At 38.4% G+C, this 57,671-nt stretch carries 55 protein-coding genes, 2 pseudogenes and 2 riboswitches (1 of these 59 cut by a window edge); of the genes and pseudogenes, 41 read left to right on the forward strand and 16 right to left on the reverse strand.

Annotated features, from left to right (window positions below; translation table 11 throughout):
- The 13 genes and pseudogenes from J7E81_RS04520 to J7E81_RS04575 all read left to right on the forward strand — a co-directional run.
- A protein-coding gene (locus J7E81_RS04520) for an amino acid permease (RefSeq protein WP_215040919.1) crosses the window boundary here: on the forward strand, nucleotides 1–480 show its 3' portion. Its footprint begins 963 nt before the window's first position; only the last 480 of its 1,443 coding nucleotides appear in the window; its start codon lies beyond the left edge, outside the window; its stop codon occupies nucleotides 478–480.
- 134 nt (nucleotides 481–614) lie between these two features.
- Nucleotides 615–998 (forward strand): RidA family protein, encoded by a 384-nt coding sequence (locus J7E81_RS04525; protein ID WP_215040920.1) that lies wholly within the window; start codon nucleotides 615–617, stop codon nucleotides 996–998.
- Between the two features lie 42 nt (nucleotides 999–1,040).
- Complete coding sequence (locus J7E81_RS04530) at nucleotides 1,041–1,298, forward strand: hypothetical protein (protein ID WP_215040921.1); 258 nt, start codon at nucleotides 1,041–1,043, stop codon at nucleotides 1,296–1,298.
- 217 nt (nucleotides 1,299–1,515) lie between these two features.
- The gene (locus tag J7E81_RS04535) at nucleotides 1,516–2,742 is read left to right on the forward strand and encodes a MalY/PatB family protein (protein WP_215040922.1); all 1,227 of its coding nucleotides are present in this window, start codon (nucleotides 1,516–1,518) and stop codon (nucleotides 2,740–2,742) included.
- Nucleotides 2,743–3,136: 394 nt separating this feature from the next.
- Entirely contained in the window at nucleotides 3,137–4,339 is a 1,203-nt protein-coding gene (locus J7E81_RS04540) for an aminotransferase-like domain-containing protein (protein ID WP_215040923.1), read from the forward strand.
- Between the two features lie 131 nt (nucleotides 4,340–4,470).
- Entirely contained in the window at nucleotides 4,471–5,583 is a 1,113-nt protein-coding gene (locus tag J7E81_RS04545; protein ID WP_215040924.1) for a flavin monoamine oxidase family protein, read from the forward strand.
- Between the two features lie 85 nt (nucleotides 5,584–5,668).
- Nucleotides 5,669–6,481 (forward strand): VOC family protein, encoded by an 813-nt coding sequence (locus J7E81_RS04550; protein ID WP_215040925.1) that lies wholly within the window; start codon nucleotides 5,669–5,671, stop codon nucleotides 6,479–6,481.
- 437 nt (nucleotides 6,482–6,918) lie between these two features.
- Complete coding sequence (locus J7E81_RS31260; protein ID WP_374103988.1) at nucleotides 6,919–7,068, forward strand: DUF6431 domain-containing protein; 150 nt, start codon at nucleotides 6,919–6,921, stop codon at nucleotides 7,066–7,068.
- A gap of 144 nt (nucleotides 7,069–7,212) precedes the next feature.
- Nucleotides 7,213–7,524 (forward strand): annotated as a pseudogene (locus tag J7E81_RS04555) (transposase); the annotation flags it as partial.
- Nucleotides 7,517–7,924, forward strand: a complete 408-nt coding sequence (locus J7E81_RS04560) for an ATP-binding protein (RefSeq protein ID WP_251028419.1) — start codon at nucleotides 7,517–7,519, stop codon at nucleotides 7,922–7,924. The pseudogene J7E81_RS04555 and the gene J7E81_RS04560, both read left to right, overlap by 8 nt.
- 55 nt (nucleotides 7,925–7,979) lie before the next feature.
- Nucleotides 7,980–8,171 (forward strand): hypothetical protein, encoded by a 192-nt coding sequence (locus J7E81_RS04565; RefSeq protein WP_215040926.1) that lies wholly within the window; start codon nucleotides 7,980–7,982, stop codon nucleotides 8,169–8,171.
- Between the two features lie 139 nt (nucleotides 8,172–8,310).
- Nucleotides 8,311–8,547, forward strand: a complete 237-nt coding sequence (locus J7E81_RS04570) for a DUF5348 domain-containing protein (protein ID WP_215040927.1) — start codon at nucleotides 8,311–8,313, stop codon at nucleotides 8,545–8,547.
- 271 nt (nucleotides 8,548–8,818) lie between these two features.
- Nucleotides 8,819–9,112, forward strand: coding sequence for a DUF3502 domain-containing protein (locus J7E81_RS04575; protein ID WP_251028420.1), 294 nt, complete (start codon nucleotides 8,819–8,821; stop codon nucleotides 9,110–9,112).
- A gap of 132 nt (nucleotides 9,113–9,244) precedes the next feature.
- Here J7E81_RS04575 and J7E81_RS04580 read toward each other — a convergent pair whose 3' ends face one another.
- From J7E81_RS04580 to J7E81_RS04595, 4 genes are all read right to left on the reverse strand, one after another.
- On the reverse strand, nucleotides 9,245–10,009 hold the full coding sequence (locus J7E81_RS04580; protein WP_215040928.1) for a sulfite exporter TauE/SafE family protein: 765 nt from the start codon (nucleotides 10,007–10,009) through the stop codon (nucleotides 9,245–9,247).
- A 42-nt stretch (nucleotides 10,010–10,051) separates the two neighbouring features.
- Nucleotides 10,052–11,401, reverse strand: coding sequence for an amidohydrolase (locus J7E81_RS04585; protein ID WP_215040929.1), 1,350 nt, complete (start codon nucleotides 11,399–11,401; stop codon nucleotides 10,052–10,054).
- 66 nt (nucleotides 11,402–11,467) lie between these two features.
- Nucleotides 11,468–11,926, reverse strand: a complete 459-nt coding sequence (locus J7E81_RS04590; RefSeq protein WP_160725002.1) for a hypothetical protein — start codon at nucleotides 11,924–11,926, stop codon at nucleotides 11,468–11,470.
- Between the two features lies 1 nt (nucleotide 11,927).
- On the reverse strand, nucleotides 11,928–12,791 hold the full coding sequence (locus J7E81_RS04595) for a DUF3100 domain-containing protein (RefSeq protein WP_215040930.1): 864 nt from the start codon (nucleotides 12,789–12,791) through the stop codon (nucleotides 11,928–11,930).
- A 154-nt stretch (nucleotides 12,792–12,945) separates the two neighbouring features.
- A riboswitch (purine riboswitch) is annotated at nucleotides 12,946–13,047 on the reverse strand.
- Between the two features lie 544 nt (nucleotides 13,048–13,591).
- Between J7E81_RS04595 and J7E81_RS30830 the strand changes: the two genes are divergently transcribed.
- The 18 genes and pseudogenes from J7E81_RS30830 (at nucleotide 13,592) to J7E81_RS04675 (ending at nucleotide 26,698) form a co-directional block, all read left to right on the forward strand.
- Nucleotides 13,592–13,723 (forward strand): hypothetical protein, encoded by a 132-nt coding sequence (locus tag J7E81_RS30830; RefSeq protein ID WP_285291982.1) that lies wholly within the window; start codon nucleotides 13,592–13,594, stop codon nucleotides 13,721–13,723.
- A gap of 92 nt (nucleotides 13,724–13,815) precedes the next feature.
- A pseudogene (locus tag J7E81_RS31265) lies at nucleotides 13,816–13,887 on the forward strand (DUF3502 domain-containing protein); the annotation flags it as partial.
- A gap of 316 nt (nucleotides 13,888–14,203) precedes the next feature.
- Complete coding sequence (locus J7E81_RS04600) at nucleotides 14,204–14,353, forward strand: hypothetical protein (protein WP_215040931.1); 150 nt, start codon at nucleotides 14,204–14,206, stop codon at nucleotides 14,351–14,353.
- Nucleotides 14,320–14,607, forward strand: a complete 288-nt coding sequence (locus J7E81_RS04605) for a DUF6544 family protein (RefSeq protein WP_215040932.1) — start codon at nucleotides 14,320–14,322, stop codon at nucleotides 14,605–14,607. Before J7E81_RS04600 ends, J7E81_RS04605 begins: the two co-directional genes overlap by 34 nt.
- A 55-nt stretch (nucleotides 14,608–14,662) precedes the next feature.
- On the forward strand, nucleotides 14,663–15,082 hold the full coding sequence (locus J7E81_RS04610; RefSeq protein WP_215040933.1) for a hypothetical protein: 420 nt from the start codon (nucleotides 14,663–14,665) through the stop codon (nucleotides 15,080–15,082).
- Nucleotides 15,083–15,260: 178 nt separating this feature from the next.
- Nucleotides 15,261–15,447, forward strand: a riboswitch (cobalamin riboswitch).
- A 174-nt stretch (nucleotides 15,448–15,621) separates the two neighbouring features.
- Nucleotides 15,622–16,581: an ABC transporter substrate-binding protein gene (locus J7E81_RS04615; RefSeq protein WP_215040934.1), complete on the forward strand. Its 960-nt coding sequence runs from the start codon at nucleotides 15,622–15,624 to the stop codon at nucleotides 16,579–16,581.
- Nucleotides 16,568–17,608 carry a FecCD family ABC transporter permease gene (locus tag J7E81_RS04620; RefSeq protein ID WP_215041212.1) on the forward strand — a complete coding sequence of 347 codons (1,041 nt, stop codon included), beginning with the start codon at nucleotides 16,568–16,570 and terminating at the stop codon, nucleotides 17,606–17,608. Before J7E81_RS04615 ends, J7E81_RS04620 begins: the two co-directional genes overlap by 14 nt.
- 3 nt (nucleotides 17,609–17,611) lie before the next feature.
- Nucleotides 17,612–19,078, forward strand: coding sequence for an adenosylcobinamide amidohydrolase (locus tag J7E81_RS04625; RefSeq protein WP_215040935.1), 1,467 nt, complete (start codon nucleotides 17,612–17,614; stop codon nucleotides 19,076–19,078).
- Nucleotides 19,075–20,058 carry an adenosylcobinamide-phosphate synthase CbiB gene (gene cbiB / locus J7E81_RS04630; protein WP_215040936.1) on the forward strand — a complete coding sequence of 328 codons (984 nt, stop codon included), beginning with the start codon at nucleotides 19,075–19,077 and terminating at the stop codon, nucleotides 20,056–20,058. Before J7E81_RS04625 ends, cbiB begins: the two co-directional genes overlap by 4 nt.
- Nucleotides 20,015–21,094 carry a threonine-phosphate decarboxylase CobD gene (gene cobD / locus J7E81_RS04635; RefSeq protein WP_215040937.1) on the forward strand — a complete coding sequence of 360 codons (1,080 nt, stop codon included), beginning with the start codon at nucleotides 20,015–20,017 and terminating at the stop codon, nucleotides 21,092–21,094. The genes cbiB and cobD overlap by 44 nt, the downstream gene beginning before the upstream one ends.
- Nucleotides 21,073–21,645 carry a bifunctional adenosylcobinamide kinase/adenosylcobinamide-phosphate guanylyltransferase gene (locus tag J7E81_RS04640; protein WP_215040938.1) on the forward strand — a complete coding sequence of 191 codons (573 nt, stop codon included), beginning with the start codon at nucleotides 21,073–21,075 and terminating at the stop codon, nucleotides 21,643–21,645. Before cobD ends, J7E81_RS04640 begins: the two co-directional genes overlap by 22 nt.
- A complete protein-coding gene (locus tag J7E81_RS04645; RefSeq protein WP_215040939.1) occupies nucleotides 21,645–23,153 on the forward strand; it encodes a cobyric acid synthase in 1,509 nt (502 codons plus the stop codon). Before J7E81_RS04640 ends, J7E81_RS04645 begins: the two co-directional genes overlap by 1 nt.
- The gene (gene cobS, locus J7E81_RS04650; protein ID WP_215040940.1) at nucleotides 23,150–23,938 is read left to right on the forward strand and encodes an adenosylcobinamide-GDP ribazoletransferase; all 789 of its coding nucleotides are present in this window, start codon (nucleotides 23,150–23,152) and stop codon (nucleotides 23,936–23,938) included. The genes J7E81_RS04645 and cobS overlap by 4 nt, the downstream gene beginning before the upstream one ends.
- The gene (locus J7E81_RS04655; protein ID WP_308162135.1) at nucleotides 23,908–24,507 is read left to right on the forward strand and encodes a histidine phosphatase family protein; all 600 of its coding nucleotides are present in this window, start codon (nucleotides 23,908–23,910) and stop codon (nucleotides 24,505–24,507) included. Before cobS ends, J7E81_RS04655 begins: the two co-directional genes overlap by 31 nt.
- On the forward strand, nucleotides 24,459–24,908 hold the full coding sequence (locus J7E81_RS04660) for a bifunctional adenosylcobinamide kinase/adenosylcobinamide-phosphate guanylyltransferase (RefSeq protein ID WP_215040942.1): 450 nt from the start codon (nucleotides 24,459–24,461) through the stop codon (nucleotides 24,906–24,908). The genes J7E81_RS04655 and J7E81_RS04660 overlap by 49 nt, the downstream gene beginning before the upstream one ends.
- Nucleotides 24,905–25,489 (forward strand): cob(I)yrinic acid a,c-diamide adenosyltransferase, encoded by a 585-nt coding sequence (locus tag J7E81_RS04665; RefSeq protein ID WP_215040943.1) that lies wholly within the window; start codon nucleotides 24,905–24,907, stop codon nucleotides 25,487–25,489. The genes J7E81_RS04660 and J7E81_RS04665 overlap by 4 nt, the downstream gene beginning before the upstream one ends.
- 1 nt (nucleotide 25,490) lies before the next feature.
- Nucleotides 25,491–25,982 carry an ECF transporter S component gene (locus J7E81_RS04670; RefSeq protein WP_215040944.1) on the forward strand — a complete coding sequence of 164 codons (492 nt, stop codon included), beginning with the start codon at nucleotides 25,491–25,493 and terminating at the stop codon, nucleotides 25,980–25,982.
- On the forward strand, nucleotides 25,982–26,698 hold the full coding sequence (locus tag J7E81_RS04675) for an ATP-binding protein (protein ID WP_215040945.1): 717 nt from the start codon (nucleotides 25,982–25,984) through the stop codon (nucleotides 26,696–26,698). Before J7E81_RS04670 ends, J7E81_RS04675 begins: the two co-directional genes overlap by 1 nt.
- Nucleotides 26,699–26,937: 239 nt before the next feature.
- Here the strand turns inward: J7E81_RS04675 and J7E81_RS04680 are convergent, their stop codons facing one another.
- The 3 genes from J7E81_RS04680 to tkt form a co-directional block, all read right to left on the reverse strand.
- Nucleotides 26,938–28,491, reverse strand: a complete 1,554-nt coding sequence (locus J7E81_RS04680) for an ABC-F family ATP-binding cassette domain-containing protein (RefSeq protein WP_215040946.1) — start codon at nucleotides 28,489–28,491, stop codon at nucleotides 26,938–26,940.
- A 383-nt stretch (nucleotides 28,492–28,874) separates the two neighbouring features.
- Complete coding sequence (gene fsa, locus J7E81_RS04685; protein WP_215040947.1) at nucleotides 28,875–29,543, reverse strand: fructose-6-phosphate aldolase; 669 nt, start codon at nucleotides 29,541–29,543, stop codon at nucleotides 28,875–28,877.
- Between the two features lie 23 nt (nucleotides 29,544–29,566).
- Nucleotides 29,567–31,555, reverse strand: a complete 1,989-nt coding sequence (gene tkt / locus J7E81_RS04690; RefSeq protein ID WP_215040948.1) for a transketolase — start codon at nucleotides 31,553–31,555, stop codon at nucleotides 29,567–29,569.
- Nucleotides 31,556–31,771: 216 nt separating this feature from the next.
- Between tkt and J7E81_RS04695 the strand changes: the two genes are divergently transcribed.
- The gene (locus J7E81_RS04695; protein ID WP_215040949.1) at nucleotides 31,772–32,521 is read left to right on the forward strand and encodes a DeoR/GlpR family DNA-binding transcription regulator; all 750 of its coding nucleotides are present in this window, start codon (nucleotides 31,772–31,774) and stop codon (nucleotides 32,519–32,521) included.
- 164 nt (nucleotides 32,522–32,685) lie between these two features.
- Here the strand turns inward: J7E81_RS04695 and J7E81_RS04700 are convergent, their stop codons facing one another.
- The gene (locus J7E81_RS04700; RefSeq protein WP_215040950.1) at nucleotides 32,686–33,747 is read right to left on the reverse strand and encodes an AraC family transcriptional regulator; all 1,062 of its coding nucleotides are present in this window, start codon (nucleotides 33,745–33,747) and stop codon (nucleotides 32,686–32,688) included.
- Nucleotides 33,748–34,069: 322 nt separating this feature from the next.
- Here J7E81_RS04700 and J7E81_RS04705 point away from each other — a divergent pair, with 322 nt between their 5' ends.
- The 6 genes from J7E81_RS04705 to J7E81_RS04730 all read left to right on the forward strand — a co-directional run bounded on the left by J7E81_RS04705 (nucleotide 34,070) and on the right by J7E81_RS04730 (nucleotide 43,515).
- Complete coding sequence (locus tag J7E81_RS04705; protein ID WP_215040951.1) at nucleotides 34,070–37,549, forward strand: family 78 glycoside hydrolase catalytic domain; 3,480 nt, start codon at nucleotides 34,070–34,072, stop codon at nucleotides 37,547–37,549.
- Nucleotides 37,550–37,890: 341 nt separating this feature from the next.
- The gene (locus J7E81_RS04710) at nucleotides 37,891–39,858 is read left to right on the forward strand and encodes an acetate--CoA ligase (RefSeq protein WP_215040952.1); all 1,968 of its coding nucleotides are present in this window, start codon (nucleotides 37,891–37,893) and stop codon (nucleotides 39,856–39,858) included.
- A gap of 194 nt (nucleotides 39,859–40,052) precedes the next feature.
- The gene (locus J7E81_RS04715; RefSeq protein ID WP_215040953.1) at nucleotides 40,053–40,448 is read left to right on the forward strand and encodes a BlaI/MecI/CopY family transcriptional regulator; all 396 of its coding nucleotides are present in this window, start codon (nucleotides 40,053–40,055) and stop codon (nucleotides 40,446–40,448) included.
- A gap of 2 nt (nucleotides 40,449–40,450) precedes the next feature.
- Complete coding sequence (locus tag J7E81_RS04720) at nucleotides 40,451–42,580, forward strand: M56 family metallopeptidase (protein ID WP_215040954.1); 2,130 nt, start codon at nucleotides 40,451–40,453, stop codon at nucleotides 42,578–42,580.
- A gap of 195 nt (nucleotides 42,581–42,775) precedes the next feature.
- A complete protein-coding gene (locus J7E81_RS04725) occupies nucleotides 42,776–43,063 on the forward strand; it encodes a hypothetical protein (protein ID WP_215040955.1) in 288 nt (95 codons plus the stop codon).
- 32 nt (nucleotides 43,064–43,095) lie between these two features.
- The gene (locus J7E81_RS04730; protein WP_215040956.1) at nucleotides 43,096–43,515 is read left to right on the forward strand and encodes a hypothetical protein; all 420 of its coding nucleotides are present in this window, start codon (nucleotides 43,096–43,098) and stop codon (nucleotides 43,513–43,515) included.
- Nucleotides 43,516–43,695: 180 nt separating this feature from the next.
- Here the strand turns inward: J7E81_RS04730 and J7E81_RS04735 are convergent, their stop codons facing one another.
- From J7E81_RS04735 to J7E81_RS04755, 5 genes are all read right to left on the reverse strand, one after another.
- Entirely contained in the window at nucleotides 43,696–45,231 is a 1,536-nt protein-coding gene (locus J7E81_RS04735) for an APC family permease (RefSeq protein WP_215040957.1), read from the reverse strand.
- Nucleotides 45,232–45,332: 101 nt separating this feature from the next.
- Nucleotides 45,333–46,829 (reverse strand): aldehyde dehydrogenase family protein, encoded by a 1,497-nt coding sequence (locus J7E81_RS04740; protein ID WP_251028422.1) that lies wholly within the window; start codon nucleotides 46,827–46,829, stop codon nucleotides 45,333–45,335.
- Nucleotides 46,830–46,891: 62 nt separating this feature from the next.
- Nucleotides 46,892–47,866 (reverse strand): PDR/VanB family oxidoreductase, encoded by a 975-nt coding sequence (locus J7E81_RS04745; protein ID WP_251028423.1) that lies wholly within the window; start codon nucleotides 47,864–47,866, stop codon nucleotides 46,892–46,894.
- A gap of 56 nt (nucleotides 47,867–47,922) precedes the next feature.
- Nucleotides 47,923–48,441, reverse strand: coding sequence for a dimethylamine monooxygenase subunit DmmA family protein (locus J7E81_RS04750; protein WP_215040959.1), 519 nt, complete (start codon nucleotides 48,439–48,441; stop codon nucleotides 47,923–47,925).
- 25 nt (nucleotides 48,442–48,466) lie between these two features.
- A complete protein-coding gene (locus J7E81_RS04755; RefSeq protein WP_215040960.1) occupies nucleotides 48,467–49,453 on the reverse strand; it encodes a heme-dependent oxidative N-demethylase family protein in 987 nt (328 codons plus the stop codon).
- Between the two features lie 306 nt (nucleotides 49,454–49,759).
- Between J7E81_RS04755 and J7E81_RS04760 the strand changes: the two genes are divergently transcribed.
- From J7E81_RS04760 to J7E81_RS04770, 3 genes are all read left to right on the forward strand, one after another.
- On the forward strand, nucleotides 49,760–51,604 hold the full coding sequence (locus tag J7E81_RS04760) for a sigma-54 interaction domain-containing protein (protein ID WP_215040961.1): 1,845 nt from the start codon (nucleotides 49,760–49,762) through the stop codon (nucleotides 51,602–51,604).
- A 290-nt stretch (nucleotides 51,605–51,894) separates the two neighbouring features.
- Nucleotides 51,895–53,082: a CaiB/BaiF CoA transferase family protein gene (locus J7E81_RS04765; RefSeq protein WP_215040962.1), complete on the forward strand. Its 1,188-nt coding sequence runs from the start codon at nucleotides 51,895–51,897 to the stop codon at nucleotides 53,080–53,082.
- A 20-nt stretch (nucleotides 53,083–53,102) separates the two neighbouring features.
- The gene (locus J7E81_RS04770; protein WP_215040963.1) at nucleotides 53,103–54,314 is read left to right on the forward strand and encodes an acyl-CoA dehydrogenase family protein; all 1,212 of its coding nucleotides are present in this window, start codon (nucleotides 53,103–53,105) and stop codon (nucleotides 54,312–54,314) included.
- A gap of 43 nt (nucleotides 54,315–54,357) precedes the next feature.
- Here the strand turns inward: J7E81_RS04770 and J7E81_RS04775 are convergent, their stop codons facing one another.
- From J7E81_RS04775 to gabT, 3 genes are all read right to left on the reverse strand, one after another.
- Nucleotides 54,358–54,666 carry a DUF3870 domain-containing protein gene (locus J7E81_RS04775; RefSeq protein WP_215040964.1) on the reverse strand — a complete coding sequence of 103 codons (309 nt, stop codon included), beginning with the start codon at nucleotides 54,664–54,666 and terminating at the stop codon, nucleotides 54,358–54,360.
- 184 nt (nucleotides 54,667–54,850) lie between these two features.
- The gene (locus J7E81_RS04780; RefSeq protein ID WP_215040965.1) at nucleotides 54,851–56,242 is read right to left on the reverse strand and encodes an NAD-dependent succinate-semialdehyde dehydrogenase; all 1,392 of its coding nucleotides are present in this window, start codon (nucleotides 56,240–56,242) and stop codon (nucleotides 54,851–54,853) included.
- A gap of 72 nt (nucleotides 56,243–56,314) precedes the next feature.
- Nucleotides 56,315–57,616 carry a 4-aminobutyrate--2-oxoglutarate transaminase gene (gene gabT / locus J7E81_RS04785; protein WP_215040966.1) on the reverse strand — a complete coding sequence of 434 codons (1,302 nt, stop codon included), beginning with the start codon at nucleotides 57,614–57,616 and terminating at the stop codon, nucleotides 56,315–56,317.
- Nucleotides 57,617–57,671 lie beyond the last annotated feature (55 nt).

Consider the following 57,671-nt stretch of genomic DNA (forward strand, 5'->3'; position numbering starts at 1 on the left):
TTACAAAAGAACGCTCCTGCGATACTTGGCAAGGTTAACCGTAAAAATATACCATTTGCTGGAGTTATCCTAGTTTTTGCCTCAATGCTTTTTGGAGTTTTAATGAATTTCCTTATGCCCGAAAAAGTTTTCTCATTGTTTGCTTCAGTTACTGTCTTTGGCTTAATTTGTAACTGGTCTGCTATTCTAATAAGTCATTTGAAATTTAGGAAGATAAAGATTAAAAATAATGAAGTTGACAAACTTACTTACAAGATGCCTTTCTATCCGTACAGCAATTATTTCGGCCTGTTCTTTATGGCTGTTGTAATAGTATGTATGGCATTCTTACCGGATGAAAGAATGTCCTTGGTAGTGTCGGCTGTATGGGTTGTAATAGTTTTTATAGCTTATAAGTTTTATACAAAAAAAGAAACAGTAAAGGATACAGCTAACGATACAGATATAGCAAACGATCCATTAGAAGACTTTGGCGGTTAATTTTTACTTTAGAAATTACCGGTTTACAGGAATGCAACATATGGGATCCGTTTAATCGGGTTTACTAGATGAAGAAATCTGTTGAAATTTAAATTATAGCAGAACCCAAATATATAAAATATCGGAGGAAAGTGATGATGAAACTAATAGAAACCGTACATGCACTAGGAGCAATTGGACCATATTCACAGGGGTTTATAGTGAATGGATTGATCTATACTTCAGGTCAAATTCCGGTAAATCCAGAAGATGGAACGGTAGGAAATACTATAAAAGAACAGGCAGAACAGAGTTGCCGAAATGTGAGAGCGATTCTTGAAGAGGCAGGAAGTGGATTTGAATATGTATTTAAGACTACCTGTTTCCTAGCAGACATGGCGGATTTTGCGGTCTTTAATGAGGTATATTCAACGTATTTTGTATCAAAACCTGCTAGAAGCTGCGTAGCGGTAAAGGAACTCCCGAAAGGTGTTCTCTGTGAAATAGAAGCGATTGCTGTCATGCCAAAAAACCAGTAGTAAATAATTTATAAATATAAATTTGAAAGGTGGATGAACACTATGAATGTAAAAGTAATTGGAAGCCACTTGTGCCCTGATACATTATACGCTCTCAGCAAACTGAAAGATAAAAATGCCAATATCGATTTTGCGGATCTTTCTGCAAGCTTTTCTGCGCTAAAGGATTATTTGTACGTTAGGGAAAATAATGCCCTTTATGATGCCATACGTGAAGCAGGAGGAATAGGAATTCCATTTTTTGAAATAGAAGATGGAACACAGACTTTGGATTTAAATGTTGTGTTAAATCGATTGTAAATGGTACATTATAATATTTTTACCATACAATTTTAAAAATTGTATGGTTTTTCTGTGGTGGAATTATTCAAATCTGGTTCGATGAAAAAAGCAATACAATTAGCTTTTTAGAATGGTAGTTTTGATACAGTAAACCAGAGAAGGATTATTATTGGGTTGAGCTTCTTGATTCAGTGAATTAATATAGAAGTAGTTGCAAAAAAGGGAGAGACCAGACATGAATATGGAAGAATTTGTAGAAAAGTATAAAGTTGAGAGAAATAATTCAACATCTTTAAAATGGGATTTATTAGAAGAACGATTTGGGGATCCAGATCTACTTGCCATGTGGGTAGCGGACATGGATTTTAGGACCTCAGATACCATTACAGAAGCTCTTACAAATCGCGTGAACCATGGTGTGTTTGGTTATTCTTACGTTCCACAAAGTTATTTTGATGCATACTTCAAATGGATGGAGGAAAGATATTCTTTTCCATTGAAAAAAGAATGGATTCGCTATTCGACTGGTGTCGTTGCTGCGCTTTACTGGTTTATTAATGCTTTTACTGAACCTGAAGATTCTGTAATCATTCTCACTCCAGTATATTATCCATTCCATAATGCTGTTCGTGATTGTGGTCGGAAACTAATTACTTGTCCATTAAATAATGATAACGGTATTTTCACCCTTGATTATGACCGTTTCGAACAAGCAATCATCGATAGCCGTGCCAAACTGTATATCCACTGTTCTCCACATAACCCAGCTGGCAGAGTTTGGACGGAAGAAGAACAAGATAAACTATTTGAAATTTGCAAGAAACATAACGTTTTAATTGTGTCAGATGAAATTCACCAAGATTTTACCTACGGGGATCATAAACATATTCCTGCTGCAGTAGTTAAAGGCGGAAAATATCGGGATTTAATTATTACAGTGAATTCTGCCTCAAAAACGTTCAACCTAGCAGCACTGATTCATTCCAACATTATCATTACAGACGATATACTAAGAGAAAAATATGATAAATATATAAAAACAGTGAATCAGACAGATTTTAATACGATGGGACTTACTGCGACAGAGGCAGGTTATTCTGGCGGGGGTGAGTGGTTAGAATCCTTGAAAAGCGTTATCTATTCAAACTTTGTTTATGCAAGAGATACCCTTAATAAAGAGCTTCCGGAAATTACAGTTACACCTCTAGAAGGAACATATTTAATGTTTATGGACTTAAATAAAATTATTCCAAAAGAAAAAACAACAGAATTTATTCAAGCTCGCTGTCGACTAGCTGTGGACTTTGGGGAATGGTTCGGTACAGATTATAAAGGATACGTCAGACTGAACCTGGCAACGACTCCGGAGAATGTCAAAATAGCGATTACAAACATTATTAGAGAAGCAAAACTATTAAAAGAAAATGATAATATGAATGTACCATCTTTGCTCTCTATTTGAGCACCTTCTAAATAATAATGATATTTTCCATAGTAATAAAGTGATTGAAAAATTGTTTGCCATACACTTATAATGTTGTATGGCTTTTTTGTGCGTGTTAAAATATTACAAATCTAGTTGGCGGATTATATGAACTAGAATTAGCACTACAATCCTTGTCGATGCAACCCCACCGTCCCCTCGGCCTAAGATGCAGGGCTCTGTATGCTCCAATTGCTAGTGATTGCATTCATTACTGTTATCCCATTAATTATGTGGGCCGGTAGTAATCAGAGTAAGGTCTAATAAAAAATAACTGAAAATTCAGGGTAATTAGGAGCAAAGGTAGCTAGTAAACTTTTTAAATAATAGTTAACTGAAATCCATTACTAAGATAAAAAAGGAATGATGATCAATGGAAAATAAATTTGCTGAGAGAACTCATTTAGTAAAACCTTCTGAGACACGTGAAATATTAAAAGTAACAGAAAGACCAGATGTTATCTCTTTTGCGGGAGGCCTGCCAGCTCCAGAGTTGTTTCCTGTAGAAGCTCTTAAGGATGTATGCAATATTGTATTGAATGAAGAAGGTGCGGCTTCTCTTCAATATAGTACGACTGAAGGGTATATTCCTTTAAGAGAAGCTATTTGTCAGAGGATGGAAGTGATTGGAATCAACTCTCCGCTTGGAAATGTTCTTATCACATCAGGCTCCCAGCAAGCAATCGACCTTACTGGTAGGATATTCATCAATGAAGGAGATACGATTATTTGTGAAAGCCCAACCTATCTTGCCGCAATAAATGCATTCAAGTCATATAATCCCAAATTTGTTGAAGTAGCTATGGATGATGATGGTATGGTGATGGAGAAGCTAGAGAAAAAGCTGCAAGAGCATCCTAACACCAAATTTATCTATACGATTCCAGATTTCCAAAACCCTACAGGCCGCACATTAAAGCTCGAAAGACGAAAGAGAATGATTGAGCTCGCTAATCAATATGATGTATTGATTGTAGAGGATAATCCCTATGGAGCGATTAGATTTGCTGGAGAGGCACTTCCGCCTGTGAAACACTTTGACACAGAGGGCAGGGTAATTTATATAAGTACCTTTTCTAAGATTTTTGCTCCCGGTCTACGACTTGGATGGATTTGTGCAGACGAATCTTTCGTTGAAAAGTATGTTGCTTTTAAGCAAACAGCTGACTTACATACTGACAGCTTTGCTCAAAGAATTACAGCTAAATATTTGGAACTTTACAATATCGAAGAACACATTCATAAAATCAAAGCTGTTTATAAAGAAAGATGCACAGCTATGTTATCCTGTATCAAAGAATTTTTCCCCAAAAATATAAACTATAGTTTGCCAGAAGGTGGATTATTTATTTGGATCGAGCTTCCTGAATCTGTTGATTCTGGGGAATTATTCGTTAAATGTTTGGAAAATAACGTTGCTTTTGTTCCTGGTGCCCCATTCTTTCCGAATGGAACAAAGAAAAATACTTTACGTTTAAATTACTCAAATATGCCTAAAGAGAAAATTATTGAAGGTATGAAACTTATGGGAGAAGTATTGCATCGTGAATTAGAAAAAGAAACAACTCTTTTATAGATTTGACCCAATCATAAAAACACATTTTTTTCACATAGGGAAAGCTCATTTAAAGGGGACCAATATAAAATGGAATAACCCTTCTAAAATAAAATGATACAACATAGGAACAGTCAGAAGGAGGAAAAAATATGAACAAGCCTGTAATCATTGTTGGTGCGGGTTTAAGTGGCCTGCGTGCTGCATCACTGCTTACTGAAAAAGGCATTAAATTTTGGGTACTAGAGGCAAGAGATAGGATTGGTGGAAGGGTTTTGAGTGCTTCTGATCCAAGCAGACCTGACCTAGGTCAATTTGATCTTGGCCCTACGTGGTTTTGGCCACAGTTTGAGAGCCAAATTGCTAATCTTGTAAAAGAACTAAATTTAGAAACTTTCGAACAATATAAGGAAGGCGAAATACTTATAGAACGATTTCAAATCAAGCCACCAGAGCGCTGTGAGCTGAAAGAACACTCCGACGAAAAATGGGTCCGATTGACTGGAGGTGTGCAGTCTCTTATTGATGCTCTAGCAGAGACCATTCCCTCAGAAATAGTTGAACTAGAAACACGAGTGAAGAAAATTCTACTGAATGATGCTGGTGATATCACAGTTGAAGCAGAACTTTCTGATGGAAAGAGGAAAAAAATTCCTGCAGGAGCCGTTATTCTAGCATTACCACCTCGTCTTGTGGCGCGTCACATTGAATTTTCTCCTTCGCTCCCCCAAAATCTTATGAATGACATTGTAGAAAAACCTACATGGATGGCGGGACAGGCCAAGGTAGTTGCAGTCTATGATCGTCCCTTCTGGAGAGAATCAGGACTTTCTGGATATGTATTGAGTGCCGTTGGTCCCTTAGAAGAAATATATGATGCCTCTCCTAATAAAGGCCCTGGTGCATTATTTGGTTTCTTCGGAATGCCATCAGAAGCACGAAAAAAAATGGTACAAGATAACGTTTTAAAATTGGTTGTTGGCCAATTAGTTAAACTCTTTGGAAGTGAAGCTGAAAATTTAAAGGCTATTTTTTATAAAGATTGGTCCAGCGATTCTGAAACCACTGTTGAGGAAGACTTAAGTCCTCTAAAAAATTACCAAAGCTATGGTCCACCACCAGTAGAAGGTGTATGGGAAAAGAAAATTATTTTTGCTGGTACAGAGACGAATTCAGAATTTAGTGGACATCTTGAAGGGGCCCTGCAGTCAGCTGAAAAGGCAGTTGCTGAAATCATTCATTTAAATGAAAAGGATGTTTCTTGATGGCAAAGCAAATTGAACGATAATTAGATTAGCATCAGAATAGAAGCCATGTTAACACACAATATCGAGTGAAAGGAGTACTATAATGGATTTTTTCTTTGATCACCTTGTTTGGTTCTTTACGAAACCAGAGAAAGCAATTTTACCCTTAAAACAAAAAGGAATTCATGTTGTGAAGGGAGGCCGTCATGAATCTTGGGGAACATATAATACGTTAACCTATTTTGGCTTAAGTTATATTGAATTTTTAGGAATTGAAAATTTATCAATAGCTGAAAAACATAGTGAAAATCGATTGATTACGCAAATCGTTGAACAGCTAGCAAAAGAAAGTCGGGAAGGTCCTGCGAAAGTGGCGATTCGAACAAATCAAATAGAAGAACTAGCAGTAAAACTTAAAGCAGAAGGACTTACAGTATATGGACCGCTTACTGGGGAGAGAGTTCGTGATGATGGTCACGTAATCAGGTGGTCATTGTTATTCCCTGAACACAAGGAAAAAAAGGTTTCTTTACCATTTTTTATTGAATGGGAAAAATCAGATGAACAAAGGTATTCGGAAATAGATGACCAAGGACTTATAGGGTCACACATATTAGGCCAACCAAAATTGGAAAGTGTTGGTTTTGTCGTCAATAATTTGGATGAGACATTAGAAACTTGGAAGAAATTGTTTGGCCTTAAACAAGGCGAGGAGTATCTTGATACGGAAATTAATGCACGTTGTAGAATAGTAAAATTGAACGGAACTAATTTATTATTTTGTACACCCATTGGAGATGGTCCAGCTGCTAAGGTAATAAAAGAAAAAGGGGAGACTCCTTTTTTAGTGAACCTTACTGACATGAATCAAAGTCACTTTTTTGAAATGTTGGATGGTTATTGGAGGTTCCAGTAATAAATTAAAACCAATATATAGTGAATCATAGATTGAGATTGAATATGATCTGTTATTGCCATTCAAAAATGACCGAAAGTTGACGGTGTTGCCTGTCCAGAGTTAGACGGTTATAATGTCCATATATACAAAATTCGAAACATTTCGACATTAATAATCCCTAATTCTGGAGAAAGGAAAGGACGCCTCCCATGATGTATATCTGCGCCAACAGGTATACGGGAGACGTCCCCTAAAAAACTATATGCTTATTTTAACAGATTATAAACTAATTGAAAATAATGGAGTTTTTGGTTAGAGGTGCGGGGAGGATTCCTTCGCCCTGTTGCGGGAAAGGCATGAGCGTAATTGGTACTAGAGAAAGAAAAGCAAGAGAAAGTTCTGGAGAGACAAAAGGGATATAATATTGGCGATTAGGTTGTGATCAGTGCGACCGGATTCATCATGAATTACCAGATTTCTTAGTTCCATATAAGAGATATAAGGCACAGTGTATAGAGTCGGTTCTTTCGAACCCTTCTACACATGATGTCCAGCTGATGAATCTACTTTATTTCGTTGGTTTGAATGGTTTAATTATTTCGTAGATTACTGGGCTAACTGTCTTATATCTATTGTGCTTAGAACTAATCAGGATAAGGTCCCTTTGAATTTGACGTCAGCAAATTCAGAGACTGCACTTCATAGAATAGGACGACTGGTGGGGAACGCCCCCAAATGGCTGGAGAGGTATTAGTTCTATGGATCAGAAATATGAAGTTGGTCTTTCTTTTATTGGTCGTCAAGTGGATGTTGTCTATGATCCTGCGGATTTAGAAGAGTTAACAATTGAGTATGAGGGTTATTCCCCTTGGAGAGCAAAAAAGCTTGTAATTGGAGGAAGATCCGGAAAACGTCCAACATTACCTTCAGACCTCCAAGCGTCTAAAGCTGATTCGTCCAGACTACTTAAAGCAGCTGAACAGAAGCATCAAGAAAGAAAAAAAGATCAAGCTCCAGCCGTTTCTTTTCGTGCTGTTTGGAAGGAGAATGGCGATGTTTGAAGGATTTTATGGAATGAAAAATACCCCTTTTACAAGAGATGTGCCTACTACTCAACTTTATGATTCCATTACGATGCAAGAGGTTTTAGGTCGATTAAGGTATACAGCAGAAAGGCAGCTGTTCTCCGTTTTAACTGGGGATTGTGGTAAAGGGAAAACAACCACGATTCGGAAATTTGTAGATGGCCTTGATCATGGGAAATTTCGAGTACTTTATTTATCAGATTCAAAGCTAACACCTAGGCATTTTTATAAAGGTCTGTTAGAACAGCTAGGTTCAGAAGCAAAGTTTTATAGAGGCGATGCCAAACGGCAGCTTCATCGAGAAATCGAGTTAATGAGAGGTATTCATGGAATTCAGCCAGTCGTCGTGGTTGATGAGTCTCACCTTAGACCGTGAGATGCTTGAGGAAGTTAGATTTTTACTCAATTTTTAGATGGATGCACAAAGCCCGATGGCACTAATCCTTGGAGGTCAAAGTGAATTATGGGACCGTCTACGTCTTCAATCATACGCAGCCATTCGTCAAAGAATCGATATTCAGTTCAAATTAAGTCATTATGATCGGGCACAAGTAGATGCGTATGTCTCACGACATCTGAATATTCAGGAGTTGAACAGCAAATCTTTTCAGATGGTGCGTTAGAGGAAATTCATCGATTTTCCGGTGGAACCCCAAGACTTATTAATAAAGTATGTACACATAGCCTCCTTTATGGAGCTCAAAATGGCCGTCGGATCATTGATGATCATATGATAAAGCACGTCATTCAGGGGGAACTGTCATGAAGAGCGGCAGGAAAGATATGAAATATAGTGAAGATCTAGATTGTTGGGTGGTCTTCTGGGGTGATAATACAGGTTACAAGATGCGATGTGGCGATTGGTTTGATCTTCACCTCGGAGATGAAAGGAAGTTTTCTTGCCGTATGGAACTCGGAAGAGATTGGTATATTATCTTGGGCAGGAATGAGACTAAATTTTATTTAAAACAGAACGAAACATATAAAGTTAATATTTAAATGAAGGGGAAGCTAAAGCAGGTTGCAAGCTTCCCACTTCTTTCGGTCAATGTTTTCATCAGATTCAGAACAAATGATTCCGACAATTTCTTGCCATTATATAGCGTCAGTAACAATATTAGAGTTGAATCCGACGCAAAGAATACCTGAAATAATAAGTAGAATAGATCAAATTGTATATGATATTGGGTATTGACCGGAAAAAGTCGTAAAAATTAAAACAAAAGAATCAAAATATATATTCAATCAGTGGGAACTTGGAAACAATACTTTGTCACAAGTTTGGCAAGGAAATCTGGTAAATTATTGGGATGAATTGGTTAAGTTTAATGATTCAGCAGTCATTTCTCCGGCATTTGGTTTCCGGTTTAATCCTGATCCGGTGAAAACAGAAATTGCAGCAAGTACAAACGTTATCAATCAGTACAAAGTTCCACTTGAATCTGGCACCTTAGATCCTAATAAGGCTTTACCAGAGTTTAATAAAAAACTAAAAGCAGCAGGCATTGATAAAATAATCGCTGAGAAGCAAAAGAAATTTGATGAGTGGAAAAAGAATAATTAACTAAAAGTGAGAAGAGAGCTAGTGATAATCTAGTTCTCATATTTTCGGCTACATATTTTTCTCAAAGGTCGAAAAACAAAAAAATGAAACGCAATCGGAACTCGAAAACTTTTCACAAAAAAAGAGTGGGGGTCAGGCCCCCACTTTTAGCATAACCAGCATATAAACTGAAGATAGAATTGTTATTATGGCAATCATTAATTTTAACCGATGAATAGGAACCCTTGTGGCAAGGCGAGCACCCGTTATAATTCCTATAATCGTACCTAGTAAACTAGCAGTAATTAACATGGAGGTGGTACTCATATCGGCATGGGCGAAATATCCGAAAATCGATGGGATGGCAATGACGACTGAATTTAAAAGACTGACCCCCACCGCTATCCGAATATTGATTCCAAGACTAGCCAGTAATGGGACTAATAAAATCGGACCGCCGGCTCCAGTTAATGCGCAAATGACTGCTGTTATAAACCCAAGTAGCATAACTATAACAGAATGATTCAATAGAGGTGATCGATTTATTTTCGTATTTTCATTGTTTTTCTTAAGTAGAATTGATAATCCAGCCAGCAGAACAAAGATATAGAGAAGAAGCCTTGCTAGAAAATCAGAAATTAACACATTGATTTGAACGCCTAAAAACGCACCTGGAAGGCTGCCGATACTCAAAAAGATGGCAAGTTTCAAATCCATGTTTTTTGATTTCCAATAGGAATAGGCTCCAATCAGACCTGAGACTGCAAAGGATAAGAAACTCAGTGCAAGGGAATCATGCACGGGCATTGCTAAAAAACCTACGTATATTAACGGTAAAAGAAACCCGGAAATTCCGGACATACCTAATAAAACACCAATAATCAAATTGGAACACAAGACAATACTAAATGTGTACATGTATAGACCTCAATTATTCCTAACCCATAAGCTGAAGCAGGGTTATATATTTGCTCGAATAGAAAGCTCCTTCATGGCAAGCTTACTTTCATAGATGATCTTTTCTTCATCCAGTGTAAGTACTTCTCTGTTTTTCATTACGATTTTTCCATCGACAATACTATCGGTTATGTCATTACTGTTGACCGATTCAATCAGCGTGTTGATGAAGTTATGTGTCGGCTGAATATGAGGCTGATCGATGTTAACCAAAATCATATCGGCTTTTTTCCCAATCTCCAGTGTCCCTAATTGATCCTCTCGGAGCATTGCTTTGGCTCCGCCCATTGTGGCCATCTCTAAGATGCTCTTAGAAGGCATGACAACAGGGTCAAAAATAGGCACTCCCAAAAAGGCTCTCATTAAAGATTTAAACACTTTCATCTGATCAAATAAACTTAATCCTGAGTGTCCGGCCCCATCCGTCCCTAGACCAACACTGATCCCTTTTTGCAGCAAGCTAGGTGTTTTCGGAATGCCTTTCCCTGAATTACTAATCGGACAGTGAACTACTTTACTATTATATTCCTTAATGATATCCATTTCATTTTCAGAAAGCAGAATACTATGGGCTCCCAAGAAATTTTGATCCAAGACACCGATGGATTCAAGATATTCATAGGGGCGCATTTGGAAGTTCTCCAAGCAATAACTAATTTCATTTGGATATTCGTTCATATGAGTTTGTACACCTGTGGAACATTCTTTTGCCGTTTCAAAAACTTTCTGAATTAAATCAGGGGTACACGTAATAATCGATCTGAGGGAAAACCAAACATCTATTCTTCCATTCCCCGCGCGATGAAAATCATTATACAATTGGAGATTTTGCTTAATATTTTCCTCTGTACTTGATTTCATCGTATCAGGTATATCCTTACCGCTATCCATTGTGGAACAAGTAATCACCCCGCGTAAACCGGATTCCAAAACGGACTTTGCAACCCGATGCATGTGTCTTCCACCTGCATCAATGAAGGCCGTTGTTCCAGATTTAATCATCTCCAGACAGCTTAACTGTGAGCTTATATAGACATCTTTTTCCTGGAGGTTGCTTTCAAATGGTACCATGATCCGTGTCCAGATCATCGGGTATTCATCCGCGATTCTTCCGCGAAGCAGCTGTTGGCAAGTATGGGTATGTGCATCAATCAAGCCAGGCATTACTAGCTTGCCCTTCCCATCTAATGTTTCTTGTGTTGTATAAATAGTAGAAAGGAAGGCAGCATTGCCTATATCGATGATATTTTGGTTCTTTATCACAATCGATTGCTCATCGATTACACTGAAATCAGAGGTTAAGATCGAACAGTTTTTAATCATTAAATCTGCGTGACACTTTCGATTTTCCATGGTGTTCCTCCTTAGATGACTAACATAGAAACAGGGGGGCAGCCGCCTCCCTTTATCCTGTAGATTTTAGAACGAATCTGCCGCATTGGTTAAGTTCAGAAATATCTCTGCAAAAATGGCTTGCACAAGAAATGTACCTGTAAAAACCAACAGTGCGACGATGACCATTTTCCAGCTTTGGCTGATAAAGGTTTTAAAATTAAGGCCAATTCCAGCAAGGGTCCCTACGATGGTGATGGGAGCCATAAAGGAGATTTTCGCTGTGTAATCAATGATCGGCTGGGATACGGGTGAAATCGGACTTGCCACCAGTACTCCTGTCAGAACCACATAAACAATGGCAGGGATTTTTAAGGGAATGATTTTTCCTAAAAAGATACCGACAAAAGCGATTGCGGATAAAATCAATACTCCAGGAATGGATTCTGCAATGGACATATGATTTCCAACCAGGTTTGCCAAAAGGGTTGTCACAACGGACGTTAGTAAAAGGGAAACGGTCCAATCACGCATATTCATTGTCATATTAATTGCCCACCTTCATTGTTGTTGTTTGTTTAATTGCTCGTGTTTGTTTTGGGCTGATTCTAGGTTCTAACCAGTGATAAAGTTTCTTTGTTATAGGTAGTGAAATAAATAAAGTAAAGTAAATTCCAATAATAGCGGACAACATATCACTTGCACCTGCTAGCATGACAATCTGGTCAGCGTAATGAGGATAGATGGCTGCGAGTGTGCTAGAAGCTGCTGCCATCATGACACCACTGCCGACGCCGCTGGCCATTGCGAGTGCTAATGGATGAAAAATATTCGTAGCGGCAACGATACTTGCCAAAAATCCGATATAAATGGTACCGATAATAAATCCGATGATGTAAATGGATAGGGCTCCTCTTGCTTCTGGTGAATTGGCCCCGTATAGATGACAAATCAATCCGTAATCCTTATCTCGGCACGTGGAACTTGTTGCACCAATCGCTTCTTTTTTAATCCCAAGCAGTAAGGCAACTGGTAAGGCAAGCAAAATTGTTCCGACATGGCCAAGTTCTTGAAAGGCTAAGGCTGGGCCAACATCGACTAGCTTTGGAAGGTTCGAACCAGCCAGCACGCCAACTTTTGCCATGAAAGGGGTAATGGCAACGAGAACAAGCGATGAGGCTTTTTTCGTTTCCTTTTCTTTGAAAAATTTGAAAAGATCAGGTCCCAGTAAGACACTTATGACAATCGCAAAGAGCATTGGATAGACAATAATTAAAGCAGAACCTACTTGAAGCTTTTTCATTCCTATCAGTTCAGCAATGAGGACGATGACGAAAGCAGCCAAATATAAGCGATAATTCTCTTTTATTTTTCCCACTATCGACTGACGTTGATCTGTGTTGTTATTCATTCTCTTTTTCCTCTCCCTGTCAATTTTTCTTTTAAATTTTTTCGTATAAATAAGAAGAACTCTAGTTATTTTAACTAGAGTTTGACATACGGAAAAAACAAAAAACGAGGAATAGTCTGAATAAAGCAAGTGATTCGTTCACTGCTAAAACTTATCGTTTCCTGTCATTCCCCATAGTCAAACCATTTACGGTAGTTTGGTAGAGACTTTTGGACCGTATTTCCAAATTTATACGAAGAATTATAAAAGACGAATATTAAATTATTTTTTGTAAAAAACGTTCGTTTATTTATAATTTATATCATTTTATTTAGAAAGTCAAAGTGTTTTTAGTAACTATTTACGAAATATAAGAGTGGAATTGGTTGAATAGATTGAAGGGAAAGGCAGACTAACATCTCAAATAAAAAAAGCTATAAAATCAACCCAAATTGCAAACATTACTGATACCACCGTATCTATGGTTAAATCAGGTAAAGGCTTTGGTTACTTCTCGCATATGAAGCCAAGCTATGTTCTACAAGAATCCGTAATTACGGGGCATCACCTTCACAAAACCATAGTCTTACACGGATGCTGCAATCGGACTTAACTTGTCGATTACAAGAAATAGTCAAAATCCGGAAAAAACGATGCAATTCTTGAACCTGCTTTATACTAACAAAGATATTATGAACCTGTTAACGAGTAGTATTGAGGGTAAGCACTACCAGCTTACTTGCTAGGGAACGATTAAATTACCAGATGGAGTAAAAGAATCAAAATATGTATTTAATCAATGGGAACTAGGAAACAATGGTTTGACACATGTTTGGCAAGGCAATCTGGTAAACTATTGGGATGAATTGAGCAAATTTAATGATTCGGCGGTCATTTCTCCTGTATTTGGTTTCCAGTTTAATCCTGACCCGGCCGGTGAAAACAGAAATTGAAGCAAGTACTAACGTTATCAATCAGTACAAAGCTCCACTCAGCGGGCACCTTGGATCCTAATAAGGCTTTACCAGAATTTAATTAAAAACTAAAAACAGCAGGCATTGATAAAATCATTGCTGAAAAGCAAAAGCAATTTGATGAGTGGAAAAAGAATAATTAAATAAAGTGAGAAGAGAGCTAGGGAGAATTTAACCTAGTTCTCTTTTTTATGGCTACATATTTAATTAAGTGTTTAATTAAAACTGAGGTGTTAAAATAAGGTAATATAAGTATCGTGGTATTATTTTAAATGGAGCAAGGAGAGTCAATTAAATGAAAGAAATTTGTAGTCTCTTACTCTGATTAGTTGCAAATAATTTAGCCCTTCCTTACATGGTTAGGGCTTTTTAGTATTTTTAAATCTTATGATTTTTATCGCTTTGGAAAATTTTGAAATTTGATATCATAAAGTCAAAATAATGAAAGAAGGAATATTAATGCCAAAATGGATGTTGGTTACATTTATTGTTATTTTATTAATCTTGTTCTTATTTTTCGCCATCTTAAGAATCGGCAGGGATATGTTTGAAAAAAAGCACAAGAGACTGCAGCATTGTTACTTAAAGGTGCTGAAGTTAAGGACATAAAAATAATTCAGAAAGAAGACATCAAAGGTTTACCATTAGCAGTGCAAAATTGGTTAAGGAACTCCAATGTAATAGGAAAACAGCAAATAAAAACTGTTCGCTTAAAACAAGAAGGACGGATGCGTATAAAAATAGATGGACCTTGGATGCCTTCACGAGCTGATCAGTACTTTACTGTTGATAAACCAGGGTTATGGAACAATCATTTGTTAACCCGGGAAAGGAGTGCCCTTGAAGTTTTAAAAAAGGTGTGAAGTTAAATGCTTCGTTTGTTTTGATATCAACATTAATTGAAAGAAGAGGTGGAATATGAATAAAAAACAGCTTTTTTACTGGGCCGGTACATTACAGCTATTAGTAGGTATAGGGGCCGTAGTTTCAGGAATAATTTTAATATTAGATCCCGATGGTAGTAATTTAAGTTTGTCAGTAGCAATCTTGAAGGATTCACCATTTGAAGACTTTTTAATACCTGGAATCACTTTATTAATCATTAACGGAATTGGCAGCATTTTGGGAAGCTTCTTTTCTTTTAAACGTCGTCTTTTTGCGGGACAGATAACGATGATACTCGGTACTGCAATGGTCATCTGGATTTCAGCCCAAGTATATTGGATCAACTGGATAAGTTGGTTGCAACCAGTCTATCTTATAGTTGGCATATTTGAAATTATTTTAGGCTTTGTCTTATATAAGAACATTAATTCATTGAAGACGTTTCCCTTGTAGGATTTCTTTTGATTGAGCCTTCTAATCTTATTTAACTGAGGGATATTTGTTCTTTGGGATGGTTTATAAAAAGGAGTACCCAAGTGATACTGCCACCAACTATACATGAAATCGTAATAGTATTCTGAAAAACATGTACAAATGATTCACTACTATATATAATAGCTTTAGCATAAATAAATAGATTTCATAAACAGGTGCTAAAATCATTAAAGATTATTAGCTTAATAGGGAAGTTGGTTGAAAGCCAACGCGGTCCCGCCACTGTAAATGGGAGCATCCTATAATAGCCACTGTCGTAAGATGGGAAGGTATAGGAAGCGATGATCATAAGCCAGGAGACCTACCTGTTTATTCAAGCCAAAACCTACGAGGATAGGAAAGTGTGGCATGCTGGACTCTTTACGTTTCGTATTAGAATCTACTCATACCAACATCTCCATGTCTTCATGGAGATGTTTTTTGTTTTCCAGCTAGAAAGTGTTATTGGCAGGATTTATTTTCATTATGCTGCAAAATCAAAATCAGGGGGAAAAAAGATGAAGAAATGGTATTCACTATTGTTGGTTGTTTTATTAACAATAGGCGTCCTTGCAGGTTGTGCTGGGACAACGAAACCGAACGAGGAAGGAAATCAGGCGAAAACAGAAAATACAACAGCAGCTTTTCCGGTAACCATCAAAGATGCTTTAGGGAACAAAGTTGTGATGAAGCAAAAGCCTGAGAAAATTGTGTCACTAATGCCAAGCAATACTGAAATTGCCTATGCATTAGGCTTAGGTAAGGAAATGGTGGGAGTCTCGGATTATGATAATTATCCAAAAGATACTCTAAAAAAAGAAAAAATTGGCGGGCAGCAATTTAATACGGAGAAAATCATTGGATTAAAACCAAACCTAGTTTTGGCGCATGCCTCATCTGCTTCGATCGCGAAGGATGCCCTTCAGCAACTGCGCGATGCAGGAATTCCGGTTCTGGTTGTTGCTAATGCACAAAACTTTGAACAGGTTTATAACTCTATTGAGATGATCGGGAAAGCAACCGGAGAATCAAAAAAAGCAGATGAAGTTGTAAAAGGCATGAAGGATCAATTGGCGGCTATTAAGGCAAAGGCAGCATCCATAAAGGAAAAGAAAAAAGTGTATATGGAAGTAGCTCCTGCACCCGATATTTATACAACAGGAAAAAATACGTTTATGGACGAAATGCTAACAACCATTCAAGCTGACAATGTCGCAAACGATCAACAAGGCTGGATTAAGGTTGATCAGGAAGCGATTATTCAAAAAAATCCTGAAGTCATCATCACTACATATGGATACTATGTAAAGAATGCTGTCCAACAAGTGTTAACAAGAAAAGGCTGGGAGAATGTGGACGCGGTAAAAAATAAACAAGTAATGGATATTAATTCAGACCTTGTCGACCGCCCAGGCCCAAGGGTTATTGAAGGAGTAGAGGAGCTTGCTAAGGCAATCTATCCGGATGTATTTAAATAATAAATATTATGCCTATCTAACTGCAGGAATCTTTCTGCTCCTGTCCATTCTTTTGGGTACGTCCATTGGTACGGTAAATGTGCCAATTCTAACGATCATAAAAATAATCGAAGCGAAACTTTTTGGATTTGTTTCTCTGGAACAAATTGATCCAATGTTCATCAATATCGTCTTGGATATTCGTCTCCCCAGAGTGATCTTATCCGGTCTAGTCGGGGCTGCTCTTGCTGTTGCAGGAGCGGCCTTTCAAGGCTTATTAAGAAACCCGTTGGCCGACCCTTATACACTGGGGGTATCATCCGGTGCATCGGTCGGGGCGGTCATCACGTTGTTCTTTCATTTTTCGATACCATTCATTGGTTCCTTTACCCTGCCATTCGTAAGTATCGTTTTTTCACTTGTTACCATCGTTTTTGTTCTGGTCTTCGCGCGAAAGATGGAGCGTTCCATGAGAGTGGAAACCATTATTTTAACAGGAATTATTTTCAGCTCTTTTCTTGGGGCTCTAATTTCCTTAATGATTGCTTTAACGGGTGATGAACTAAGGCAAATTATCAGCTGGCTTTTGGGCAGCGTTTCGATGCGAGGCTGGGAGTACATCAAGATTATCCTGCCATTTCTTATCATTGGATCGGTCATTTTAATGATGAATGCAAAAGAATTAAATGCAATGTCGTTCGGTGAAGAGAAGGCACAGCATTTAGGAGTCAATGTCCAAAGCAGGAAATTGATGATCTTAATCGCCGGTTCCATCCTAACGGGGGCGTCTGTAGCTGTTTCCGGAACCATCGGATTTGTAGGGCTTGTCATTCCACATTTGGCGAGAATATGTTGGGGTCCGGACCATAAGCACCTTTTGCCATTATCGATTATAACCGGAAGCGGGTTTTTAATCATTGCGGATCTCATTTCAAGGACGATCATTTCTCCGACTGAATTACCGATCGGAGTGATCACCGCTTTAATTGGTGCACCGGTCTTTGCTATCATTCTTTTACAAAGAAAGAGGAAGGAAAGGAGTGGATAAAAAATGATTAGAGTTGAAAATATTTCAGGTGGATATACAGGTGAATCTGTTCTAAAAACCGTTTCTTTTGAAGTCGGAACGGGGGAATTGTTTGGTGTCTTGGGACCAAACGGCAGCGGAAAGACGACTCTTTTAAAACTGCTTAGCGGAATCTTGCCCATTCGTGGTGGTGAGATTTTCTTAAAGGGAAAAAGGCTTCAAGATTTCTCCACTAAACAGTTGGCGCGTATGGTTGCTGTTTTATCTCAGCATTCCTTTGAATCTTTCTCCTATACAGTAAAAGATACCGTTTCACTCGGACGCTATGCCCATCAAAGAGGTTGGTTCCAATCGTGGAGCAAGGAAGATGAAGAGATTGTCCAAACAGTCATGGCACAGACGGGTGTAGCTTCATTACAAAATAAAACGATTCAGGAACTATCCGGTGGTGAGAAGCAGCGTGTTTTTTTGGCGCAGGCACTGGCCCAGGAGCCTGAAATTCTCCTTTTGGATGAACCGACAAACCATTTGGACCTATCCTATCAAAAAGAATTATTAGATCTCCTCAAACGATGGACGATTGATAAAGGCTTAACAGTCGTTTCGATTTTTCATGATTTAAATCTTGCCGGGCTTTATTGTGATCGGCTTCTCCTGCTGGAAAAAGGGACAGTGAATATTCAACATATTCCGAATGAAGTACTAAAAGAAGAGCGAATTCGAAATGTATTTCATACCGACATCAAGAAGCATCCGCACCCAAAAGTGGCTGCTCCGCAAATGGCCCTCTTACCAAATATCCAGCAAACCGAAAATGTCGAGTGTATTGATGAAAGCCGTCTATCTTTTTTTAAAGAATACATCCGATTAGAATCTCCCATACCGCTCCGAACGATGTCTTCCGGTGTCGTTGGGGCGGGGACCGGCTGGTATCAAAAGTTCGTGAATCGCCATGTGGATAAAAACTATAACTGTAGTGATCACCGCCAAGAAATGTCGGCTTTTCTTAGCGCAAATGGGTTCGAACCGGCAGAAACGGTAGGGATGATGACTGCAGTGTTCCTCGATGATGCGGCATATCAATTGTATGAACAGGATGATTTTTCGATTTTTGTTGTGGTGACAGCTGGTGTTAGCAATGCGATTGATGCTTCGAAGAGTGAAATGCATTCCTATGAATTTTCTCCGGGAACCATTAATACTTGGATTTTCGTGAATGGTGAACTGACCGAGGAGGCATTTATTCAAAGCATTATGACGGCAACTGAAGCAAAAGGTAAGGTGATGAATGATCAAAAGGTGATTGACAAGGTCACAGGAACAATTGCGACTGGAACTTCCACCGACAGCATTTTAATTGCCGCCACACAGCAAGGAAAATGTTTGGAATTTGCAGGGACGATTACGCCTTTAGGAAAACTCATCAGTAAAGCTGTGTATCAGTGTACAACAAAAGCGTTACAAAAATCGCGACAAAGGATTCGATCATGATCGTTTATCATTTAATCTCAATCACAATCGCATACCTTATTGATATGGTCGTTGGAGACCCGCCTCATTGGCCGCATCCAGTCAAATGGATGGGCCGGATGATTGCTTTCTTTGAAAAGCGTTGGAATATAGGAGATAGAAAACGAATGAAGGGGGCTTTTATGCTTCTGATTGTTTTAGTGGCTGTTTTTGCGTTCGTTCTTCTCCTTATTTTTATCGGTTATAAGCTTCATCCCGCTCTTGGAATTATTCTGGAGAGCATCATTATTTCAACCACAATTGCGCAAAAAAGCCTAAAACAAGCCTCTCTTAAGGTGTATGGGCCATTAAAAGAAGGAGATCTCATAACAGCAACATTAAAATTATCCTATATTGTCGGCAGGGATACGGATTGGCTGGAGGAAGGAGAAATAGCCCGCGGTGCAATCGAAACGGTTGCGGAAAATACTAGTGACGGGGTCACAGCGCCCTTGTTTTGGGCATTAGTGGGGGGGGCGCCGCTTGCGATGGTTTATCGGGCAACCAATACGTGTGATTCAATGGTTGGTTATATGAATGAACGCTACAAGGAATTTGGCTGGGCTTCAGCGAAATGGGATGATGTGATGAACTGGATTCCGAGCCGCTTGACGGGAATCATCATGATGCTTGGGAATAGGCCGAGAAAAACAAGCTATCAACAAGCATGGACGATTTTGTTCCGCGATGCCAAAAAACATCCAAGCCCGAACAGCGGATGGGGCGAAGCGGCAGTTGCCTCTATTTTAGGAATTCAGCTTGGGGGGATTAATTATTACAAAGGGCTCGTATCAAACCGGGCAAAAATGGGTGATCCGATTGAGCCGATTCAGCCAGAACACATAAAAGCAGCAAATGCAATTTTAAGCAAAACGGTTTTTTTATTTATACTTTTCTTATGGGCAGGAGGGATGTGCCTTGAAATGGCCATCACATGGTTCGAATCCCCAATATCTTTATGAAGCAATGGGCATGGAACTTCCAGATCAGTACCTAGATTTTAGCGCGAATATCAATCCGCTTGGACCGCCGGATGCATTAAAAATGAAGTGGAATGACTTTTATAACAAGGTAACGGTGTACCCGGACCCTTATTCCATAACGTTGAAGGAACAACTGTCAAAAAAGGAACAGGTCCCGACCGATTCTCTGCTGATAGGAAACGGCGGAGCAGAGCTAATCACCCTTGCCGCAAGAATGCTGGAGGGGAAAAAGGTTTTATTGATTCAGCCTACATTTTCGGAGTACGAACATGCGTGCAGGGTCAATCGCTGCGAGATTATTATCCATCAATTGGAAGCGCCGGATTTTGAACTCAACCTTGATGGCATCCGTCAGAAATTAAGGGATGCAGATGCGCTGTTTTTCTGTAATCCAAACAATCCGACTGGAATCCACTACACGAAATCCGACATGATCATGCTGATGGAAGAATGTGAGAAACACGATTGTTTGTTTATATTAGATGAAGCCTTTTACGACTTTTTGGAGGATTATCAATCGCTTCTTCCATATATTAAGAGATTTCCCAATTTAATAGTGATTCGTTCGATGACCAAAATGTTTGCGATCCCGGGGATCCGGCTCGGCTATGCAGTTGGAGATCCAGCCACGATTGCGAAGCTTCAAAATTTGCAATCCCATTGGAGTACCAATGCGATTGCATTGGCAGCTGGTGAATTATGTATAGAGGAAGAAGCATTTATTAGAAGGACCCAAACATATATTGCAAATGAGCGAAACAGGCTTTTCACTTATTACAAAAAACAGGGATTTATGATTTCAGCTTCCAAAGTGAATTTTTATTTATTGCAGGACCCCTATCGAAAAGACGAGTTTGCGTTATTTGAATTCCTGTTAAAAAAAGGAATCATTCCACGCCATACCTTTAATTTTCCTGGTTTAGAAGGGAATTGGCTGCGATTTGCCATTAAAAACAGTCAAGAAAACGAGCAGTTAATGGAGGTGCTGAACCAATGGAGAAAGCACCAATGTTGATCTTTATCACAGGTGGTGTCAGAAGCGGAAAGAGCAGCTTTGGAGAACGGATTACTGTGGAAAGAGCGGCTGCAAAAGGCGGAAAACTGCATTATATTGCAACCGGTGTACCGTTTGATTCCGAAATGAAAGAACGAATCAAAAAACATCAGCAGGACCGGGAAAATGCGAAGGTTTACTGGCATACGGTGGAGAAGTCCTTAAACATTGGTGAATTAGCTGCCCATTATAAAGAACATGATTTTTTGTTGCTTGATTGTGTGACAACTTTATTAAACAATGAACTGTTTTCGGCTGTACATAAATGGGACCAACCTATCTTGGATTCAGTGTATGAAAAGATTATAACCGGAATTTTGGCGTTAAAAAGGCAAGCTGGAGCTATGGTTGTGGTCAGTAATGAAGTATTACACGAACCGATCGTGGAGAATGAACTTGTTTTAGCCTATAAACGTTTGCTTGGTAAAATCCATCAAAGGTTAGTGGAGGAATCAGATCGGGCGTATTTAATTGAAGGTGGAATACCGATTGTCATGAAGGAGGTGATGTGATGAGGGGAGTGATGATTCAAGGGACGGCATCTGATGTGGGAAAAAGTTTAATTGTGAACGCTTTGTGCAGAATGTTTGCCAATGAAGGAATAAAAGTTGCCCCTTTTAAATCACAAAACATGTCCAATAATTCTTACGTCACTCTTGATGGCAAAGAGATTGGGCGAGCTCAGGGAATGCAGGCAGAAGCAGCGAAGACGGAAGCGAGTGTCTGGATGAATCCGATTTTACTAAAACCCCGATCACATATGCATTCTGAAGTGGTTTATTTGGGAAAGGCTGTTGAATCCTTGTCAGGACAGGAATATCGAGACCGCTTTTATGAAAGAGGGCTTGAGGTAATTAAGGAATCGCTCTCCCATATAGAAAAAGAATTCGATTTATTGGTAATAGAAGGGGCCGGCAGTCCTGTTGAAATCAATTTAAAAGATCGAGAGATTGTCAATATGAAAGTGGCAGAAATGGCGGATGTGCCGGTCATCCTTGTTGCCGATATCGACCGGGGAGGCGTTTTTGCAAGTATTGTTGGCACGCTTGAATTACTGGAACCTATCGAGAGAGAAAGAGTCGCCGGCCTGATGATTAATAAATTCCGGGGAGATCGCTCTTTATTTGAAGATGGCATTCGCTGGTTGGAGGAGAAAACAGGAATCCCTGTTTTAGGAGTGTTGCCATATGTGGAAAACCATATGATCGATGGGGAAGACTCATTGTCGATTCATCAGCAATTTAGAGGCAGAAAAAAAGCTGACCTTGATATTGTCGTGATTCAACTTCCATTTATCTCAAATTATAGTGATATGGACCCGTTTTTGTATGAAGAAGATGTTTCACTGCGCTGGGTGAAAGATCCTTCGGAATTCGGCAGGCCGGATGCGGTGATTATCCCCGGTACAAAAAGCACGATCAGCGATTTGAATGATCTTAGAGCAAAAAATCTGGATCAATTGATTCAAAGACATTTGGAAGATGGCGGCTTTTTGGTAGGAATTTGCGGCGGCTATCAAATGCTGGGGGATGAATTGGTAGATGAAGCTGGTTCAGATACAGGGAAAACCGACTGCTGCGTAGAGGGGTTAGGGATAATACCTGCGAAAACATTTTTTAAACGTGAAAAAGAAACCACAAGGACTCAAGCCCAACTTCACAAGGACACCGGCCTACTCCATCGTCTTAGGTTAGAAGGGTACGAGATTCATTTAGGCAGTACAATCGTATCTCAGGAAGGATGTTCTTTTCTCCAAACCACTGATGGGATAGCAGATGGCTACTACGGCAAAAACGGCAGAATAATAGGAACGTATCTCCATCATCTCTTTCATAATGATGGTTGGAGAAATCAATGGTTGAATAGGGTTCGGGAGTGGAAGGGACTTCCAAACAAAGAAGTGGTCCATATAAAAGATTTTAAAGATCAAAGATTTAATGAATTAGCCCGGCAAATGAAAGATCATATCAATTGGGATTTGCTTCATCACATTATTAACCAATGGGGTAGAAGAGCATGAAATTACTTATGGGGTTGATGATTAACCTGCAATTTTTCACGTCTATTCCAATTAAGCGGGAATTGCCTATGGATCAACAGAATCTTCGCGGGGCGGTTCAGGCTTTTCCGTTAGTAGGATTCATTCAAGGAGTTTCTTATTCAATCCTTTTGTATGCTGTGATGAACTGGACCCCTTTTTCTCATGTAGCTGCAGCCTTTCTTTTGTGGCTAGCCACCATTCTTCTTACAGGAGGCATCCATTTGGATGGCTGGATGGATGCAAGTGATGCTTATTTTTCGTATCAGGATCAGGAAAAAAGACTTGAGATTATGAAGGACCCGCGAACAGGTGCCTTTGGAGTCATCTCGGTTATTGTGTTGCTGAGCTGCCGTTTTTTCTTTATCTATGAACTGACCATGAACATGGAGCCTGTCATCTATTACCTGATTGCTGCCTTGCCTTTTTTTAGTAAAAGTGTAATGGGCGCGGTGCTGCTAACCGTTCAATCGGCTAAAACTGAAGGTCTTGGCCATATGTTTCAACAGGCCGCAACCGTAAAAGTACTTTGGATTTATCCTTTCTATATCTTTGTTTTTCTGATAGCAGTCTTTTTATCAAAGGTATTTTTCATCCCTATATGCCTGTTGCTTTTAGCTTCTATCCTTTGCTATTTGATTTTTCGCAGGAATGCACTCAAATGGTTCGGAGGTATTACGGGTGATGTTTTAGGAGCGACAGTAGAAGGGACTGAATTGATTTTATGGATGACAATGTGGTTATTGCATTATTTCGTCATGGCTTAACAGAAGAAAATAAACGAAAAGCGTATTTAGGCTGGAATGATTCCCCCTTATGCCCAGAATCATATCATTTAGCAACAACCCGTACCTACGATTGTTATTTTTCCAGTGACCTGAAACGGTGTATAAGAACAGCAAATGTATTGTTTCCAAACGAGGAGCTTTTCCTCTTGAAAGATTTGCGGGAACTGGATTTTGGAAAATGGCAAGGAAAAACGTTTGAAGAATTGAAAACAGAAAGGCTTTACCGGCTATGGATTGATGACCCGTTTACTATTGCGCCGCCGGATGGGGAATCTTTTCAGCAATTCAGCAAAAGAGTTCAAAATGGCTGGAATAGTGTGATTCAAGAAATCCTTTCGAAAAACTTTCAGCGCTGTGCAGTGATTACTCATGGAGGAGTGATCAAACATCTTTTAGCAGAATTTGCCCCAGAGAGAAAGGAATTTTGGAGCTGGAGGGTGCCACATGGTTACGGGATTGAACTTATTTTTGAACGAGAAGCACTAAGGAGGAGAGAACGGTGCATTTTATTACAGGAGGTGCCTTTAACGGGAAAAGAGCATGGGTGATAAAAACATACCAGGTCGAAAAGGATGTAAGCTGGTTGTCAGCCTATGAAAACCATGCGCTTCCACGGAATGTAAACCATCATCAAAATTTTCTCATCCTGGAAGGTATCGAAATCTGGTTAAAGCTTTTATCCGAGCAGGTTGATGTAAAGCAATCCCTAGAAATTTGGAATAGCTGCTTAAATGACTGGCTGAAATGGGAGAAGGAAAAGGCCGGACGAAATCTAATTATAATCGGAACGGATATAACTAAGGGGATTGTACCTGTGGAAAAAGAAAATCGATTGTGGCGGGATCTAACAGGCTGGGCGTATCAAGATACAGCTGCCAAGGCACAAATAGTGGATGTCATCTGGTACGGAATTAATAAAACCATTAAAGAAAAGGAGAATGTGACATGAGAATTTACACACGAACAGGGGATAAAGGGAAAACAAGCATCATCGGTGGAAGGGTGGATAAAGACGACACCCGTGTAGAAGCTTACGGAACAGTAGATGAAGTTAATTGTTTTGTCGGGCAGGCAATGGTTGAATTGGACCAGGAAATTTTTGGGGATGTCATTGCTGATCTTCAAAAAATTCAGCATGAATTATTTGATTGCGGAGGAGACCTTGCAAACATAACCGAAAAACGTGAAATCAAACTTCAAGAAGAGTCGATTGAGTACTTGGAATCAAAAATTGACGAATATATTGCTGAAGCACCGGAGCTGGAACGTTTTATCCTCCCAGGAGGAACAAAGCCCGCCGCATCGATTCACATAGCTAGAACGGTAACAAGAAGAGCAGAAAGATTAGTCGTCAGGCTTTCGAAGACAGATCAAAAACCACCGGAAACGGCACAGAAATATTTAAATCGGCTTTCAGACTATTTTTTTGCATTGGCAAGGGTCATAAACTTTCGCCTGCATGTGCAAGACGTAGAATATGAACGCAGTGCAAAAGTTTTTCGTACAGGAAATCGCAAGGAGGAAAAATAAATTGAAGGGAAAAACGATTAGCTTGCTAGGCTTGATGATTGCACTGTCGGCAGTTGGAGCAAGCATCAAAATTCCTGCCGTGATTGATAGTGTGGCATTGGATGCCTTACCGGCTCTTCTAGCTGCTGCATTATTGGGTGTCAGAGCCGGGGCGATTACTGGAGCGTTAGGTCATTTATTCTCGGCCTTAATCGGAGGATTTCCACTGGGCCCTATGCATCTGTTAATTGCAGTAGAAATGGCTATACTTGTTTGGAGCTTTGGGATTTTATTTAAACAAAACAAAAGAATCCTGGCTAGTCTCGTTTTTATCGTGGGGAATGCCTTTATCGCTCCTGTACCGTTTATTTTTCTTATGAATAAAGGCTTTTATTTTGCAATTGTCCCTTCCCTTTTAATTGGTTCTTTCCTAAATACAGTGCTTGCTGTGATTTTAATTCCAAGACTTTCATTGTTGACACAGCAAGTATTGAAAAAGAGAGATGCACATTGATGAGAAACGTTTTAACCCTTCCGTTTGATGAGGCAGGCAACCTCATTGTTGCCAGCGATAACAGTGGTGCGATTGGTATGAAAAAGGATGATCTTGTTTTTGTATCATATGAAACGGTCGCCTACTATTCTTTTCGAGTTGCCGTGATGGAATGTATGGCAGCAGGAGGAGAACCTATTTCCGTTATCCTTCACAATTTTTGCGGGAATGAAGCTTGGGAGGAACTGACAAGTGGAATTCAAAGAGGAATAGGCGAGCTTCAATTAAAGAATCTTCCGATTACAGGCAGTACGGAAAGCAACTTCTCCATGCAACAATCGGCCGTTGGGATCATTGTCCTTGGCAAAAAGCAGATTGGAAAAATGGATGAGATCGTTTTTAACGAACAGTCGAAAATCGCTATCATCGGTAACCCGTTGGTTGGCAATGAGGTAATAGAACAGGAAGATCTAATTGTTCCATTACCCATTTTTCAAAAGATTAGCAGACCTGAAGGGATTGGGGTTTGGCCGGTCGGTTCCAAAGGGATCCAATCTGAATTGAATCAAATGTTTAAGAACAAGACATTTTTAAAGGAGCAAATCATCACGGACATTGATCTAGTAAAATCCGCTGGCCCGGCTACATGTTTCCTTGTTACTTATCAGGAAAATATGGAAGAGGAAATAAAAAAATGGGCCGGAAGCTATTTTCATTCCGTCCAAATAAGGATATAGGTGTAGTTTATCCATATATTGAAATTCCAGTGGAGAATGAATAAACCAGCCAGCATCACATGTGATGTCAATTTCAGTCCACACATGTGAAAGCTGTTGCAAAATTAATATTGAAATAGATTCTAACTTTAGATTATATAGATGAGCTTTTTTAAGAAATCTAAAGTATATTTTTGGATAGTTTATAAAAAGGGGGTACCCAATGAAATTTTATTCATTGGGTACCCCTTAATCTTTATTTAAAACACTTTCGTAGTCCAATCCTCACAATTCCAAATATCGGTCGCAATTTCACGATAGAAATCAGGTTCGTGGGAGACCATCAAGATACTTCCGCGATAGGCCTTTAAAGCACGCTTCAATTCTTCTTTTGCGTCAACATCCAAGTGATTGGTAGGTTCGTCTAGAATTAATAAATTCGTTTCTGTGTTAATAATTTTACACAAGCGAACTTTGGCTTTTTCGCCGCCAGAAAGGACTTCGACTTTACTTTCTATATGTTTCGTCGTTAATCCGCATTTTGCAAGAGCAGCACGGACTTCAGCCTGATTCATACTAGGGAACTCGCTCCAAATCTCTTCGATACAAGTGTTGTAGTTGGCCTGTTTCACTTCCTGCTCGAAGTAACCGATGTGTTGATACTCACCACGTTCCACTTTACCGGAAATTGGATCAATCAACCCAAGAATACTTTTTAAAAGTGTTGACTTACCAATACCGTTTGCACCTACGAATGCAATTTTTTGCCCGCGTTCCATTTTTAAATTCAGAGGGCGGGAAAGTGGTTCATTGTAACCAATAACAAGATCTTCAGCCGTGAAAATATAACGACTAGCGGCACGAGCTTCTTTGAAGTTAAACTCTGGTTTTGGCTTCTCTTTCCCTAACTCAATTACTTCCATTTTGTCGAGCTTCTTCTGACGAGACATCGCCATATTACGAGTCGCAACACTTGCCTTGTTCCGAGCCACGAAATCTTTCAAATCAGCAATTTCTTGTTGTTGACGCTTGTAAGCAGACTCTAGCTGCTGCTTCTTCATTTCATGAATTTTTAAGAAGTTATCATAGTCACCAACATAGCGATTCAACTCTTGGTTTTCCATGTGATAGATTAAGTTAACAACATTGTTCAAGAATGGAATATCATGTGAAATCAAGATAAATGCATTCTCATATTCCTGTAAATAACGCTTCAACCATTCGATATGCTGTTCATCCAAATAGTTCGTAGGCTCGTCTAGTAATAGGATTTCAGGCTTTTCTAGCAACAGCTTAGCTAGCAAAACTTTCGTACGCTGTCCGCCGCTAAGATCATCGACATCTCGATCAAGTCCAACATCGTCTAATCCTAGTCCACGAGCAACTTCCTCAACTTTTGCATTAATTCGATAGAAATCATTACTATCTAAAGTTTCTTGTAGCTCGCCAACTTCTGCAAGTAATGCATCGATATCAGCACCTTCATCACCCATTTTTGCATAAAGTTCATTGATCTCTGATTCAGCATCAAAAAGATATTGAAAAGCAGTACTCAAAGCTTCACGCATCGTAGTACCTTTTTGAAGTACAGCATGCTGATCTAAATAACCAACACGAACTTTTCGTGACCATTCAACTTTTCCCTCGTCGGGTTGCAACTTCCCAGTAACAATATTCATGAAAGTAGACTTACCCTCACCATTTGCCCCGACTAGTCCAACATGTTCTCCTTTTAAAAGTCGAAACGACACATTATTAAAAATCGCACGATCACCAAAACCGTGGCTTAAATTTTGTACGTTTAATACGCTCATTTTTTTAACCCCTTATCTAATGTCACATGTGAATATCTTACTAGATTTTGGCTGTTTTTTCTATCTTGAAGTTATTTTTTTGAAAAATGTAATTCTATCTATGGGCCAAATTAAAATCTGTCCCTTCTTAATTAACTTGGGTATATATAAATTGGATAAAAGTCTATTATACAACCGAACCTGGAGGCAAGATATGTGTTATTCCCATTTGGTAATAACTGTACAAAAAATGAAAGAATTGGTTGAGTTTTACTATCTTTCTATTTATTTAAACTATAACAAAAATGGCATGCGTCAATTTGCATGCCATTTCATGTGTTAATTTATCTCCGTGAACTATATAAGTGAACCCTTTAGGATAAGCAGTCGTTTTTTTGTTCCACTTAGTTTTTAAGAGTATTTTCCCAATCAGCAGCAAATTTTTCGATTCCTTGATCCGTAAGTGGATGTTTAGAAATTTGCTCAATGACTGAAAATGGAATTGTTGCAATATGTGCACCTGCCATTGCTACACGAGTTACATGATCTGGATGACGAACAGATGCTGCAATAATTTGTGTGTCGAATTGATGAATGCGGAACAATTCAGCTATTTTTGATACTAATTGAACACCGTCTTCAGAAATATCATCTAAGCGGCCTAAGAATGGAGATACATACGTGGCACCGGCACGAGCTGCTAAAAGTGCTTGGTTTACTGTGAAGATAAGGGTGACATTTGTTTTCACACCTTTATCGGCAAGATAACGGCAAGCCTCTAAGCCAGCTAAAGTCATCGGAAGCTTGATGGTAATTTTCTCATCTCCGCCGTTAATTTTAATCAGCTCTTCAGCTTGGGCAATCATTTCATCAGCTGTAAGGGCATCTGGAGTTACTTCAGCGGAAACGGACTCCACTTCTGGAACCTCTTGGCAGATTTCTTCAATACGGTCTTCAAATTTTACGCCTTCCTTCGCAACGAGGGAAGGATTAGTTGTAACACCTGATAAAACACCAATTTTATAGGCCTTTTTAATATCAACTAGATTTGCAGTATCAATAAATAATTTCATCGTTTATTTCCTCCATTTTAAGATTATAGTAGACTTTTAGCCGTACGAACCACATTTTCCGTCGTAAATCCAAATAGCTCCATGACGGCAGCGCCCGTTCCTGAAGCACCGAATGTTTCAATCGATAATACTTTCCCTTCTAATCCTACGTAGCGTTCCCATCCAAGAGAGATACCCATTTCGAGTGCCACACGCTTTTTAATAGAAGCAGGGAGGACAAGTTCTTTATACTCCTTCGGTTGACGATCGAATAGTTCCCAGCTTGGCATAGCGACGACGCGAACCGATACATTTTCTTTTTCAAGTTCAGCTTTCGCGTTAATGGCTAATGACACTTCCGAACCAGTTGCGACCAAGATAACCTCTGGCTGGTCATTTGTTTGCGTTAATACGTAAGCTCCCTTTGAAAGGTTGTCTAAACCCGCTTGTGTTTCTTGGAACACAGGCAGGTTTTGACGGCTAAGCACCATCGCAACAGGACCGTCTGTTTGTTTTAATGCATAAGCCCAAGCGCTTGCTGTTTCATTTGCATCTGATGGGCGAATGACGGTTAGCCCTGGGATGGCACGAAGAGAAGCTAGCTGCTCAACTGGCTCATGAGTTGGTCCATCCTCACCAACCGCAATCGAATCATGCGTAAATACATAGGTGACCGGAAGCTTTTGCAAGGCTGCCAGACGAATGGAAGGTCTGAGATAATCATTGAAAACAAAGAATGTGCTAACAAATGGCTTTACCCCGCCATGAAGAGCTAAACCATTGCCAGCCGCTCCCATTGCGTGTTCCCGGACACCAAAATAGATATTCCGTCCGCTAAATGATTCTACCGCGAATGCTGCATTTTCCTTTATATCTGTCATGGTGGAGTGGGAAAGGTCCGCACTTCCTCCAAAAATAGAAGGAACTGATTTGACAAAATGGTTAATAGCTTCTCCGCTGGCTACACGAGTTGAGATGGTTTTACCCGTTTCAAATGTCAGGATGTCTTCCGCATTAATTAAAACTTCTCCCGTGATCGCTTGTTGCAGTTCTTTTGCTAATTCAGGATATGTCTCTTGATAAGACTGGAATAATGCATTCCATTGTTGTTCTTGACCGATTCCTCTTTGTTTTAGCTCTTCAAAATGGGCTTTAACTTCTTCCGGTACAAAAAAATCCTCTTCATAGTGCCAGCCATATACCTGTTTAGTTGCACGGGCTTCTTCTGCTCCAAGTGGATTACCATGTGCCTTGTTTGTTCCTGCCACTTTGGGACTTCCATAACCGATAGTGGTTCTAATTTCGATTAAGGTTGGTTGTCCTATATTTTGTTTTGCTAAGGTAATAGCTTTTGAGATTTCAGCTACATCATTGCCATCTTCTACTCGTAAGTATTGCCAATGAGCAGATTCTGTTCTTTTTTGAATATCTTCTGAAAAGGAAAGGTTTAATTCACCGTCCAAAGAAATATCGTTGGAATCATATAATGCAATTAATTTTCCTAGTTTCATATGACCGGCCATAGACATGGCTTCATAAGAGACGCCTTCCATTAAATCTCCATCGCCCACTAAAGCATATGTATAATGGTCAATGACAGGGTAGCCATCTTGATTAAATTTTGCAGATAAATGCGCTTCAGCCATCGCCATTCCTACTGCATTGGCAATCCCTTGCCCTAAAGGCCCAGTGGTCGCTTCAACTCCATCTGTGTGACCAAATTCGGGATGTCCTGGTGTTTTACTATTAAGCTTTCTAAAACCTTTTAAATCTTCTAAAGATAAATTGTACCCAGCTAAATGAAGCAAACTATATAATAAGCTAGATCCGTGTCCGGCAGAAAGAATAAATCGATCCCGGTTAAACCATTTTGCATTTGTAGAATTATGATTTAGATGATTCGCCCAGAGTGCATAGGCCATTGGAGCAGCCCCCATAGGCAGGCCTGGATGACCGGAATTAGCACTATTGATTGCGTCAATTGATAAAGTGCGGATCGTATTTACAGCTAGTGTTTCAATACTATTATTCATCTTTTTTCCTCCTTTAATTTCGTGTGATTATTAGGTAATGGAATTCTCGTTTTTGCGTTTTAATGCTAGTTTTTTCGTGTTTGAGAATATTTTATCCTCATAAACAAGAAAAAACAAGAAAAAACTTGCCGTTTTTTTGAAAAAAATTGGTGAAATCAAGAAAAAACTATATAATGTAAGAAAAAACATGCAAAAACACGGAGGCTGGTCACTAGTATGCTTAGAAAAGAACGACAAAGTGAAATTTTACAAATACTTGAAAAAGAAGGGAAAGTCGTTGCGAAGGAATTAAGCATAAAATGGGATGTTTCCGAGGACACCATTAGGCGAGATTTAAGAGAAATGGATTCATTAGGTCTTCTTAAAAGAGTACACGGCGGGGCATTTCCGGTATCTGCAAGCGCTTTAACCTATTCTGAAAGAACGGAAGAAAATATAGATGCAAAAAAAGAGTTAGCCTTAAAAGCGGTGAAGATGATTAAAGATGGACAAGTTCTTTTAATAGATGGAAGCACAACCAATCTTTTTTTGGCTCAAGAAATTCCAATCGAGTTTAAAGGGACCATTATTACGAATAGTCCCTCTATTAGTTTGGCATTATCAAAACATCCCAATGCAGATATCATCCTTTTGGGTGGAACCTTTTTTAAGGAATCTTTTGTCACTGTCGGATTAGATGTCATTGAAGTGCTTAAAAACATTAGAGTCGATCTCTGTTTTTTAGGAGTGTATTCCTTGCACCCTGACTTTGGTATCAGCATTCCTCATATAGAAGAGTCTCATGTTAAACGTCAGATGATTAAAAGTTCAAATAAAATCGCAACCTTGGTAACAAGAAGTAAGCTTAATACCATTTCAAATTACTTGGTAGGTCCTGTTTCAGAACTTGATTACTTAATTACGGAAGACGGTCCACTAAGTCATAATTTAAATAAGTATATGGAATTCGATATTGAAATCATTTGACTATGGTTTTAGCACCAATGCCGATGAGGGCATAAACTTAATAAACTATTAAATCGAGAAAAGGGTATGTTAGGCATACCCTTCATTAATAAGTCCTATCAGGTGATTAATAATTACGGAATCTGGACATTAATGAATGAATCTTCGATTAGTAGTTGAGTGAATTAGCTATTTATTGAATTTGTAACTTGTTTTCTATATTGATTAGGAGAAACTCCATAAGCTCTTTTAAAAATTCTTATAAATTGAGAAACATTTTCATAACCTATCGAATGACTTATCTCTTCAATCTTTAAACCAGATGATGTTAAAAGTTCAATCGCTTTATTGAGCTTCAAGGTTTGAATGATATCTTTAAAGGTTTGCCCCGTATTCATTTTTATAAGCTTACTCAGATAAGGAACGGTGAAGTGAAATTCTTTTGATAGATCTTGAAGGGTTACGGTTTTATAGTTTCTTTGGATAAAAGTAATAATCGATGTGAAATATTTGTTACTTTTATGCAATTCTTGAGGTAATTCTATTTTTATCCTTTCATCTCTTAATAGATTAGCAAAAAAGACCATTATAAGATTATCTAAAACAATATGACAGTATTTTTTATTTTCTAAACTTTCATGAAAAATTTTACATAAAATATCTTTAATTTCAGAATTGTTATTCGTACGAAATAGAATGTACCTATTAAAAGTATTAGAATGTAAGATTTTATTAAAGAATGAAGATAATAAATTTTCCTCTTTGAGAACAGCCAAAAATGTGTTGTTAAACGTACTTTTCCTTATTAAAAAGTTAATGAGAATGGTGTCGTCATAAATGGCAACAGAATGTTCAACCCCAGGTGATAGGATGCAGATATCGCCTTCATTTAAAACTATTTCATCATGGCCAATTTTTTGCGTAAAACTACCTGAATAGACGTAACTCATTTCAAAAAAAGTATGAGTATGAACAAATTCAGGTGTATACCTATTATGTTTTATAGGCAAAACATTAAAATTTTCCTTGCCATTAAAAAACAAGTTTTCTGTCATCATGTAGGGATCATCCACGTCAGGGTAAAAATGAGGAATAATAATTTTCTTTTCTTCAATGAAGTCAAGATTTATGTTTTCCATAAAGATTTTATAAGTACCGGGATTTTGTGATGCTATAAAATGATTTCGATAAAATAACTCATCCTCCGTATAATCTCTCAAAAATTGATCTACTTCATTAATCTCCATTTTTTCTCCTTCGAATAAGAATAAGATTAAAAAAATATAATTTTATTTTTTAGTTTTAATCATTCAATTCTAATTAGCGATATAGGGAATTCAATAAAATAAACTCATTATACGCTTTCATTAAACCGTTATGTAAATTATAAAGAAAAATATACGTGAATAATAGATTAAAAAAGATCAATTATTTTAATTAAATAACAGTATTTGGTTTCCTATTCATTTGAATTAGTATAGTAATAGATATTAAATTTTAAAATAATTGAACTCAACTTGTAAGTTAAATGCAGGATTATAAGTCAGATATTATCGGAGGTATTTGTAAATGCTTACATTAAAAACAGAGGGTCTCATGAATCCAATCGGGATAGATCGTAGAAAGCCGGAGTTTAGTTGGTTGGTTTTATCTGACGAAGTAGGTGTTAGGCAAGAATCTTATAAAATGGTCGTGAAAGAAGAAGATGGCAGCATTGTTTGGGATTCAGGGGAAGTCTTTTCAGATACAGCTGTTGAGATTTTTTATGAAGGGAAACCTCTTAGACCATCTGCAAGATACAGTGTTGAATTAACAGTAGTTGATAATCATGGAAATCGATACGACTCTAGGAATAACTTTTTTGAAACTGGTCTCATGTTAAAGAATGAAAAATCCTTAGGTGATGGGGCTAAATGGATTGGAGCAGATGAGTTGACCTTGGATGCGACTTCAGCATGCTACTTTGATTTGAGGATGGATCTGACTTTAACGGAAGGGTGTGATAAGGCTGGAATCATTTTTGGCGCAAATGATTTTAGATTAAAAAACAAGAACTTTAATATATGGGGAAAAGCGGAAGAACTTAACTATTTCAAATATGAAGTGGATGTAGAGCAATTATTAAATGGTACAAGTGATACAGCAAAGCTTAATATTTATGTCGTTGGTATGCCGGTTCTTGGTCAAAGTATAGAGAATGACCCAAATGAAGCTGATTTTTCAATAGAGATTCCAAATACAGTGATTTCTAAGGAAAATGTTTATGAAAAGATGAGTATTTCGATCGATACATTGAGTAACTTAAATCAGGTCACTTTTAGAATAAATGGAATAGTAGCTGATGAAAATCGTCAGCTTAACCCTTTAGGCAACACGCATGATTATAATACTTATCCTAATCTGAATGAAATTGGTTTTTCAGTAGCTGCAGGAGAAAAAGCCATATTTGAGAACATAGCGATTCATAATCCAGGACCATATAGTGAGGGAATTCTTTTTGGAGAGAAGATTGGAGCAACCTACGATATTTTTAAAGGTCTTGATGGGGTTCATGTGGAAGAGGATGGAAGGATTATGGTAGGCGGCAATCAGGATATTTTAGTATTTGCCGATCCATCATATGGCAGTGCTCCTATGCTTAGAACAGAGTTTAAGGCGGAGAAAAAAATTGAAAAAGCAAGGCTGTATGTTACGGCTCAAGGCATTTATGAAATGTGGATGAATGGAGAGAAAATTAGTGACCACTGGTTTAACCCAGGGAACTCGGAGTACCGAGAAAGAATTGCCTATCATACCTATGATGTAAAAGAGTTACTTAACAGTGAGAGTAAGAATGCCATTGCCGTCCAACTAGCTGAAGGCTGGTGGAGTGGCTATCAGACATTCATTGTCCATAACTATAATTTTTATGATGATCGTCAAGCTTTGATGGCCAAGTTAGTGATCGAGTATACCGATAAGACGGTTGAAACCATTGTAACGGATGAAGAAAATTGGTCTTATTATGGAAATGGACCTGTAGAGTATGGCTCCTTCTTCCAAGGGGAGCGGTATAATGCAAACAAAGAAGTATCTGGCTGGATGAATGTGGACTTTGATGAAAAAGGCTGGAGAAAAGCAGTTGAGATCCCAACAGAATCTACATTTGAAAACTATACCTTTATGACAAGATTGGATGAGCCTATTACTGTTATTAATACGATTGTCTCAAAAAGTGTTCAAAAAACCAGCGATCATAAAGATTTCGATAGTAACTATTCCTACATTTATGATATGGGTGAAAATGTACTGGGAGTTCCTCACATTCAGATACAGGAAGGAGTGCTTAAGGCAGGTCAACAGTTAATTATCCGTTATGCTGAGATTCTTTACCCGAGTCATCTGAAGGAATACCAAGAAGCAGGTATTGCAAATATGATGATGGTTGAAAATTACCGTGCGGCTCTTTCAACAGACTTTTATACAGCAAAGGGTTGTGAAGCGGTTGTCATTGAACCTCATCGAACCTATCATGGTTTCCGTTTTATTGAGATATCAGGTCTCAGCGAGCCGCTTCCATTGGAATGTGTTAAGACAAATCTTTTATCATCTATAAAGGTGTCTTCAACCTATGAATCTTCAAACCCATTGGTTAATAGATTGTATAAAAATGTTCAGAACTCCCAAAACAGTAACTTTATGTCTCTTCCGACAGACTGTCCACAAAGAAATGAGCGGCTGGGATGGACGGGAGATGCACAGGTATTTTCCATGGCAGCAACCTATAATGCGGATGTTTATAATTTTTACCGTCAATGGTTATACACCTTAAGAGATAGTCAATTTAATACAGGGGCACTTCCTGTGTTTGCCCCAAGCTATATACTGCCTGATCAAGATAAAGGGGGATTTGGTGGTTTCGGTGGTGTATCTTGGGATGCAGCTATTGTGTTGATCCCATATAACCTATATAGACAATATGGCAAGAAGGGGATCATTCGAGAAAATATTGAAGCCATTGATAAATATCTAAACTATTTGCTCGAAAATCCAATGACTGTTGATGATAAAATTTATAATGGATTAACCAGCAAAACTGGTATTCTCGCGGATTGGTTAAGTATTGAGGTTACCGACTACACCTTAATTAATAATGCCGTTTATGCCTATTTATTAGAAACTGCTTCAAAAATGGCTGAAATCATCGGTCATACTGAGCTTTCTCATAAGTATCAGGCTGCCTATGAACTAACAAAGGCAGAGTGGAACGAGCTTTATGTTGATGAGGATGGACGTACAAGAGATTTTGAAGGCAAGCTTCAAGATACTCAGGCATCTTACGCCACTCCGCTTAGATATGGTGTATTTAATGAAGAAAATGAAAAGAAAGCCGTAATCCATTATCAAGAAACGGTTAAGAGGACGTTAACGGAGAAGGGTAATTATACGATTAAAACTGGATTCTCAGGAACCCCCAATCTTGTACCTACGTTATCAAATTATGGATATATAGAGGAAGCTTATAACTTATTTGAATCAACAGAATATGCATCATGGCTATATCCTGTTATCAATGGGGCAACATCCATATGGGAACGCTGGAATTCCTATACGGTTGATGGGGGATTTAATGGCAATAATTCTATGAACTCTTTTAACCATTTTTCACTAGGTGCTATTTATGAATGGATGATGGGTTATCAACTAGGAATCATGTCTGATGAAGAAAAATCAGGCTACAAGCATTTTATTCTTCAGCCTCAAATGGGTGGAAAGATGGAATTTGTAAAAGGAAGCTTTGAGTCACCATATGGAACGATTCATAGCGGATGGACAAAGAGTAAGGGAAGCTTGTGGGATCGTTATGAAGTGAAAGTACCAGCAAATACAACTGCTGATTTATATTTACCAATTGAAGAGGATGCTAAGTGTGAGGTAGTATGTGAAGGTGTTATTTATAGAGGTAATACTACTTTTAATCATATAAAAGTTGCACATTTTGAACTTGTATCTGGAAGCTTTAAGTTTAATCGATTTAATGATGGGATTGAAGTATCAATAAATCAATAGTTTGTGGTTATTTCAAATAAAAAGGCAGCTAATTGATATGAACTCGAAAAATTAGCCATTTGATTTAGTCAACCGTTTGGGCATGTGTTCGGTATTGGACCGGACTCATGCCTTTTAATTTTACTATTTTGTAAATACTAGTGATCATGAAGGTATTGAAAATTCAGAATATTTGTGTTAATTTTTTATTGAAGACGAATGATGGAAGGAAGTAATTCATTTTTTTTTGAGTATTTTTTGGATTGCAATAAAATCAAAGCGCTTTCACGGGTTACTTGCCAATTCACTATTCATTCTAAAGGGCAGTTCTATTTTTTAACTAAATTTGTAGGGGGATTCAGATGGATGTTAGTGGAATTTTAAAGGTTGTTGCAGAAAGCAAATTTGTTTATGCAATCGAAGAAAAACAATTAAATACCTCAATTGGGAGCGGTCAAGCCTTTCAAGAACTACTTCAAAAATCCCAACAAGATCCCGAAGCTTTTTGGAACGAAGTCGCAAAAGAACTAGTTTGGTATGAACCTTGGAAAAAAACAATCAGTGGAAGTCTTCCAGATTTTCGTTTCTTTGAAGGCGGTATTAGTAACCCTTGTATTAACTTACTCGACCGCCATGTTGAAAACGGTGCTGGGAATCGCACGGCGCTCATTTGGGAGGGAGAAAACGGAGACACGAAGTTTTTTACATATAATATGCTGCTAGCTGAAGTGAACCGTTTTGCTAATGTCCTCCGTTCCTTTGGAGTGAGAAAAGGGGATTGTGTGGCGATTTTCCTTCCAAATTTGGCCGAAGCCATTATTGCTGTGCTCGCATGCTTTCGGATTGGGGCTATTTACAATACCGTATTCTCAGGTTACTCTGAAAAGTCTTTGAAGGACCGCCTCGTTAGCTTTGAACCAAAGATTATCGTCACGACGGATGCTACCACAAGAAGGGGAGACAAGGTTTGCTTGAAAGAAAAAGTGGATGCAGTCATTCCAGATATTCCCTCTATTGAAGCGGTGATTGTGGTAAATCGCCTAAACACAGAAATCAATATGAAAGAGGGACGCGATTTCTGGTGGGAGGAGCTAACGAAAAAGGCAAGTATCCATTGTGAACCTGAGAGGCTAGAGGCCAATGAATATGGAATTGTGTTCTATACAAGCGGCACAACAGGAAAGCCAAAGGGTGTCGTCCATTCAGGAATGGCCTTTGTCATCCAAAATTTCATCTATAGCAAATATCATATGGATCATCATGATGACGATGTCTTCTGGTGTACGGCGGATATTGGCTGGTTGACGATGCATATTTGGGGCATTGCGGGTGCTTTAGCAAATGGAGTTACCACGGTCGTATATGAAGGAGCAATGGACTATCCAACAAAGGACAGATTTTATCAAGTGGTTGAGAAATACCGTGTCAATAAATTGTTTACCGCTCCAACGGCATTGCGAATGTTAAAGAGCCTGGGTGAAAAAGTTTTGGATCAATTTGATTTGTCATGTCTAGACGTTATTTCCCTAGTGGGTGAACCATTTGATCCAGAATCATGGCAATGGACATATGAAGTACTAGGTAAGAAAAAGATATGTGTCAATAATACATGGGGACAAACGGAAACAGCCGGTTGTCCAATTGCTGGCGCAGCATGGTTAACTCCCATGAAACCTGGATCAGCCGGAATGCAATTTTTAGGAGCTGATATTGCAGTAGTAGATGAAGAGGGAAATCCAGTGAAACCGGGGACATTAGGAAATTTAATTATTAGAAAACCATTTCCAATGCTTTGCCGCACGCTTTGGAAGGAACCGGAGCGCTACATTTCCTCTTATTTTAGCCAAGTAGAGGGCAGCTATTTTGCTAGTGATTTGGCTCTCATTGATGAGGATGGCTATGTATGGGTTGTTGGTCGTTCTGATGATGCCTTCAATGTTGCCGGGCATCGCTTAAGTACAATGGAAATTGAAAGTGCAGTGCTTGAATGTGAAGGGGTTGCTGAAGCAGCTGTCATTGGTGTCCCGGATGAAATTAAAGGAGAGGTACCGCTCGTATTTGCCCGAGTAATTGACACTTCGCTAGGGACAGAACGATTGAAAGAAAAAATAAATGAACGGATTATCCAGCTTATCGGAAAAATTGCTCTGCCCAAATCGATTATTTTCACAGAAACACTTCCAAAAACAGTTAGCGGAAAAATCATGCGCCGTTTATTAAAGGAAATTTTCATGTCAGGAAAGGTCTCCGGTGATATTACAGGGCTTGAAGATCCAGCAACTGTAGCACAAATCCAAAAAATTATTAATGAAAGGTATACAGTAAAGTAATTCGATATGGCCATTGAATGGCTATCCATAATCTTAGAAAACTAATGAGGCTCACGAATAATATCGTGAGCCTCTTCTCATTTTAAAGGTGCTTTTATAAAACTAATATCCAAAATATGGTTGACACTAATAGATTACAAATGTAATATAAACGTGTGGATTACATTTGTAATACAGGGGGGTTATTCAAAATTATGAAAGAATTACATAAAATCTCGGAAGCCGAATTGGAAATTATGAAAGTCCTTTGGTCAGAATCTCCTCAAACAGCGAATGAGATAATTGAAAAGCTTGAATTAACAATGGACTGGAAACCGAAAACGATACGAACGCTAATTAACAGATTAGTACAAAAAGAGGCGGTTTCTTATCATCAGGAAGGGCGCATGTTTGAATATTTTCCTTTGGTCTCTCAAGATAGTTATTTACAAGTAGAAACAAAATCATTACTCAAACGTTTCTATGGTGCGGCTTTTAAACCCTTACTAGTTAATTTCTTGAAACAAGAACAACTTTCTTCAGAAGACATTAACGAACTCAAACGAATACTAGATCAGAAGACAGAAGAGAATCAGAGGAAGGAAAGGTAAAAATGATAGGTATTTTTTTAGACAGCTGTCTTCCTCGATTATTTGACTGGGTAATAGAAACATCTATTATGGCAAGTATACTAGTCATACTCATCTTAGGGGTTAAATTATTGTTAAGAAACAGGCTAACCCCCAGGTGGCATTATCTACTTTGGATAATATTAATTGTGCGACTCATACTCCCGTGGTCACCAGATAGTTCGTATAGTATTTATTCTATTCTTTCAAGGAGTTATGAAAAGGCCATTTCTATTGAAAGTCAACCAGTTGTTTCTTCAGAAAACGAAACTAGGAAAGAAATGACAACGGTTGTATCCGCTACGAGGGCAGTCACAGAAAAGGAACGCTTCTCTGCTGGTTCAGGACAAACAACCAAGAAAAGTAATACAGAATCAACAGTTCTTATTGAGAAGCAAAAAGAGGAACCAATTTCCTTACATACTATTGCTTTATACACTTGGTTAGCAGGCGTTATCTTATTAGGTTTTGTAACGTATCTAATCAATCGGCAATTAAACCGATACATACAACAACAACCAGCTATTACGGATCAAAGGATTGTTAGAATATTCGAGAATTGTAAGCAATCTATGTCTGTTCAGCAAAGTATCCCATTACACTTAGCTGGTAAAATATCTAATCCAACAGTACTTGGTTTTTTTCGGCCCAAGATATTACTGTCAAATGTTTATAATAATCAACTAACTGATCAACAACTTCAACATATTTTTTATCATGAGTTAGCTCACATCAAACGAGGAGACGTTGGTGTTAATTGGCTAATGCATAGTTTACTAATCTTTAATTGGTTTAATCCAATTCTATGGTTTGCCTATGTTTGCATGAGGGAGGATCAGGAACTTGCCTGTGATGCATATGCACTGACGTTTATGGAGGAAGATGAAAAAGTACCATATGGACTTACCATTATAAGTCTTTTAGAACACTACTCAAATAATTACCAAATGCCTAGTTTGGCTAATTTAAGTAGAAATAAAAGAATCTTAAAGAGGAGAATTTTTATGATTAAAAAGTTTCAAAAGAAATCATATGGTTGGTCTATACTTGGAATTCTTGCAGTGACGATTATTTCATCGCTATCCCTACTAAATGCAAATGCAGATGGTTTAAATGAAAAGCAGGAAAAGCAAGCGAAAACGAAAGAAATAGCAACTGTGAAGGTTGAATCGAATGGATTCGATCCAAGATTGAAAAAATTTATTGCAGAACAAGCCGAGGAGTTTAAGAATACAACCGACTACAAGGAATATACTGCGAAGTTCGATCATTTAGTGTCGAAATTTGCCAATCAGTACACTGGATATCCTTCAGTTGAAGCTGCATATGATTTTGAAAATTTACGAACGTTAATACAAATAGGATCAACTATTAACTTTTCTTCGGAGCAATTACAACAACAAGATAAAGAAACAAATGAAGGAATCGTTCGAGCGAAACGTGTACCGGAATATGTGAAACAAATATTGAGTGACCTTGATGTTGTCATGAATAAAAATGGCAAAGGCGACACGTATGGAGTGTTACACCAGTTGGACGGAGAACATGTTATAGAATTAGAAAAGTTTGCATATCACAACCAAGAATTTCCTGCTGAACTTAAGGAATATAATAATCAAAATTATAAAATCGCGGAAGTTGAATCGAGTAGATTAGACCCAAGAATGAAAAAACTTATCTCGGAACAAGCTGCTATATTTAAAAATACAACCGATATCAATGAATATTCCGAAAGGATCGAACAATTAGGTCAAGAATTTGGAAAATTGTCCACTTTTTCTTATAAAGTTGAAGCTGCATATGATTTTGAAAATTTACAACGGTTGATAGCATGGGAACACCACTATTCTTATGTGATATCTGTTGAAAAACAACAAGGTATTGATACAGCAGAGAGTATGAAGTCAATGAAAGATACGTTTGAATACATAAAACAATTGTTAAACGATCTTGATGTTGCAATGAATAAAAATGGCAAAGGCGACACGTATGGAGTATTACACCAGTTGGACGGAGAACACATTATAGAATTAGAAAAGTTTATATATGGTGAAAATGGATTTCCTGCTGAAGTTAAAGATTATTATACTCAACTTATTCAGAGGAGAGAATAAGTTTTTTGCTCTCATCAATGAATTTTGAGCAAGAGTTGATTTGGGATTCTTAAAATAAATAGTTGGCATTATGCCTAAAATATAAGTAACAGGATTTTCACCTAAACCTAGAAAGATAAATGCCTTCACACAAAATCTATAAAATCATCCTTAAATTGCAAAAAACGCCTCCAAATTTCGAATTTGAGGCGTTTTTTGACGTTTAGCCCGGGTGACGATACGTTGACGTGCCGTTATACGATAGGGGGGCATAAAGAAGAAAAAGAAAAACAAAAACAACAAGAAGCTCTTTATCCATACATAGAGAATAATCCAGACGTGGTGATTCATCAAAAACTTGTAGATGTTAAGGAAACGATTGAATTCTGGGACTACAACGGATTTGGTTTGTCGAACATAAATGCGAAGCAACAGCTGGTATCATGGTTAGAAAATTCACGCTTTTTACAACCCTTTTTATATGTCCCTAAGAGAAGACAATGAATCCAGATAATCAAATATCGAGGTGTTCACAGATGTTGGTGAAAGAGCTTTATTTAGCTAGTATTCGTTATGAACAAACCTCATTGGCCTATTACATACACCATTTACTAGCAGACAAGAAGATTTCATTAGATGATGATGAATCCCAATTAGACTTTGAACACGCCGATCATCAGAAGGTAGCAGAAATGATTAAGAAAAATGTTTTAGGTTTTCATAAAATTTGCATTTACTCATTGAAAATGAAGCCAAAGGTATTTGTTTTTATCTTTGCTGAAAACCGTAAAGAGGCCATCCAATTCTATAAAAAGACATTTCAGCAAACGCCCTTGAACTGTGACGAATCATTCCTAGATTACCATCTTATTAGAGGAAATGGATCGATATCGTTTCGGGAGATGAGGAAGGAATTCGAGAGCTTTCCGGCTATCGCAGGGTATTTAAAGAGGTGAGGTGAAGAATCAAGTCGGCTTGGTAGTAGATTAATTTGGACGGCAACACACCTATATAGGAGGGATTATTCAACCTTTTTAGTATAGTGTTACCGTCCTTTGATACTTTTTTCAATTCAGTATAAAAAATAGGTATCTACGATTTCTCTTCTTAAGTAACCGCTACTAGACTCATTGATCCTACATTGATATGTCTTTGGGCTCATTTTGAACCGAGATATATTTTTTAGGTATCGCATCATTATACGGCATACTACTATGTCCATAGCTGCGATGAATCATCATATACACTAATCCAGTAACAACAACTACCACTCCTGAAATGAGTACGATATAGTTATCATACCACGGTGCATCTGGCGTTCTTGGCCAGCACATGTTAATCATAGCGATTATTCCGTAAACAAGTGCACCAATATTGATAGGCAGTCCCCACTTACCTAATTGATACCTGCCATTTGGCTTCCATCCTTTAATTCTAGCTCGAAGTGCAGCCAGGACAACCAGTTGGAACCCAAGATAAATGCCAAAAGCCGCAAAACTGACTATCTTTGTGATCGCGTCTGTAGACACTTTTGATCCAAGCACAATCATGGCAGGAGCAAAAGCAGCAAGAAGAAGGGCATATGGTGGGATGTGCCGAGTAGTGGAAAACTTCTTTAATAATCGGCTTCCTACGATCATATCATCACGTCCATACGAATAAGCAAGTCTGCTTGCTGCCGCCTGTAAACTCATTGCACACGATAAGAAAGAAATTACTACAATACCCAATACAACTTTTGCTCCAATAGGGCCAAATGCATTGTTTAGTATGGTATCTACTGGCGTAACGTCCTTACCAGCGATAACTGCTGGGATATCAGCAACGGCAAGGATTAAAGAGATGCAAACAAAGGTTGCCGCAGCACCACCGATGTAAATCGTACGACGCATTGCCTTCGGGATAAGAACACCCGGATTCGGTACTTCTTCAGCTACATCACCACAAGCTTCGAACCCATAATATTGAAAAATTCCGATTAGTGAAGCTGCTGCAAATGCCACAAAGTAACTACCACTACCCTGAGCACCAAAAGAATCAAAGAGCACTTCAAGCCCGTGATGTCTATCTGTTAATAGCAACCAGCCACCAACTACAAGCGCACCAATTATCTCAGCAGCAAAACCAATAATGGCTGCAGTTGCAAGAACCTTCGTACCCAGAAAATTAATGATAGTTGCTAGTATAAGAATGATTAAAGCACTTATAATCGTTGAGTCAACTGACGCTTCAAAACCTAAAATTTGTGCTAGAAAAGGTCCAGCTCCGTACACAACACTGGCAATCGTAACAAGCAAAGCTATTAAGTAAACCCAGCCAGTCATCCAGGCCCACTTGCGCCCCCATAATCTTCGGGCCCAAGGATAAACTCCCCCTGAAACAGGGTATTGCGCAACAATCTCACTAAAGTTAAGTGCGACTAATAATTGTCCAAGTCCAACGATAACAAAACTCCAGATCATTGGTGGTCCGCCTACCGCAAGTGCGTAGGCAAATAGTGTGTATACACCTACTACAGGAGAAAGATAAGTGAACCCAAGTGAAAAGTTTGCCCATGGACTCATGTCGCGACGAAATTCAGATTTATATCCCAGCGATTCTAGATGAGCAGCATCACTATCATGATGTTCTGAAGAAGAGCCGCTATTTTTGTTGTTCAGATTTTCTTGCATAATTTGAGCCTCCTTTAAAATAGTAGTTATATTCCTATTTGCCATTACTGTGTAACTATATAGTTATTTTACTATTAAACAACCATTACTTAGTTAGAAAGTTATTTATTGTTTGAAAACCAGCCTGTTGGCCCTACAGCAAGATTAATGTTAATTTGTTTTACTTCTTGAAATTCTTCTAATCCAAATGTTCCAAGGCTTGAACCAATGCCACTTTGTTTATATCCATGCCATGGTGCTTCGTTGTAAGTTGGTCCATAAGCGTTAATCCATGTTATACCAGCACGTACTTGTTTAATCACACGCAGCGCTTTTGCCCCGTCTGAGGTGAATACGCCGCCGGCAAGACCATAGATGGTGTCATTTGCCAGTTTAATTGCTTCTTCTTCATCTTTGAACTTTTGAATAACGGCAACAGGTCCGAAGATTTCTTCCTTTACGATCCTCATCTCTGAAGATACATCGATGAAGACGGTTGGTTCAACAAAGAATCCTTTATCTAAACCATTTTCTGTAACACGATTCCCACCGCAGGCTAATATAGCACCTTCTTTTTTACCAATTTCGATGTAATCTAGAATAGTATTTAGCTGTGCTTCACTTACAATCGCACCCATTTCGGAACCTTCTTCTAATCCAGGTCCAACTTTAATATCTTTGGCGCGTCTTACGAACTCCTCAACAAATTGATCATAAATGCTTTCTTCGACAATAATTCGGCTTCCTGCAGAACATACTTGACCAGAGCCATAGAAAATACCAAGTAATGCATGATCAACAGCGGCTTCAAAATCGGTATCGGCAAATATAATATTTGGTGACTTTCCACCTAATTCAAGGGAAATTTTTTTCAAATTGCCTGCAGCGTTACGCATAATACTTCTTCCTACCTCAGTGCTGCCTGTAAATGAAACCATATCTACATTATGGCTGGCTGCGATTACCTCGCCAATTACAGAGCCTTTTCCTAATACTAAATTGACAACACCTTTCGGGACACCGACCTCTTCAATAATTTCAACTAATTTCGTTGCAGTTACCGGAGTGACTTCAGCTGGCTTATATACAATCGTATTTCCAGCCGCTAAAGCAGGAGCAAATTTCCAGACGCTCATCAGGAATGGGAAATTCCAAGGAACAATTAACCCTGTAACCCCTACTGGTTCACGTACTACCATCGCTTGCATTGGATCGGCAACATGATATGTTTGTCCATCTGGGGTTCTAATTAGGCCTGCATAATAGCGGAAACAAGAGGCAGCATCACTTATATCAATATCAGCTTCCGCTTTAATTTTTCCATTGTCTTTTACCTCAAGTTCTACTAGTTCATCGTGGTTTTCATCAATTTTATCAGCAATTTTCAATAGGTAATCCGCACGCTCTTGTGCACTTAGATTAGACCAAACACCGCTTTCAAACGTTTCTTTTGCCGCTTTAATGGCTTCTTTGGTTTCTTCAACTGATGCTCTAGGAGCGATAGCAATTAATTCACCATTCGCCGGATTAATTACCTTATTGGTATCTGGATTACTAGAAAGTCTCCATTCACCATTAATATACATTTTTAGTTCTAATAATTGAGTGGTAATTGTCATAAGAATTGCCTCCTAAATAGTGGATGTTTATTATATAAATCGATTAATAAAGAAAGGTTTTATTAAAGGATTAAAATGAGCTCTTTTTCAGATTCTTTTGCTCTTGAGCAACAAGTTAAAATAACCTTCTTTGTACATCTTTCCTCATCTTTATAGAAGTGATCCCGGTGATCAACGTCCCCTTCAACTACCTGGACTTCGCAGCTTCCGCAACCGCCTACTTTACAAGAATAGGGAGCCTCTACTCCAGCCTTTAATAGTGCCTCTAATAATGTTTCTTCCTTTGAAACTTCCACCTTCTTATCGCTATTAGCTAACTTTACAATAAAAGGATTTTTTGGGCCTTCATCAGTCGCAGCAAATAACTCAAAATGAATGGAATGACTTGGGTAACCGTAGATTTCCGCTGCTGCCTGAAATTCTTTTACCATTGAAACGGGTCCACAAAAATACACATGTGAGCCAATCCGATGTTCAGCCATTGTGACGGGTGACATTTTAGCAGGGTTTTCCATTCTTGAGAAATAGAAATGACATTTTCCAGGATATTTTTTATCCAAATAATCATAAAAGGCACAATCTTCTTTTGTTCTAGCAGCATAATGTAATTCAAATGATTTACCTTCAGCTGTTAAATCTTCCATCATGGTTATAAATGGTGTAATACCGATTCCAGCTGCATAAAATACGTGGTGTTTAGCTGCTTTGAATGCCAGTGGAAAATGATTTTTAGGCCAACTGATATCTAATTGATCGCCCACTTTGATTTCATCATGCCAGTAAACAGATCCACCTTTTGAATGATCATCCTTACGAATGGCAATCGCATACTGAGTACGGTCAGTTGGATGACTAACCAGTGAGTAATTCCTTTCAATAATGCCATTACCGCTTTCTAGATAAGTAGCGATATGGGAACCACCAGTAAATGCAGGCAGTAATTCAAGATCAACCGGGTACAAGTGGAAGCGCTTTACTGTTTTTGTTTCCTGTACTATTTTTCCAACGGAAACTTTAATCTTTCCGAATGCTCTCATACACATTACTCCTATCGTTATGACTATAATTCTATTTTTTACTTCTCACGTAACTTTTAATTGGATGTTACGAAAGCAGGATTATAAGGATATCCAATATAACCTTTTCGCTCTCTTGAGAAAAAGGGACCTATTTCCAAACTGATTTGGCAATGATAACAAGTCGTATCTGTTTCCTTGGCCTGAACTTCTTGTAGGTGATAGCATTTTAAACAATAAACATATCGTCTCTTCTCGCCAGAAATAAATGTTTGAATCTCATCCTCCGAAAAACCAGCCTCAATTGCTGCTGAAAAAATAGAAACCGCATCATCCCATATAGCAGAAATGTAAAGCTGTGTCCCCATCTTTTGACAATCTAATACTTCACTAATATTCTTTAATTGTAATTTATCAGTGATTTCAATAAGTTCATATTCTTTTAGGCCATTTATTTCATTGGTAAATTGTTGGATTGTGCCTGCTTCTTTTTGTTCTGCAGAAATAATCAACAATTTTCTCCTATCATGCCTTACCGTGAATTTTTCTACAATTGTTTCTGATTGATCGAATAATACCGGGCTGTTGTATACCACTTTATATACCTCCAATCATTGCTTACTAGTTAGTGTGTATTTTTACTTTTTCAACCAAGTTTTTCAAATATTCTACTGTAGGTTCGATAAACGGGGTAAATCCTTTATAATCAGCCATTGGTTTAGGAATATCTGAGAGAATAGAGTATGTTTGCTCCAGCCATTCGGGTCTTAATGCCAAATCCTCCATTGGCAGGAATTGAGTATTTAATACGAATAAAATCGCATTACTCCTTGGCATACGATAGAAAAATTGTTCTTCTACACGAAGTCTTACTAGTTCACCGGCATTTTCTGGGGTAACTAGGGAGCGGGTTGGTCCCCATGTATCAAATGTTTCATAGTTTACATCCCAACGGTTTGCCATCAAATTCCAGTTGATTCGGGTCCATGGCTCACCTGGTAAAACATTGCGTATTAAGAAATTACGAACTCTTTCGGCCAGCGGTACACCTGTGCGTGACACAAATGGGACAGGTCCATGAATTTCGTCAAAGGACATCCCTTTATTCCAGTGAGGGGAGAATAATGCTGCATAGGATTCTTGAGCAACTTCCAAATAAAGATTGTCATCCCGAAGAACCATTAATACAAAGTCAGTGGCGAAATGACGGCCAATTAAATCAAGTGGCTCAAGCTCGATGCTGGATGCATCACCAAATATAAAAGATTCCGTTTCATTTAAGATAGAATTATGAAAAGTCCAGTGATTTCCGTTCTTTTCTACTTGGAAATGCACCGGGTAGCGTTCAACCGCCATATTAATCAGCATTTCTGCTACTTCCCATTGCATTTCCATTGTATGTGGATAGGATTGGAATCTTACTTCAGGTTGTTCCTTAAGTAATTCCCTTTTCCTTTTTATTTGTTTTTCATATTCTGGTGTTATCACTACACAATTTTGTTCATGCTTTTCAAGTTTTTTTAAGTCATTTGAATACCGATAGTTGGTACCTTCTTTAATGTGACGAAAAGGATACGGAAAAAGATCCAGATTAGTAGATTTGTACATGATAAATTCCTCCTTTAATTTTTGAATAATCATCTCATTTTCAGATTTAATCGTTGGAAAAAGATCCATTTTACTTGCTGTACTTGAACTATATAGTGTCAGTTCTATAGACCTGCACTTTTCTAAACCTTTGTTATAACTATTAGCAAGTTTTATGCCAAATAGAAAACATTCATAAAATAGCCACAATTTAATATTTCTTACTTTATTAAAATTCAAAATTGAATTCATTATTCAAATATGAAATAATATATTTTGAATACTCTTGAAATTTAAAAGTATATTAGATGAAGGGTTAAATGTGTGATGTCTATGACTTTGACAAATGATCAACTACTACAAGCTTATCAATCTAGTTTTCTATCTATTTATGATGAGATGATTGTAACGAATGAAAAGGGAACGATTTTATTTCGTAGTGGGAAACTGAAAAATTTTTGGTCCACAAACTCTCCCTCACTGATAGGAAGAACATTTACTGAATTAGAGGAGATTTCATTCTTTGGGGATTCTATTTTTCAATTGTTAAATAAAGAGGCACATTCTCTTCAATTAAAAGCTTGGAACGGCAGTACGATTCTGATAACCGTGTTCCAATCAAATGGTACTAGTGAAGAGTTAATGGTATGGGGATTAAAAAGTATCTCCGATCTTCAAATGGATTCTAATGAAATAACCGATGAGCCAGAGATAAAACACACGCCTTCCATGGTTGTCCATAGTCAGAAAATGAAAGATGTATTTCACACAATAGAAATGGTGTCAAAAGTTTCAACAACAGTTCTTTTATTAGGGGAATCAGGTGTAGGAAAAGAAATGATCGCTAAAACCATTCATCAATTAGGAAATAGAGGTTCTAAACCATTTATTGCAGTGAACTGCGGTGCCATTCCAGAAAATTTATTAGAAAGTGAATTATTCGGTTATGTCGGCGGGGCATTTAGCGGTGCAAACAAAAATGGGGCTCCCGGAAAATTTGAATTAGCAAATGAAGGGATTATTTTCCTTGATGAAATTGCAGAATTACCACTGAATTTACAAGTAAAACTACTGAGGATTTTACAGGAAAAGGAAGTCACACCATTAGGTAGTTCAAAACCAATTCATATTGATGTCCAAATAATAGCGGCAACGAATCAATCATTAGAAAAAATGGTCAAAGAGGGACGATTTAGAGAAGACTTATATTATCGTCTAAATGTAGTACCAATTGAAATCCCTTCATTAAGGGAAAGAACAGAAGAGATTCCTTACTTAATTTATCACTTCCTAGGAAAATATAAAACGTTATACCATCGAAACATCAATATTTTACCAGATGCGATTGATTTATTATGTATTTACGATTGGCCGGGAAATGTTCGGCAATTAGAGAATACAATTGAACGAATCGTTGTGACGAGTAAAGAAAATGATGTGGACTCAAGCTTAGTTTACAAATACATTCCTAAAAAGGCTTCTGTAAAGGAACCTCCGATAATTCATCACATTATGCCGCTGCAAGAAGCAGTTGATTTGATTGAAGAACAATTGATTAAAATGGCCATCGATAAATATAAATCTGTTAAGCTTGCAGCAAAAGTACTGGATGTCAGTCAACCTACAATGAGCAGAAAATATAAAAAAATTCGTGAGAAAATGCAACACAAAACTCTTTCTCCTCAAAGTAAAAGAAAAATACTGGAAGAACATTTAAATAAACAATTACGATCCATGGCGATTGTTACCTCTACTGTTATTCTTCCAGAAGAAGTTTTTGAATTAGTGAAACCTAGTATCCAGCCATCCAACCAAACCTATATAAATGTTCAGAAAAAATTAACGAAAATACGTGAACAAGAAGGAATCATTGAGTGGGTATATATTTTTAAAGTTTTAGATAATAATAAAATGCTGACGATTGTAGCTAGTGAAGATTTCGTGATTCCACCTGGACATATTTATGAGGGACCCCCTGAAATGATGGAAGTAGCATTAGAGGCGATGGAAGGGAAAGCAGGAGTAACTTCTTTATATGAAGATATTTATGGAGAATGGAAAACAAGTTTTGCGCCCTTAACGGATCATAACGGTAACGTTTTGGCCATTATTGGGTTTGACCATAGCAGATCGTATATCGAAACCGAGTTAAAGAAAATAGAGAATATGTAAAATAATCCTTGAATGAATATAAACGGTCACTAAAAGTGATAATAAAAAAGTACTTGAACTATTCTGAAAATTATTATAGAATGGGAATAAGCTTCATCCTATCCGCTTAAACAGCTGAAGGCAGTGAAGAAAACATGTAAACATTTATACTATTGACTGATAAGTTTCCACCCTCAGCCTTTGCAGGTTGGTTTAAATGGAGCATAAGCCAGTCCAAAACACAATTGTGTGTATTTGGGCTGGCTTTTTATGTTTTTGTAAAGAAATTTTTAATAAGTGGAGGAGGCAGTATGGGAGGAGCATTAGAAGGTTTAAAAGTATTAGATTTAACAAGGGTGCTGGCTGGTCCTCATTGTACGATGATTTTAGCAGACCTCGGCGCAGATGTCATCAAAGTAGAAGGCCCTGGGGGAAGCGATGAAACGAGAAGCTGGGGGCCTCCGTTTCAAAATGGTGTTAGTGCCTATTATTTATGTGCTAATCGAAATAAGCGCAGCATCACTGTCAATCTGAAAACAGAAGAAGGAAGGGAAATTATTCGCAAACTGGCTATGGAGGCAGATGTTCTTATACACAATTTCAAAACAGGTTCTATGGAAAATTGGGAGCTAGATTATAATTCTTTGAAAAATATAAACCCGCAGTTAGTATATTGTTCCATTACTGGATTCGGAGAAACGGGACCGTTCCGGCATTTACCCGGATATGACTATATTATCCAAGGTATGAGCGGACTGATGAGTATAACCGGGAGTGAGGAAAGTGGGCCTATAAAAATAGGTGTGGCAATGGTTGATATTTTGACAGGTTTGTATTCTGCCATTTCCATTGAAGCAGCGTTGTATGAAAGGGAAAAGTCCGGCGAGGGTCAAAAAATTGACATGTCACTGATGGATACGGCCGTTAGCTCGCTTGCAAATGTTGCCAGCAATTATCTAATTTCAGGAAATGTTCCACGAAGAATTGGAAATGATCACCCTAATATCGTCCCATATTCAACATTTCAGGCATTAGACGGTGAATTCATTATTGCAGTAGGGAATAATCGGCAGTTTACCACCTTATGCGAGGTGGTGGGATATAGGGAGCTGGGGGAGGATGAAAAATTTCGTACAAATGAGGCTAGAGTTAAAAATAAAGAAGAACTGACAAGGATTTTGGAAAATCTGCTGCAAGTGAAATCTGTTGATGAGTGGATAGAGCTATTTTCGGAAAAAAATATCCCCTGTGGTCCGATTCATTCAATGGATCAAGTGTTTGAACATCCGCAGGTTACCGCTCGTGAAATGGTCGTTCAAGTCGTTCATCCGGAAGCAGGGTTAGTAAAACTTGTCGGTTCACCTATTAAATTATCAAGAACAAAGGTGAAAATGGAACGACACCCTCCGATTGCAGGGGAACATAACAGTGAGGTTCTTCAACAGGCTGGATTCTCTTTAGAGGAGATAGCACAATTAAAAGAAAATAAAATCATTTAAAAAACCAGGAGGTATTAGCTATGAATTTTGATTTCACAGAAGAGCACGAGATGTTAAGAAAAATGGTGAGAAGTTTTGTCGATAAGGAAATCATCCCCAATATGAAACAATGGGATGAACAAGGACACTTTGATCCTATTATTTGGAAGCGTTTAAGTGAATTAGATTTGATGGGGGTTTGTATCCCTGAACAATATGGCGGCAGCGGTATGGATTATAATTCCCTTGCCATTGTTTGTGAAGAACTGGAAAGAGGCGACACAGCCTTTCGTACGGCCGTATCCGTTCATATCGGATTAAATAGTCTAACTCTATTGCAGTGGGGAACAGAGGAACAAAAGCAAAAATATCTCATTCCACAGGCCAAAGGCGAAAAAATCGCTGCCTTTGGATTAACAGAACCAGGGGCTGGTTCAGACGTGGCATCGCTCTCAACATCGGCCATTAGGGATGGCGATGATTATATTCTAAATGGGTCAAAAACATGGATATCATTATGTGATATTGCCGATCATTTTATCGTATTTGCTTATACAGATAAAGACAAAAAACATCACGGGATTTCCGCATTTATCGTGGAGCGAACCATGCTTGGCTTTTCATCTAAAGCAATAAAAGGGAAATTAGGAATCCGTTCTGGCAATACAGGTGAATTGTTCTTTGACCAGGTAAGAGTTCCAAAGGAAAATTTACTAGGCAAAGAGGGGGAAGGGTTCAAAATTGCCATGGCCGCACTTGATAATGGCCGTTTTACGGTTGCTGCAGGAGCTGTTGGTCTGATTATGGCAAGCTTAGAGGAAAGTGTAAAGTATTGTCATGAACGAAAAACATTTGGTAAAGAGATTGGAAAACACCAGCTGGTTCAGCAAATGATCGCCAACATGGAGGCGGGATTGCAAATGAGCCGTTTATTGGTTTATCGGGCGGGCGAGCTAAAAAATCAAGGGAAGCGGAATACAAGGGAAACCTCACTTGCAAAATGGCAGGCATGTGATTTTGCCAATAAAGCGGCCGACGATGCCGTACAAATTCATGGGGCATACGGCTATTGTAGTGAATACCCTGTTGAACGATTCTTAAGAAACTCAAAAGCACCCGTTATTTATGAAGGAACAAGGGAGATTCATACTATTATGCAGGCAGAATATGTACTTGGTTACCGGGAGGATAAAGAATTAAACAGGGGGCTGCCAGCCTGGCCATTTGAAAAGGAAACCGTAAAGTACAGCTAAAAGGAGGGCTCCTTCATTGGAGCCCTTACTTCGATAAGATGATTTATTTAGTAAGTGATTCATATTGTTTATATAAGTCTTTTAAGGCAGCAATCAGGGCATGATTTGCTTTTCCTAAATAGCCTGTTTTTAACTGATCGAGAGGAAGTTCGATTCCATTCCGTAAGCTATGACCTTTGAGGAGCCTATTGATAAAATCCCTGCCATGTTCAGTAGCCAATGTACAAGAAGCATCCACAATTACCCCATAATGTTTATCGATTTCTGCAGTAATGGTTAACGTTTCGAAAACATTTTTGGCAGCCATACCTGTTGGGAGCTTGGCATGTCCGGCAATAAAAATTGTATTCACTCATCCCACTCCTTAAAGCATAATAAATCAAGACTAAAATAATTAAAATAATAGAAATAACAAGGCTATTACGTTGTTTATATGTACACATCGTAATAGCCTTGTTTGAATTTCATGTAAAAGAAACTCTTCTAAAAATGTATTTGACAAGAAAAAATGCATTATTTCTTTTTATTGGGAGGTTCTAAAGATTTCCTATCGATAAATATTTAGTTTCCAAGTAGGGTTCAATTCCTTCGAGCCCGCCTTCGCGGCCTATTCCACTTTCCTTCATTCCGCCGAATGGAATGTGAGCTCCAGATGGTGCCCCGTCATTCCAGCCGATAATACCAAAGTCCAGATTTTCACTTAAATAGGTTCCGGTTTTATAGTTATTGGTAAAGAAATAGGCAGCTAAACCATATGGTGTACTATTGGCGATTTCCACTGCTTCCTCTACATGTTTAAAGGAAATAATCGGAGCTACTGGACCAAACGTTTCTTCCTGCATAATGTTCATATCAAGCGTAACATTTGATAAGACAGTAGGGGAGACGAAGAAGTAACCTTGTTCCTTATCGGCGTTGAATTGATTTCCAGCCAGGACTATTGCCCCTTTTTCAATCGCATCATTAATTTGGTCGACGATTTTGTTGAAGCCTTTTTCGTTAATAATCGGTCCTACCTGTGTATCTATATTAAGTCCATTGCCAACCTTTAATTTTTTCGTTGCTTCAGCTAATTTGTCGGAGAAAGCCTCAACAATCGTTTCATGGACAATGATCCTGTTTGCACATACGCATGTTTGTCCGGCATTCCGAAACTTAGTGAGGAGCGTTTGCTGGACAGCAAGATCCAGGTCCGCATCTTCGGCAACGATAAGCGGAGCGTGCCCGCCCAATTCCATTGTCACATGTTTCACTGTATTAGCACTGTTTTTGATTAACTGTTTTCCGACAGGAGTTGACCCAGTAAACGTAATTTTACGGACGTATTCACTGCTTGTAAAAAGATCCCCAACCATCGAGCCAGAACTATTTACATATTGGATGACATCAGTAGGAATTCCTGCTTCGTGGGCAAGTTCAATTAATCTGATTGTTGTTAAAGGTGTTTCAACTGCCGGTTTTACAATAAATGGGCAGCCTGCAGCCAAAGCAGGTGCTGCTTTTCTTGTCATCATCGCCGCCGGGAAATTCCATGGCGTAATTGCAGCCACTAAACCAATCGGCTGTTTTGTAACAATGATTCTTTTTGTTTCAGAAGACGCAGGGACCGTTCTTCCGTAGATGCGTTTTGCTTCTTCTGCATACCAATCAATATAGCTTGCAGCATAATCTACTTCACCGAGTGATTCGCTTAACGGCTTGCCATTTTCCAATGTCATGATTTCAGCGATTTCCGCTTTATGCTCTTGAATGATTTGTGACCAGTTTCTTAATAATCGGGCACGCTCATGGGCATTGACCTTTGCCCATTTTTTAAAGCTGTCATGCCCGGCTTTTAGTGCTTGCTTGATTTCTTCTTCTGTATTAATCCGGATTTCTTTAATAACTTGACCTGTTGCCGGATTCTTCACTTGTAATAGATTTTCCATTTATATACACCACCCATTGCTTTTATGAAGGAAGCCCGATCCATCAAATTCGGGACCGGGTGTCTCTAATTCTTATTCAAAGGCCTTTTCTAAAATCGCTAATCCTTTTGCTAATTCTTCTTCAGAAATCACTAATGGGGCTAAGAAACGAATTACATTGCTCTTTATGCCGGCTGAAAGAAGTAATAGTCCATTTTCGTTTGCATATTTAACAATCTGTGATGTTTTCGTCTTGTTTGGTTTTTTGCTGGAGCGGTCTTCCACGATCTCACAAGCAACCATCGCACCCAAACGGCGAATATCTCCTACAAAATCATGTTTTGAGCTGAGGTCTTGTAATTTCGCTTCAATTTTTTGCCCAAGGATTTCAGCTTTCTCCACTAATTTTTCTCCTTCCACAATATCAATAACGGCTAGAGCTGCAGCACAGGCGACAGGACTCCCCGAATAAGTACCGCCAAGCTCACCTGAATCCGCAACATTTAGAATTTCTGTTTTTCCGACCACACCACTTAACGGCAGACCAGCCGCCAATGATTTTGAAACCGTGATTAAATCGGGAATTACATCAAAATGTTCGATGGCAAATAATTTGCCAGTTCGGCCAAATCCAGTTTGAATTTCATCGGCTACAAACACAATTCCATTGTCTTTACAAAAACGGCATACAGCTTGTATAAACTTTTTCGGTGGAATAATAAAACCGCCTTCGCCTTGAACAGGCTCCATAACTACACAAGCAACCATTTCCGGAGCAACTGTTGAGATAAAGAAATCTTCAAAGTCTGAAATGACCTGGTCCACATATTCTTCTTCAGTCATCCCGGCTGGTTTATGGTACATGTACGGAAATGGTGCTTGGTAGATTTCCGGAGCAAAGGGGCCAAATCCAAATTTATACGGCTTTACCTTGCTTGTCATGCCCATTGTTAAGTTAGTTCGTCCATGGTAGCCGCGGACAAATGAAACAACTGCTGGTCTTTTCGTGTAGCGGCGGGAAATTTTAATTGCATTTTCCACTGCTTCTGCACCTGAGTTAAAGAAAATCGCTTGTTTGTCAAAATCCCCAGGGGTGATTTGACATAACTTTTCAGCAAGATTGATATAACTTTCATACATGATAACATTGAATCCAGGATGTAAAAACTTATCTACTTGGTTCTTGACTGCTTCGGTTACCTTTGGATGACTGTGGCCTACATTTAACGTCCCAATTGCACCTGCAAAGTCAATCCATTCATTGTTATCAATATCTGTTACGGTTGCCCCGGAGGCATACTGGGCAAAGTTTAAATTCCCGTTGCTTACACCTTTGGGGATAAAATTTTTTCTTTTTTCTTGTAATTCTGCGGTTTGTGAATAAGTAACTGGCATCCTGATCGCTCCTTCAATTACTTTCTGAATTATAGGAAAAGTATCTCAGGAAGCT

Origin of the sequence: Bacillus sp. ISL-18, from assembly GCF_018613415.1 — a bacterium.
GTDB lineage: Bacteria > Bacillota > Bacilli > Bacillales > Cytobacillaceae > Neobacillus.

Coding starts and splice junctions, on each gene's coding strand:
- J7E81_RS04525 (WP_215040920.1), top strand. CDS start 615: ATGATGAAACTAATAGAAACCGTACATGCACTAGGAGCAATTGGACCA.
- J7E81_RS04530 (WP_215040921.1), top strand. CDS start 1,041: ATGAATGTAAAAGTAATTGGAAGCCACTTGTGCCCTGATACATTATAC.
- J7E81_RS04535 (WP_215040922.1), top strand. CDS start 1,516: ATGAATATGGAAGAATTTGTAGAAAAGTATAAAGTTGAGAGAAATAAT.
- J7E81_RS04540 (WP_215040923.1), top strand. CDS start 3,137: ATGGAAAATAAATTTGCTGAGAGAACTCATTTAGTAAAACCTTCTGAG.
- J7E81_RS04545 (WP_215040924.1), top strand. CDS start 4,471: ATGAACAAGCCTGTAATCATTGTTGGTGCGGGTTTAAGTGGCCTGCGT.
- J7E81_RS04550 (WP_215040925.1), top strand. CDS start 5,669: ATGGATTTTTTCTTTGATCACCTTGTTTGGTTCTTTACGAAACCAGAG.
- J7E81_RS04560 (WP_251028419.1), top strand. CDS start 7,517: ATGTTTGAAGGATTTTATGGAATGAAAAATACCCCTTTTACAAGAGAT.
- J7E81_RS04565 (WP_215040926.1), top strand. CDS start 7,980: ATGGCACTAATCCTTGGAGGTCAAAGTGAATTATGGGACCGTCTACGT.
- J7E81_RS04570 (WP_215040927.1), top strand. CDS start 8,311: ATGAAGAGCGGCAGGAAAGATATGAAATATAGTGAAGATCTAGATTGT.
- J7E81_RS04580 (WP_215040928.1), bottom strand. CDS start 10,009: ATGTACACATTTAGTATTGTCTTGTGTTCCAATTTGATTATTGGTGTT.
- J7E81_RS04585 (WP_215040929.1), bottom strand. CDS start 11,401: ATGGAAAATCGAAAGTGTCACGCAGATTTAATGATTAAAAACTGTTCG.
- J7E81_RS04590 (WP_160725002.1), bottom strand. CDS start 11,926: ATGACAATGAATATGCGTGATTGGACCGTTTCCCTTTTACTAACGTCC.
- J7E81_RS04595 (WP_215040930.1), bottom strand. CDS start 12,791: ATGAATAACAACACAGATCAACGTCAGTCGATAGTGGGAAAAATAAAA.
- J7E81_RS04600 (WP_215040931.1), top strand. CDS start 14,204: ATGCCAAAATGGATGTTGGTTACATTTATTGTTATTTTATTAATCTTG.
- J7E81_RS04610 (WP_215040933.1), top strand. CDS start 14,663: ATGAATAAAAAACAGCTTTTTTACTGGGCCGGTACATTACAGCTATTA.
- J7E81_RS04615 (WP_215040934.1), top strand. CDS start 15,622: ATGAAGAAATGGTATTCACTATTGTTGGTTGTTTTATTAACAATAGGC.
- J7E81_RS04620 (WP_215041212.1), top strand. CDS start 16,568: ATGTATTTAAATAATAAATATTATGCCTATCTAACTGCAGGAATCTTT.
- J7E81_RS04625 (WP_215040935.1), top strand. CDS start 17,612: ATGATTAGAGTTGAAAATATTTCAGGTGGATATACAGGTGAATCTGTT.
- cbiB (WP_215040936.1), top strand. CDS start 19,075: ATGATCGTTTATCATTTAATCTCAATCACAATCGCATACCTTATTGAT.
- J7E81_RS04640 (WP_215040938.1), top strand. CDS start 21,073: ATGGAGAAAGCACCAATGTTGATCTTTATCACAGGTGGTGTCAGAAGC.
- J7E81_RS04645 (WP_215040939.1), top strand. CDS start 21,645: ATGAGGGGAGTGATGATTCAAGGGACGGCATCTGATGTGGGAAAAAGT.
- cobS (WP_215040940.1), top strand. CDS start 23,150: ATGAAATTACTTATGGGGTTGATGATTAACCTGCAATTTTTCACGTCT.
- J7E81_RS04665 (WP_215040943.1), top strand. CDS start 24,905: ATGAGAATTTACACACGAACAGGGGATAAAGGGAAAACAAGCATCATC.
- J7E81_RS04675 (WP_215040945.1), top strand. CDS start 25,982: ATGAGAAACGTTTTAACCCTTCCGTTTGATGAGGCAGGCAACCTCATT.
- J7E81_RS04680 (WP_215040946.1), bottom strand. CDS start 28,491: ATGAGCGTATTAAACGTACAAAATTTAAGCCACGGTTTTGGTGATCGT.
- fsa (WP_215040947.1), bottom strand. CDS start 29,543: ATGAAATTATTTATTGATACTGCAAATCTAGTTGATATTAAAAAGGCC.
- tkt (WP_215040948.1), bottom strand. CDS start 31,555: ATGAATAATAGTATTGAAACACTAGCTGTAAATACGATCCGCACTTTA.
- J7E81_RS04695 (WP_215040949.1), top strand. CDS start 31,772: ATGCTTAGAAAAGAACGACAAAGTGAAATTTTACAAATACTTGAAAAA.
- J7E81_RS04700 (WP_215040950.1), bottom strand. CDS start 33,747: ATGGAGATTAATGAAGTAGATCAATTTTTGAGAGATTATACGGAGGAT.
- J7E81_RS04705 (WP_215040951.1), top strand. CDS start 34,070: ATGCTTACATTAAAAACAGAGGGTCTCATGAATCCAATCGGGATAGAT.
- J7E81_RS04710 (WP_215040952.1), top strand. CDS start 37,891: ATGGATGTTAGTGGAATTTTAAAGGTTGTTGCAGAAAGCAAATTTGTT.
- J7E81_RS04715 (WP_215040953.1), top strand. CDS start 40,053: ATGAAAGAATTACATAAAATCTCGGAAGCCGAATTGGAAATTATGAAA.
- J7E81_RS04720 (WP_215040954.1), top strand. CDS start 40,451: ATGATAGGTATTTTTTTAGACAGCTGTCTTCCTCGATTATTTGACTGG.
- J7E81_RS04730 (WP_215040956.1), top strand. CDS start 43,096: ATGTTGGTGAAAGAGCTTTATTTAGCTAGTATTCGTTATGAACAAACC.
- J7E81_RS04735 (WP_215040957.1), bottom strand. CDS start 45,231: ATGCAAGAAAATCTGAACAACAAAAATAGCGGCTCTTCTTCAGAACAT.
- J7E81_RS04740 (WP_251028422.1), bottom strand. CDS start 46,829: ATGACAATTACCACTCAATTATTAGAACTAAAAATGTATATTAATGGT.
- J7E81_RS04745 (WP_251028423.1), bottom strand. CDS start 47,866: ATGAGAGCATTCGGAAAGATTAAAGTTTCCGTTGGAAAAATAGTACAG.
- J7E81_RS04755 (WP_215040960.1), bottom strand. CDS start 49,453: ATGTACAAATCTACTAATCTGGATCTTTTTCCGTATCCTTTTCGTCAC.
- J7E81_RS04760 (WP_215040961.1), top strand. CDS start 49,760: ATGTCTATGACTTTGACAAATGATCAACTACTACAAGCTTATCAATCT.
- J7E81_RS04765 (WP_215040962.1), top strand. CDS start 51,895: ATGGGAGGAGCATTAGAAGGTTTAAAAGTATTAGATTTAACAAGGGTG.
- J7E81_RS04770 (WP_215040963.1), top strand. CDS start 53,103: ATGAATTTTGATTTCACAGAAGAGCACGAGATGTTAAGAAAAATGGTG.
- J7E81_RS04780 (WP_215040965.1), bottom strand. CDS start 56,242: ATGGAAAATCTATTACAAGTGAAGAATCCGGCAACAGGTCAAGTTATT.
- gabT (WP_215040966.1), bottom strand. CDS start 57,616: ATGCCAGTTACTTATTCACAAACCGCAGAATTACAAGAAAAAAGAAAA.